The 57,671-nt window shown below is 35.7% G+C and carries 54 protein-coding genes (1 of these 54 running past the window's edge); 26 read left to right on the top strand and 28 right to left on the bottom strand.

The features are described 5' to 3' along the window. Positions 1-575, bottom strand: partial view of a nucleotidyltransferase family protein gene (locus GOQ17_RS01015; RefSeq protein WP_159633487.1) — the 5' portion only. 337 nt of this gene lie to the left of the window's left edge; 575 of the gene's 912 nt are visible here — the first part of the coding sequence; it begins with the start codon at positions 573-575; the stop codon falls past the left edge of the window. Between the two features lie 34 nt (positions 576-609). Beyond that, a complete protein-coding gene (locus tag GOQ17_RS01010; RefSeq protein ID WP_236537009.1) occupies positions 610-2,157 on the bottom strand; it encodes a helicase HerA-like domain-containing protein in 1,548 nt (515 codons plus the stop codon). Positions 2,158-2,353: 196 nt separating this feature from the next. On the opposite strand from GOQ17_RS01010, the gene GOQ17_RS01005 reads away from it, so the two are divergent. The 3 genes from GOQ17_RS01005 (at position 2,354) to GOQ17_RS00995 (ending at position 5,131) form a co-directional block, all read left to right on the top strand. Continuing rightward, the gene (locus tag GOQ17_RS01005) at positions 2,354-2,713 is read left to right on the top strand and encodes a hypothetical protein (protein WP_159633484.1); all 360 of its coding nucleotides are present in this window, start codon (positions 2,354-2,356) and stop codon (positions 2,711-2,713) included. A 126-nt stretch (positions 2,714-2,839) separates the two neighbouring features. Continuing rightward, positions 2,840-4,411: a SulP family inorganic anion transporter gene (locus GOQ17_RS01000; protein WP_159633481.1), complete on the top strand. Its 1,572-nt coding sequence runs from the start codon at positions 2,840-2,842 to the stop codon at positions 4,409-4,411. Positions 4,412-4,483: 72 nt separating this feature from the next. Next, entirely contained in the window at positions 4,484-5,131 is a 648-nt protein-coding gene (locus GOQ17_RS00995; RefSeq protein ID WP_159633478.1) for a carbonic anhydrase, read from the top strand. Between the two features lie 71 nt (positions 5,132-5,202). Here GOQ17_RS00995 and GOQ17_RS00990 read toward each other — a convergent pair whose 3' ends face one another. Continuing rightward, on the bottom strand, positions 5,203-7,011 hold the full coding sequence (locus GOQ17_RS00990) for a M56 family metallopeptidase (RefSeq protein WP_159633475.1): 1,809 nt from the start codon (positions 7,009-7,011) through the stop codon (positions 5,203-5,205). A 4-nt stretch (positions 7,012-7,015) separates the two neighbouring features. Next, entirely contained in the window at positions 7,016-7,387 is a 372-nt protein-coding gene (locus tag GOQ17_RS00985; protein WP_159633472.1) for a BlaI/MecI/CopY family transcriptional regulator, read from the bottom strand. A gap of 218 nt (positions 7,388-7,605) precedes the next feature. Between GOQ17_RS00985 and GOQ17_RS00980 the strand changes: the two genes are divergently transcribed. Beyond that, positions 7,606-8,892: a citrate synthase gene (locus GOQ17_RS00980; protein WP_159633469.1), complete on the top strand. Its 1,287-nt coding sequence runs from the start codon at positions 7,606-7,608 to the stop codon at positions 8,890-8,892. Between the two features lie 156 nt (positions 8,893-9,048). On the opposite strand, the gene GOQ17_RS00975 is transcribed toward GOQ17_RS00980, so the two are convergent. After that, entirely contained in the window at positions 9,049-9,459 is a 411-nt protein-coding gene (locus tag GOQ17_RS00975) for an RNA-binding S4 domain-containing protein (protein WP_159633466.1), read from the bottom strand. A 107-nt stretch (positions 9,460-9,566) separates the two neighbouring features. Between GOQ17_RS00975 and GOQ17_RS00970 the strand changes: the two genes are divergently transcribed. The 5 genes from GOQ17_RS00970 (at position 9,567) to brnQ (ending at position 13,683) form a co-directional block, all read left to right on the top strand. Continuing rightward, the gene (locus GOQ17_RS00970; RefSeq protein WP_159633463.1) at positions 9,567-10,388 is read left to right on the top strand and encodes a 2,3,4,5-tetrahydropyridine-2,6-dicarboxylate N-succinyltransferase; all 822 of its coding nucleotides are present in this window, start codon (positions 9,567-9,569) and stop codon (positions 10,386-10,388) included. A 12-nt stretch (positions 10,389-10,400) separates the two neighbouring features. Continuing rightward, positions 10,401-10,982: an L-threonylcarbamoyladenylate synthase gene (locus tag GOQ17_RS00965; RefSeq protein WP_159633460.1), complete on the top strand. Its 582-nt coding sequence runs from the start codon at positions 10,401-10,403 to the stop codon at positions 10,980-10,982. Between the two features lie 10 nt (positions 10,983-10,992). Then, positions 10,993-11,472, top strand: coding sequence for a DUF4920 domain-containing protein (locus GOQ17_RS00960; RefSeq protein ID WP_159633457.1), 480 nt, complete (start codon positions 10,993-10,995; stop codon positions 11,470-11,472). 65 nt (positions 11,473-11,537) lie between these two features. After that, the gene (folP, locus tag GOQ17_RS00955; RefSeq protein WP_159633454.1) at positions 11,538-12,377 is read left to right on the top strand and encodes a dihydropteroate synthase; all 840 of its coding nucleotides are present in this window, start codon (positions 11,538-11,540) and stop codon (positions 12,375-12,377) included. Between the two features lie 10 nt (positions 12,378-12,387). Continuing rightward, positions 12,388-13,683 (top strand): branched-chain amino acid transport system II carrier protein, encoded by a 1,296-nt coding sequence (gene brnQ, locus GOQ17_RS00950; RefSeq protein WP_159633451.1) that lies wholly within the window; start codon positions 12,388-12,390, stop codon positions 13,681-13,683. Positions 13,684-13,764: 81 nt separating this feature from the next. On the opposite strand, the gene metG is transcribed toward brnQ, so the two are convergent. Beyond that, positions 13,765-15,834 carry a methionine--tRNA ligase gene (metG, locus tag GOQ17_RS00945; RefSeq protein ID WP_159633448.1) on the bottom strand — a complete coding sequence of 690 codons (2,070 nt, stop codon included), beginning with the start codon at positions 15,832-15,834 and terminating at the stop codon, positions 13,765-13,767. A 144-nt stretch (positions 15,835-15,978) separates the two neighbouring features. On the opposite strand from metG, the gene GOQ17_RS00940 reads away from it, so the two are divergent. From GOQ17_RS00940 to pckA, 3 genes are all read left to right on the top strand, one after another. Beyond that, on the top strand, positions 15,979-16,878 hold the full coding sequence (locus GOQ17_RS00940; protein WP_159633445.1) for a S66 peptidase family protein: 900 nt from the start codon (positions 15,979-15,981) through the stop codon (positions 16,876-16,878). Between the two features lie 7 nt (positions 16,879-16,885). Next, positions 16,886-17,293: a DoxX family protein gene (locus GOQ17_RS00935; protein ID WP_159633442.1), complete on the top strand. Its 408-nt coding sequence runs from the start codon at positions 16,886-16,888 to the stop codon at positions 17,291-17,293. 229 nt (positions 17,294-17,522) lie between these two features. Continuing rightward, the gene (gene pckA, locus GOQ17_RS00930) at positions 17,523-19,136 is read left to right on the top strand and encodes a phosphoenolpyruvate carboxykinase (ATP) (protein WP_201288478.1); all 1,614 of its coding nucleotides are present in this window, start codon (positions 17,523-17,525) and stop codon (positions 19,134-19,136) included. Between the two features lie 58 nt (positions 19,137-19,194). On the opposite strand, the gene GOQ17_RS00925 is transcribed toward pckA, so the two are convergent. From GOQ17_RS00925 to GOQ17_RS00850, 16 genes are read right to left on the bottom strand one after another with little or no spacing between them, the layout of a single operon-like run. Continuing rightward, positions 19,195-19,650 carry an ABC transporter ATPase gene (locus GOQ17_RS00925; RefSeq protein WP_159633439.1) on the bottom strand — a complete coding sequence of 152 codons (456 nt, stop codon included), beginning with the start codon at positions 19,648-19,650 and terminating at the stop codon, positions 19,195-19,197. Between the two features lie 4 nt (positions 19,651-19,654). Beyond that, positions 19,655-20,197: a DUF420 domain-containing protein gene (locus GOQ17_RS00920; protein WP_159633436.1), complete on the bottom strand. Its 543-nt coding sequence runs from the start codon at positions 20,195-20,197 to the stop codon at positions 19,655-19,657. A 1-nt stretch (position 20,198) separates the two neighbouring features. Then, entirely contained in the window at positions 20,199-20,912 is a 714-nt protein-coding gene (locus GOQ17_RS00915; protein WP_159633433.1) for a thioredoxin domain-containing protein, read from the bottom strand. Positions 20,913-20,914: 2 nt separating this feature from the next. Continuing rightward, positions 20,915-21,292: a cytochrome C oxidase subunit IV family protein gene (locus GOQ17_RS00910; RefSeq protein ID WP_159633430.1), complete on the bottom strand. Its 378-nt coding sequence runs from the start codon at positions 21,290-21,292 to the stop codon at positions 20,915-20,917. Positions 21,293-21,320: 28 nt separating this feature from the next. After that, the gene (locus tag GOQ17_RS00905) at positions 21,321-22,061 is read right to left on the bottom strand and encodes a cytochrome c oxidase subunit 3 (RefSeq protein ID WP_149913880.1); all 741 of its coding nucleotides are present in this window, start codon (positions 22,059-22,061) and stop codon (positions 21,321-21,323) included. 9 nt (positions 22,062-22,070) lie between these two features. Next, positions 22,071-22,655 (bottom strand): cytochrome c oxidase subunit 3, encoded by a 585-nt coding sequence (locus GOQ17_RS00900; RefSeq protein WP_159633427.1) that lies wholly within the window; start codon positions 22,653-22,655, stop codon positions 22,071-22,073. 5 nt (positions 22,656-22,660) lie between these two features. Further along, a complete protein-coding gene (gene cyoE, locus GOQ17_RS00895; RefSeq protein ID WP_159633424.1) occupies positions 22,661-23,569 on the bottom strand; it encodes a heme o synthase in 909 nt (302 codons plus the stop codon). A 49-nt stretch (positions 23,570-23,618) separates the two neighbouring features. Then, entirely contained in the window at positions 23,619-24,662 is a 1,044-nt protein-coding gene (locus tag GOQ17_RS00890; protein ID WP_159633421.1) for a COX15/CtaA family protein, read from the bottom strand. 53 nt (positions 24,663-24,715) lie between these two features. After that, positions 24,716-26,587 carry a cytochrome c oxidase subunit I gene (locus tag GOQ17_RS00885; protein ID WP_201288477.1) on the bottom strand — a complete coding sequence of 624 codons (1,872 nt, stop codon included), beginning with the start codon at positions 26,585-26,587 and terminating at the stop codon, positions 24,716-24,718. Between the two features lie 24 nt (positions 26,588-26,611). Beyond that, positions 26,612-27,928 (bottom strand): cytochrome c oxidase subunit II, encoded by a 1,317-nt coding sequence (locus GOQ17_RS00880; RefSeq protein WP_236537008.1) that lies wholly within the window; start codon positions 27,926-27,928, stop codon positions 26,612-26,614. Positions 27,929-27,970: 42 nt separating this feature from the next. Then, positions 27,971-29,197: a quinol:cytochrome C oxidoreductase gene (locus GOQ17_RS00875; protein ID WP_159633418.1), complete on the bottom strand. Its 1,227-nt coding sequence runs from the start codon at positions 29,195-29,197 to the stop codon at positions 27,971-27,973. Between the two features lie 19 nt (positions 29,198-29,216). Next, on the bottom strand, positions 29,217-29,852 hold the full coding sequence (locus tag GOQ17_RS00870) for a c-type cytochrome (protein ID WP_317163259.1): 636 nt from the start codon (positions 29,850-29,852) through the stop codon (positions 29,217-29,219). Next, positions 29,845-30,381: a DUF3341 domain-containing protein gene (locus tag GOQ17_RS00865; protein ID WP_159633412.1), complete on the bottom strand. Its 537-nt coding sequence runs from the start codon at positions 30,379-30,381 to the stop codon at positions 29,845-29,847. Before GOQ17_RS00865 ends, GOQ17_RS00870 begins: the two co-directional genes overlap by 8 nt. A 5-nt stretch (positions 30,382-30,386) precedes the next feature. Next, positions 30,387-31,868, bottom strand: coding sequence for an NrfD/PsrC family molybdoenzyme membrane anchor subunit (gene nrfD, locus GOQ17_RS00860; protein WP_159633409.1), 1,482 nt, complete (start codon positions 31,866-31,868; stop codon positions 30,387-30,389). 29 nt (positions 31,869-31,897) lie between these two features. Further along, on the bottom strand, positions 31,898-34,903 hold the full coding sequence (locus GOQ17_RS00855; protein ID WP_159633406.1) for a TAT-variant-translocated molybdopterin oxidoreductase: 3,006 nt from the start codon (positions 34,901-34,903) through the stop codon (positions 31,898-31,900). Between the two features lie 38 nt (positions 34,904-34,941). Continuing rightward, complete coding sequence (locus GOQ17_RS00850) at positions 34,942-36,228, bottom strand: cytochrome c3 family protein (protein WP_159633404.1); 1,287 nt, start codon at positions 36,226-36,228, stop codon at positions 34,942-34,944. Positions 36,229-36,538: 310 nt separating this feature from the next. On the opposite strand from GOQ17_RS00850, the gene GOQ17_RS00845 reads away from it, so the two are divergent. Next, complete coding sequence (locus tag GOQ17_RS00845; RefSeq protein WP_159633401.1) at positions 36,539-37,018, top strand: methionine-R-sulfoxide reductase; 480 nt, start codon at positions 36,539-36,541, stop codon at positions 37,016-37,018. Here the strand turns inward: GOQ17_RS00845 and GOQ17_RS00840 are convergent, their stop codons facing one another. Continuing rightward, positions 37,019-38,005 carry a LacI family DNA-binding transcriptional regulator gene (locus GOQ17_RS00840; RefSeq protein ID WP_159633398.1) on the bottom strand — a complete coding sequence of 329 codons (987 nt, stop codon included), beginning with the start codon at positions 38,003-38,005 and terminating at the stop codon, positions 37,019-37,021. 134 nt (positions 38,006-38,139) lie between these two features. Here GOQ17_RS00840 and GOQ17_RS00835 point away from each other — a divergent pair, with 134 nt between their 5' ends. Further along, positions 38,140-40,395, top strand: a complete 2,256-nt coding sequence (locus GOQ17_RS00835) for a GH92 family glycosyl hydrolase (RefSeq protein ID WP_159633395.1) — start codon at positions 38,140-38,142, stop codon at positions 40,393-40,395. Positions 40,396-40,465: 70 nt separating this feature from the next. Further along, positions 40,466-40,786 (top strand): DUF493 domain-containing protein, encoded by a 321-nt coding sequence (locus GOQ17_RS00830; protein ID WP_159633392.1) that lies wholly within the window; start codon positions 40,466-40,468, stop codon positions 40,784-40,786. Positions 40,787-40,846: 60 nt separating this feature from the next. Here the strand turns inward: GOQ17_RS00830 and GOQ17_RS00825 are convergent, their stop codons facing one another. Then, a complete protein-coding gene (locus GOQ17_RS00825; protein ID WP_159633389.1) occupies positions 40,847-41,674 on the bottom strand; it encodes a glycogen/starch synthase in 828 nt (275 codons plus the stop codon). A gap of 146 nt (positions 41,675-41,820) precedes the next feature. On the opposite strand from GOQ17_RS00825, the gene panC reads away from it, so the two are divergent. The 7 genes from panC (at position 41,821) to GOQ17_RS00790 (ending at position 47,730) form a co-directional block, all read left to right on the top strand. Then, a complete protein-coding gene (gene panC / locus GOQ17_RS00820) occupies positions 41,821-42,672 on the top strand; it encodes a pantoate--beta-alanine ligase (RefSeq protein ID WP_159633386.1) in 852 nt (283 codons plus the stop codon). 39 nt (positions 42,673-42,711) lie between these two features. Continuing rightward, positions 42,712-43,062 carry an aspartate 1-decarboxylase gene (gene panD / locus GOQ17_RS00815; RefSeq protein ID WP_159633383.1) on the top strand — a complete coding sequence of 117 codons (351 nt, stop codon included), beginning with the start codon at positions 42,712-42,714 and terminating at the stop codon, positions 43,060-43,062. 13 nt (positions 43,063-43,075) lie between these two features. Further along, on the top strand, positions 43,076-43,438 hold the full coding sequence (locus GOQ17_RS16285) for a DUF8478 family putative metalloprotein (protein ID WP_508619300.1): 363 nt from the start codon (positions 43,076-43,078) through the stop codon (positions 43,436-43,438). Positions 43,439-43,640: 202 nt separating this feature from the next. Further along, positions 43,641-45,845, top strand: coding sequence for a TonB-dependent receptor (locus GOQ17_RS00805; protein WP_159633380.1), 2,205 nt, complete (start codon positions 43,641-43,643; stop codon positions 45,843-45,845). A gap of 12 nt (positions 45,846-45,857) precedes the next feature. Next, positions 45,858-46,346: a thioredoxin family protein gene (locus tag GOQ17_RS00800; protein ID WP_159633377.1), complete on the top strand. Its 489-nt coding sequence runs from the start codon at positions 45,858-45,860 to the stop codon at positions 46,344-46,346. Between the two features lie 80 nt (positions 46,347-46,426). Beyond that, positions 46,427-47,086, top strand: a complete 660-nt coding sequence (locus tag GOQ17_RS00795; protein ID WP_159633374.1) for an FKBP-type peptidyl-prolyl cis-trans isomerase — start codon at positions 46,427-46,429, stop codon at positions 47,084-47,086. 62 nt (positions 47,087-47,148) lie between these two features. After that, complete coding sequence (locus tag GOQ17_RS00790) at positions 47,149-47,730, top strand: FKBP-type peptidyl-prolyl cis-trans isomerase (protein ID WP_159633371.1); 582 nt, start codon at positions 47,149-47,151, stop codon at positions 47,728-47,730. Positions 47,731-47,762: 32 nt separating this feature from the next. Here GOQ17_RS00790 and gldB read toward each other — a convergent pair whose 3' ends face one another. Continuing rightward, positions 47,763-48,800, bottom strand: a complete 1,038-nt coding sequence (gldB, locus tag GOQ17_RS00785; protein WP_159633368.1) for a gliding motility lipoprotein GldB — start codon at positions 48,798-48,800, stop codon at positions 47,763-47,765. Between the two features lie 47 nt (positions 48,801-48,847). On the opposite strand from gldB, the gene GOQ17_RS00780 reads away from it, so the two are divergent. The 4 genes from GOQ17_RS00780 (at position 48,848) to GOQ17_RS00765 (ending at position 51,837) form a co-directional block, all read left to right on the top strand. Beyond that, positions 48,848-49,504 (top strand): porin family protein, encoded by a 657-nt coding sequence (locus tag GOQ17_RS00780; protein ID WP_159633365.1) that lies wholly within the window; start codon positions 48,848-48,850, stop codon positions 49,502-49,504. Positions 49,505-49,597: 93 nt separating this feature from the next. Next, positions 49,598-50,386: an NAD(+) synthase gene (gene nadE, locus GOQ17_RS00775; RefSeq protein WP_159633362.1), complete on the top strand. Its 789-nt coding sequence runs from the start codon at positions 49,598-49,600 to the stop codon at positions 50,384-50,386. Between the two features lie 63 nt (positions 50,387-50,449). Next, positions 50,450-51,022 carry a DUF4136 domain-containing protein gene (locus GOQ17_RS00770; RefSeq protein WP_159633359.1) on the top strand — a complete coding sequence of 191 codons (573 nt, stop codon included), beginning with the start codon at positions 50,450-50,452 and terminating at the stop codon, positions 51,020-51,022. Positions 51,023-51,240: 218 nt separating this feature from the next. Beyond that, positions 51,241-51,837 (top strand): hypothetical protein, encoded by a 597-nt coding sequence (locus tag GOQ17_RS00765; protein WP_159633356.1) that lies wholly within the window; start codon positions 51,241-51,243, stop codon positions 51,835-51,837. Between the two features lie 78 nt (positions 51,838-51,915). On the opposite strand, the gene GOQ17_RS00760 is transcribed toward GOQ17_RS00765, so the two are convergent. From GOQ17_RS00760 to GOQ17_RS00750, 3 genes are read right to left on the bottom strand one after another with little or no spacing between them, the layout of a single operon-like run. After that, on the bottom strand, positions 51,916-52,959 hold the full coding sequence (locus GOQ17_RS00760; RefSeq protein WP_236537006.1) for a GntR family transcriptional regulator: 1,044 nt from the start codon (positions 52,957-52,959) through the stop codon (positions 51,916-51,918). A gap of 45 nt (positions 52,960-53,004) precedes the next feature. Then, entirely contained in the window at positions 53,005-55,875 is a 2,871-nt protein-coding gene (locus tag GOQ17_RS00755; RefSeq protein ID WP_159633353.1) for an alpha-L-rhamnosidase, read from the bottom strand. A 45-nt stretch (positions 55,876-55,920) separates the two neighbouring features. Continuing rightward, the gene (locus tag GOQ17_RS00750) at positions 55,921-57,651 is read right to left on the bottom strand and encodes an alpha-L-rhamnosidase-related protein (RefSeq protein ID WP_159633350.1); all 1,731 of its coding nucleotides are present in this window, start codon (positions 57,649-57,651) and stop codon (positions 55,921-55,923) included. Between the last annotated feature and the right edge of the window lie 20 nt (positions 57,652-57,671).

Here is a 57,671-nt window from a genome sequence, read left to right as displayed (position 1 = left end):
GCTCCCTCTCCCTTATAATAGATATTAGTACGTTCAGTTACAGAGTTCATATTACCCTCAGCGCTTACTTCACATACACCACGAGACACATAACCGTGATCAGACATCGTATTACCTACTTCAAACCCCATCAAAGACATATTGCTATCCGTAACATCCTCGTTCAAAAACGTAGCCATTTTTTGAAATGCATCAGCCCCATAAAAATCATCCGCATTAATCACGCAAAACGGTTCATTAATTTTATCTTTAGCACTCATTACAGCATGAGCCGTTCCCCAAGGTTTAGTACGTTCAATTACGCGATTCACGCCAAATTTTGTCAAATCAAAATCTTGAAACGCATAATCTACTTCAATTTTACCAGCCAATTTTTCGTCGAATTTGGCACGCATAACCTCCTCAAATTCTTGGCGAATTATAAATACTACTTTTCCAAAGCCTGCTTGAATAGCATCGTAAATAGAATAGTCAATAATTGATTCACCATGTGGACCAAATCCATCCACTTGTTTCAATGACCCATAACGACTTGCCATACCTGCCGCAAGGACTAGTAAAGTAGGTTTTCCCATATTTAAAATAGATTAGTAATTTTTTGCAAATATACTATTTCTTTTTAAAGAATGTATTCAATAATCCAGTTGCAAGTTTTCCTAACAACTTTACTCCTTCACGAGCTAAAGTACGACTTGCTTGTGTCTGAGCTGCTTCTAATGGTGACTGACGTCTTGAAGACGTAGAACGTCCCTTTTGCGCTTGTTTTTGAGCTTCCTTTTCAGCTTGCTCACGAGCTTCTACTTGTTCATTGTACGCTTCTTTTTCTTCGATAATTTCGCTAGCACTTCTTCTTTCTACACGTTGTTGATATTTAGCGAAGAATTCAGAGTTTTTCACAATATTATCATAATTGTCAGAGGTAGCAGGTCCCATAACAGCCCTAGCAGGAACCAAATGCGTAGCGACTACTTCTGTTGGGATACCTTTATCATTCAAAACAGTTACTAAAGCTTGACCTGTTCCTAATGATGTCAAGACCTTATCGATTTCGTAAAATTCTGATGTCGGATACGTTTTGACAGTTTTACGCAAGGCTTCGGCATCATTCGGCGTGAATGCACGCAAGGCATGTTGAATACGATTTCCCAATTGACTAAGTACACTCTCCGAAATATCAGTAGCTGCTTGTGTACAGAAAAACACACCAACTCCCTTAGAACGAATCAATCTAATGATCTGTTCAATTTGACCCAAAAAAGCCTTGGAAGAACCATTAAATAACAAATGCGCCTCGTCTAAAAAGAATACCAACTTTGGCTTATCCAAATCACCAACTTCTGGCATTTTTTTAAATAATTGCGCTAGCAAGCTCAATAAAAATGTAGAATATAATAACGGTTGATCTTGGATGTCCGAAATATTTAATAACGTTATAACTCCCTTTCCATCTACACGACCAAACAAATCTTGAATATCAAATTCCTTTTCCCCAAAAATATGTGATACACCTTGTTGCTCTATCGCGACTATCTTACGCAAAATAGCTCCCGAACTAGCAGAACTTATCTTGCCGTAATCATCCTTTATTTCTGCTGCTCCTGCGCCTTCTGATAGATAAGATAACAGCTTTTTCAAGTCATTAAAATCGATCAACGGCATAGTATTATCTTGTGCATATTTGAATATTACACTTAGAACACCAGACTGTGTATCATTTAAGTCCAATATACGTGATAGCATGATTGGTCCGAAATCTTCTACTGTCAGACGCATAGATGCGCCTAGTTTTCCGGTCAAGGAAAAAATTTCAATAGGAAAACTCGAAGGAACAAACGGTATCCCTACAGCATTACCTCTTTCCAGCAAAGCATCATTTGTCTTTCCTTCCTCTGCCAAACCAGATAAATCTCCTTTTACATCCAACATAAAAACAGGAACCCCTTTATCCGATAATTGTTCTGCTATCAGTTGCAAAGTCCTTGTTTTACCCGTACCAGTAGCACCAGCTATCAACCCATGACGGTTCATCATTTTTAAAGCCAAATTAACTTTGGCATCGGTTAATACTTCACCATTCAATAAACCAGAGCCTAATTGAATAAACTCACCCTTTGGATTGTATGAAGATTTTATCCTTTCGATAAATTCCTGTTTCATATCTATATGTAATAAATTTCTAATTTAAAGATAATACACAATTTACTAGAATTGAAATAATTGTATTAGCAAATTATAAGAATTAAATTACAAAAATGTTAATTAATTGAAATTTTATCTTGTTTTTGTCACAATTTCACAACAAAATTCTTTTCCGACTTGATTTTTTAGACAGAAAAGTTATTTTTGTAATGTTATGTTAGGTAAATATGCAATGTTTAATAAAACAAAAAGAATAATAGCGGCTAAGCTATGTTTTTTTGTCTTCTTCTCGAAGATGCTTATTGCTGCTACGCCTATTTTTCATAATGTATTAGACAAAGGCACAGTCTTACAGGTTGTTATGCAACTTGAAATTGAGTTAGGTTCACAAAATTCCAATTCAAATAATGAGGACTTGCACGAACACAGTATAAAAATTTTTAAACCTGATGCAATTGATTTAAGTTTCAATCCCACCATCGAGAATAGTGGCAAGCAAAGAAATTATCTTAAAAACGAAAAATCGATTTGCAGTTTCCATCCTAGGGTACCAACACCGCCTCCTAACTGCTAGTTTATTTACAATTTAGAGATTTGGGTTAGTTAGTACGATCGTACTTTTTTAAGAATGTGTATTCTTGAAGAATAACTTTCACAGTCTATTTTTTTATTAATAAACTTTAACTATTTCTAAAATATTATGTTAGGAACTCGTATGTCTGCTTTTCTGAAATTATCGAAAAGAGACTTAAAATTTGACTTTCCAGCATCTATAGTTGTTTTCCTTGTTGCATTACCATTATGTTTGGGTATTGCTATGGCATCAGGAGCACCGCTATTTGCTGGAATATTGACAGGTGTAATTGGCGGTATTGTGGTAGCTTCTCTATCTGGATCACCTTTAAGTGTAAGCGGACCTGCAGCTGGACTGACTACAATTGTAGCTGCATCCATAATGAAGTTAGGTGCTTATGAAACATTTTTATTAGCTGTAGTATTAGCAGGTGTGATGCAATTGATTCTAGGCTTTATAAAAGCCGGAATGATTGGTAATTACTTCCCATCTTCTGTTATTATTGGTATGCTAGCTGCGATTGGTATAACGATTATTCTAAAACAAATACCGATTGCATTCGGCATGACAGAAGCACATGCTTTTGAAATGGACAATGGAGGCGGTATTTCTGCATTTACAGATACGATTATCAATTCTGTCAATTGGGGTGCTACAATTATTTGCTTTTTATCGCTAGCCATTCTTATTTTTTGGCCATCAATAAAAGGTTTAAATAAAGTCCCAGCTCCTTTAGTAGTAGTACTTTTAGGTGTTGGCTTAGGTTTTGCTTTTCAAGGCACTTCATTATCCTTAGGGACTTCTTCACATTACGTTTCTATTCCCGTAGTGTCGTCTTTTAATGAGTTTTTAGGTTTATTTATATTCCCCGATTTCACGCAGATCGTAAATAAAGAGGTTTGGATCGTAGCTGCAACGATTGCAATTGTTGCCAGTTTAGAGACATTATTAAGTATTGAAGCTGTAGACAAACTTGATCCATTCAAACGTAATTCTCCTACAAACAGAGAATTATTAGCTCAAGGAGCAGGAAATATATCATCTGGTCTATTAGGGGGACTACCTCTTACATCCGTAATAGTACGATCATCAGCCAATGCTAATTCAGGAGGACGTACACGTCAATCCGCTATATTACATGGAATCTGGTTATTATTAGCATTACTAGCAATTCCTGCTTTAATAAACTACATTCCATTAGCATGTTTGGCGGCAATTCTATTACACACGGGATATAAATTAGCGAAGCCTGCTCTTTTCAAGCAGATGTTTAGAAAAGGTTTGGATCAGTTTATACCATTTACAATTACTGTAGCAGCTATTGTAATCACTGATTTATTGACGGGTGTAGGGGTAGGTATAGTTGTAGCTACTTTCTATATATTACGTGCTAACTTGCAAAACGCTTATAAGTTTGAGATAAAAGAAGATCAAACAGCTATTCTGACTTTAGCAGAAGAGGTATCCTTTTTAAATAAAGCTCCAATTCAACAAAAACTATATAGCTTACCGAAATCAGTAGACAAAGTGGTGATAAACGGGGGGAACAGTAAGTTTATTGATAAAGATGTGTTGGAAGTATTAAAAGATTTCGAGCAAAATGCACTAAGCAAAGGTCTAGAAATTGAATTGCAAGATGTCACTTACAAGCGTAAGGTGGTCCGTTCGAAAAAATCAAATCTTCAGAAAGTAGTTTAATTAATAGAATTATAATCGCAAAAGTATTAACTTGCCCTAAATCATTTGGGCTGCATTAAAGAATAAAATAAAATGGGTAACAAAGAATTAGAATTAGGTTTTGAAAAAATATTACAAGGTAACAAAGAATGGGTTGATTTCGTAAAACAAGACGAATCAGGTAGATTTCAACAATTAGCAAAGGGTCAAAGTCCAGAAGTATTGTGGATTGGATGCGCTGATAGTAGAGTCCCGGCGAACGAGATTACAGGTAAAAAGCCAGGTGAGGTTTTCGTGCACCGTAATATTGCCAATATGGTTATCCACTCGGATATGAGTATGCTATCTGTATTGGATTATGCTGTCAATGTATTGAAGGTAAAGCATGTTATCATTGCTGGTCACTATGGTTGTGGTGGTGTTGCTGCATCATTGAGTCGTCAACAATTTGGTGTAATTGACAACTGGTTGTGCCATATCAAAGATGTATACCGTCTTCATGCTGCTGAAATCGATGCTATCGAGAACCATGAAGATAAAGTAAACCGTCTAATTGAATTGAATGTACAAGAGCAAGTTTTCAATCTTTGTACTACATCTATCGTTCAAAATGCATGGAAAGATCGTGATGATTTAGCAGTTCATGGTATGGTGATTAATATTGGCACAGGTGAGTTAACTGACCTTGGCTGTACATTCACGAACAATGAAGACCTTGGCGAAGTATTCGCCTATAAATAGGATTTAATTCTATTCATATATAAAACAAATAGCACTTCCATTCGTGAGTGCTATTTGTTTTATAATAATCATTATTTTTTAAGACCGGTAACAATGACTTCCTTTACAGCCCCTTTAGTTTTTACGTCAACAGAATCACTATTATTTTCCTTTGATTTATACCCTGTTACAACAACTTCTTTGTTTTTATTTTTCTTTGTCTTGATCTCTATTACTCCATCCTTGCCCTTGTCACCATAAACTGTTGTAGCATTTTCCCCTTTTAGAACATTCATACTTTCAATGTCATTAGGATCTAAATCCTCCAAATCAGAACCTATGCCCTTTTCTACGCCATCAATAATAAACAATACCTTCGCTGTCTGTTCTTTGAACTTTTCTTCGCTTTGTAAAGAGATTGCATGAATTACACCTTCATACTCTTCCCAGTTAGATACTAATGAACTGTATTTCACTTTCATAAGTGATCTTCCTGACATATGCGTCAATCGCTTTAAATTTTCATCAGCAATTGCTAAAAATTCACTTTTGGAAAGAATCTTCCCGTCATAATCATAAATAAACTTCTTATCGGGATCTATCTCAGCTTTACTTTTCAGTCTTTTAATAAAGTCTTGAGTTTGCATTTGTTTGTCATTAGAAGAATTCTTCTTTTTCGAAGTCATCACAAACAATCCTTCCGAATTTTCCTTTCCAATTTTCTTACGAATCTCTTCTTTATCCTTATAAATATCTACTCCATAAATCTCCGTTCTTGGGAATTCTAAAAATTCGTCGAGGCTAACTAATTTTCCATCAATCTCAAAATGTAGATTCTTACCTTCTAGTTCTTTACGGTCAAAATCAGGTGCTAATAAGGGATATTCCTTTTCTTGATTACTTGTATCTACAGAAATTATATCCGTACCAATCGTATTCTTTAATAATTCCCCAACTTCTCCTTTCATTTTTACATTTAAAGGTTCAGATATTACAGTAGTTTGCTTTGATTTATCAACTATTTTTTCAATATTATTTTCTGCTTTACTAACTGTAAAAGACATTCCTGCAATCAAAAAAACAGGTAATAAGAAAGCATACTTGCTCAATTCCAATTTGGAAGAGCGTTTTTTGTTCATCATCATAATGCGCTTTTTTAAAGTTTTAAAATTAAAATGGTTACTCATACCCACCGCGACACCTTGTCGCGTGACATGCAGTAAAGAATATTGATAGGTTTGCTTGTCCACGCCCTTATTTAGTACCTGCTGATCGGTCAGGAATTCTAAATTTTGACGTACAGCTTTGCGCATTAACCACACGAAGGGATTGTACCAACAAACCACCAATATCATTTCGAACAACAGAATATCGACCGTGTGATGGCCTTTCACATGGACAATTTCGTGCGCGAAAATATCTTGCAACTCCGTTTCTTGATGTTGCTCTTTGTGTATATATATTTTATTAAAAAATGAAAAAGGTACGATGGGGAATACTACATTTCTAAATAAATACGATTGCCAAATGGATTTTTCGGAATGCATGTGAATACGTAACAAGCTGAAAATCTGCACAATCAACTTAATAAAAAATACAACCGCAAATAATCCTAATTCAACGACAATCAGATCCAACAATGTTATTTGACTTGTACTAGGATCAGGCATTTGAAATGCAGTTAAAAACTCTGGGAAAAATGTGGAATCTAAAACCTCATTTTTGGCAAACCAAGATTTGAAATCAATAAATGGATACGCAAAAGCATAAAGGCTTCCAATCAAAAAGTAAATCCTGTTCAAATTGTAGAAAGTCAAACTTTTAAGCAAGAAATGATAACCCAAATAGATGAATGCTAACAATAGGTTTACCTGGATTATATAGGTTAGTAGATTTTCCATTTCTTTAAGATTTATTGTTCTTGATCATTTCTAGAATTTCTTTCAGCTCATTTTCGCTCAACTTTTCTTCTTTAATAAAGAAAGAAACCATTTCTTTGTATGAGTTTTTGAAATAATCCCCTACGAACGAATTCATAAACTTAGCACGATATTCTTCCAAAGTAATTATGGGTTCATATCGCTTTGCGTTAGCATATTTTACTGCTTTCACATAGCCCTTACGCTCGAGATTCTTAATTGTCGAGGCTAATGTAGTATATGGCACTTGTTCTCCGGGCTTCATATTATCTAATATCTCTTTCACAAAACCACCTTTAAGTTGCCAAATAGATAACATTGCTTCCTCTTCCTGAATCGTTAGTTTTTCTAAAATCATCTCGTCAAAATTTAAATCTCAAATCTAATCTACGAATAATTCGTAGAATAACAAATTTTTCGTAATTATTTAACATTTTTTGACAGAAATAGATAATCAGATAGTTAAGGAAATATAAAGTTTGCTATTTATGACCGATAAATGTCATTTAAACTTGATTTAAGTTTAGTTTTTCTTGTTGAATTTTATACTTTTGTGTATATACAAGAAATTTGATTATGTCGGAAACAGCATCTATTACTTTAAATGGAAAAACGCTTGAGTTGTCTGTAATCACAGGAACTGAAAACGAAAAAGCCATTGATATTTCAAAATTAAGAGACCAATCAGGATATATTACGTTAGACCCAGGATTCAAAAACACAGGCGCTACTAAAAGTGCTATTACATTTTTGGATGGAGAAAAAGGTATTTTGAAATACCGTGGGTATAAAATCGAAGAATTAGCCGAAAAATCTACATTCTTAGAAGTTGCTTATTTATTGATTTATGGTGAATTACCAACCAGAGAAGTTTTAGAGAAATTCAGATCCGATATCAAAGGGCAGATGATGGTTCACGAAGATATGAAAAACTTCTTCGCAGGATTCCCATCAAAGTCACACCCTATGGGTCAGCTTTCTTGTTTAGTAGGTGCTTTATCAGCATTCTATCCTGAATCATTAAATCCTAATCAAAACGATAAAGAAGAATACCAAACAATCGTAAACTTGTTGGGTAAAATGCCAACAATCGTGTCTTGGATTCAAAAGAAATCATTAGGTCATCCTGTTGTTTATCCTAAAAAAGACTTAGGATACATCGACAATTTCATGAATATGATTTTTGGTGAAGTGAATTGTGATAAAATCTTTGACGATGCGGTATTGAATGCCATGCGCGTATTATTGATTTTACACGCTGATCACGAACAAAACTGTTCAACTTCGACTGTACGTATCGTAGGTTCTTCAAATGCTAACTTATATGCTTCAGTTTCTGCTGGTATCAATGCATTGTGGGGTCCTCTTCACGGTGGTGCGAACCAAGCGGTGATTGAAATGTTAGAAGACATCAAAAATGATGGTGGCGATGTGAAGAAATATTTGGACAAAGCGAAGGACAAAAACGATCCTTTCCGTTTGATGGGATTCGGTCACCGTGTATACAAAAACTTTGATCCTCGTGCTAAAATCATCAAAAAAGCAGCTGATGATGTTTTAGAAAAATTAGGCATTAATGATCCTGTTTTAGATATCGCTAAAGGTTTAGAAAAAGCAGCTTTAGAAGATCAATACTTCATTGACAGAAAATTATATCCAAACGTTGACTTCTATTCAGGTATCATTTACCGTGCTTTAGGTTTCAATGCTGAAATGTTCACAGTATTATTTGCATTAGGTCGTCTTCCAGGATGGATCGCTCAATGGAAAGAGATGCGTGACAACAAAGAACCTATTGGTCGTCCTCGCCAAGTATATACTGGCAATGTCGATAGCCAATATATCGATTTAGATAACAGATAAATATTATCTGCTCATACCAACAATGCCTCGAATGAATTTCGAGGCATTGTTGTTTAACATCATTTAATATCTTTTTGACCTAAATAAAATCTAATGATTCAGTTTTTGGATTTCTCCACTACATATCGTTTCACTCGAAATAACGATTTTAATCACTTAATCCTCTTCAATATCCCACCACTCGCTCGCTTTCAAATCATCGATTTCTCTGCGGTCTCGTTTTGTAGGACGTCCAGCTCCGCGGTCACGCTTTAATATAGGTGCTTGGAACATTGATTTGTACCCGTGAGTTTCTTCGACAGGTGTACGGTCTTCGTAAAACTGCACAGCTGTTTTGGCATCCACTCTTCGTTCCAATAAACCTGTCACAAAAACAACTTTACGCTCAATACCTTTTTGTACAGCATACGTATCTCCTACTTTCACCACGTAAGAAGGTTTAATATTTTGACCATTCAATTTTACTCGACCAGCCTTACACGCTTCTGTTGCTAAACTTCTTGTTTTGAAAATACGAATAGCCCACAGATATTTATCCACACGTAATTTTTCAGGTTCATTTGCCATAGTTCAAAAATAGGAAGATTCTTTCAAAATAATGACCATTTACCACTATTGAATTGGAGAAAAATGAGCATATTTGTAGTTAGTATTTAGAGATTTATAAAAGAAAAATGGAAATTCAAAAACTTCAAAAATTAATCGAAGAAGCTTGGGAAGATAGACAATTATTAGGTAATAAAGAATATTTTGAGGCTGTTCAAACTATCATTATGAAATTGGACATTGGGGAATTGCGTGTAGCAGAACCAATTGGCAATCGTTGGCATGTAAATGATTGGATCAAAAAAGCTGTAATTCTTTATTTCCCAATCCGTGATATGAAAGTAATCGAAAATGCACCTTTCGTATATCACGATAAAATGAAGTTGAAAACAAACTACAAAGAATTGGGTGTACGTGTTGTACCGGGAGCTTCTGCACGTTATGGTGCTTATTTGGCTAAAGGTGTAATCATGATGCCATCTTACGTAAATATTGGAGCTTTTGTTGACGAAGGCACGATGGTAGACACTTGGGCAACTGTAGGTTCATGTGCACAAATAGGTAAAAACGTACACTTATCAGGTGGTGTAGGTATCGGTGGTGTATTAGAACCTGTTCAAGCTGCTCCAGTTATTATCGAAGACAACGTATTCGTAGGTTCTCGTGCTATCGTCGTAGAAGGAATCCGTGTAGAGACAGAGGCTGTATTGGGCGCAAACGTAGTATTGACTGCGTCAACAAAAATCATCGATGTCTCTGGTCCAGAACCAGTAGAATACAAAGGTTATGTTCCTGCGCGTTCGGTTGTAATCCCAGGATCGTATACGAAGAAATTCCCTGCGGGTGAATACCAAGTGCCTTGTGCTTTAATCATTGGTCAACGTAAAGAATCTACAGACAAGAAAACGTCTTTGAACGATGCATTGCGTGAGCACAACGTAGCAGTTTAATTTTATAAAAGGATGTCGAATACATTTGTGGATAGAGAGGATATTAATCAAGCTTTAGAAACGCTAAAAAATGGCGGTCTAATATTGTATCCAACGGATACAATATGGGGTATAGGCTGCGATGCTACAAATCCAGAAGCTGTGGAGAAAGTCTTTGCCTTGAAAGGAAGAGACAAAAACAAAAGTATGCTCATCCTGTTGCATAATGACAATCAATTAGCAGGCTATGTTCGTGATATTCCAGAAGTCGCATATGAATTGATAGAAGCTACGGACAGACCCTTGACGATTATTTATTCAGGAGCCAAAAATCTTGCTGAAAATGCGATTGCTGAGGATGGAAGTATCGGCATTCGTGTCGTAAATCATCCTTTTTGCCAACAACTATTGCAACGATTTAGAAAACCGATAATTTCTACTTCAGCCAATTTAAGTGGTGAGCCTTCTGCTGGTAATTTTGATGAAATCAAAGATGAAATCAAAGATGGTGTTGACTATATTGTTAAATTTGGTCAGCATGATACGTCAAAAGGAAAACCTTCTGTCATTATGAAACTTGACCCTTCGGGAAAATTTGAATTTATTCGTAAATAAAGATAAAACCATGAAAAAGTTAATTACACTGTGTGTGTCTTTGATGGCGATGATTGCAGTAGCATTCGCGCAACAAGATATCAAACCTGCCAAAGTGGGAGTACAATACGGCAAAGCTATCACTAACAAAAACGCTATTTCTGTTGAAAAATTAGAAAACACCTTGAAATCTAAAAAAGGATTTACGGGAAGAATCGAAGGCGAAGTAGTAGGTGTTTGTAAGAAAAAAGGTTGTTTTTTGACCTTGAAAAGAACTGGTGAAGGTGACCCAATTATGGTTCGTTTCAAAGATTACGGATACTTTGTTCCTGCTGATTTAATCGGAAAAACTGTAGTATTAGAAGGGAATGCTAAAGTAAAAGAGCTTTCAGTGAAACAATTAAAACATAATGCAGAAGATGCGGGCAAAAGTGCTGCTGAAATTGCGAAAATAACACAACCTAAAACAGACATTAACATTGTTGCAGATGGTGTTTTGGTTGTAAAATAGCATTTTAATCCATATTGAGAAAAGGCTGTAGTGAATATTACAGCCTTTTTTCTATTTTTACAATTATGAATTTGCTTAAGCCACACTCTTGTCAATCCATTAATATCAAAGGTACACTGATGACATTCGATAAGCCTGTTATTATGGGTATTTTGAATTTTACTCCAGATTCATTTTTTGATGGAGGACAACACAATAGCTTAGAGAATGCACTACGAAGAGCCGAGCAAATGGTTAATGAAGGTGCGGATATTATTGACATAGGTGCCTATTCCTCTCGACCAGGCGCTCCACTCATATCTGCTCAAGAAGAGATGGATAGAGCAATACCGGCAATTAAAGCAATCGTAAAAGAATACCCAACAATACCTTTGTCTATTGACACATTCCGTGCGGATGTTGCTAAAGCTTCAATCCAAGCTGGTGCACATATTATCAATGATATTTCGGGAGGAATTTTAGATGATAATATGTTTCCTACAGTAGCCGAATTGCAAGTGCCCTACATCCTTATGCATATGCGCGGCACCCCCGAAACAATGCAAAACCTCACGGATTACGATAACGTCGTGAATGACGTAGCTGTCGATTTGGGAGACAAAATCGCTAAATTGCGCGCTTTAGGCGTAAAAGATATTATCTTAGACCCTGGATACGGATTCGCAAAAACAATAGAACAAAACTACGAACTATTGCTTCGCGTCAATGAATTGCATTACCATGGACTGCCAATTTTAGGAGGAATATCTCGTAAATCTATGATTTATAAAAAATTAGGAATAACTCCACAAGAATCGTTAAATAGCACTACTGCCTTAAACACACTGCTATTAGAACGTGGTGTTCAGATATTGCGCGTACACGATGTAAAAGAAGCGAAACAACTGATACAATTATTATTCTAACCCTTATATAATGAAGAAAAAACAAGACATCATCACCATTGGCTTTGCTTTATTTGCGATGTTTTTTGGTGCGGGAAATCTTTTATTACCTCCGTTTATCGGTTTACAGGTCGGGCATCACACATTGATTACGATTATTGCATTTGGTTTGACGGGAATCATATTACCGTTTTTAGGTATTCTTTCTATCGTAAAATCAGGAAACACTATCTACGACTTGGGTAATCGTATTCATCCTTGGTTAGCGCCAGTTTTAGGAACCATTATTATGTTATGTATTGGGCCATTGATTGCTATTCCACGTACTGGAGCAACGACATTTGAGGTGGGCATACTTCCAACATTTCCCAATTTTAATCCTATTCTATTTTCTATTATATTCTTTGGACTAACATGGACCTTAAGCATTTCTCCTTCCAAAGTGGTAGATATTATCGGTAATATTCTTACACCATTATTATTAATTCTTTTATTTATACTGATATTAATAGGCATTCTAAATCCAATAGCTGATTTCAGTACGACTTCGCTAACCTCAACTGAAGCTTTCAAATTTGGTTTTGTTGAAGGCTACCAGACAGTAGATATGTTGGCTTCACTCGTATTTGCTGGTATTATCATTGCGGCAGCTCAGACAAAAGGATATACAAATATGGACGATAAAAGCACAGTTGTGATATCGTCAGGTATTATTTCTTCGGTGTGTTTAATCTTTATTTATGGTGGTTTAGTTTATTTAGGAGCGACTTCAGGAATTGCAGACAAAGATATTAGCCGGTCGACTTTATTGATACATATTGCAAAAAGTGCATTAGGTGAGTACGGTATGATTGCAATCGGCATTTGTATCGCATTGGCTTGTTTGACCACTTCAATTGCACTAACAACAGCTGTCGGTACATTCTTCTCAGAATTGACTAAAGGTAAATTAGGCTACAAGCTATTAGTAACTATTTGTGTTATTTTTTCAGCTACTCTATCTATATTAGGAGTAGATAAAATAATTCAATTTGCATACCCTCCATTAGCTTTTGTATATCCAATTGCGATTACCTTAGTGCTTTACATAATTGTTTTTGGGGCGTTTGTAAAGCACAAAACACCCTATATCGGAGCTTTATTAGCCTCTACGATATTTGCCGTATTTAGCTTAGGCATCATGTTGAATTGGTGGACAGCGGCGGAAATTCCATTCTATTCAAAATTACCATTTGTTGATATAGATTTAGGTTGGTTAGTGCCATCTATTGTCGGTTTTATCATAGGTCTGATAATTGACAAGGCTAAAAAACCTGTTACCATATAAGAAAGTCTAAATCATCATAAAAACACAAAGAGCAAAGACTTAAAATCTTTGCTCTTTGTGTTTTCATCTAAAACCTAAAAATTATCTTACCGTACTACCTGGCTTAATACCCGAAGTAGGATTTACGAAGTCTAACCTGCCATCAGCATCTTCAGCCATCAAAATCATACCTTGAGACTGAATACCTTTGATTTCGCGAGGCTCTAAGTTTACTAAAATCGAAACTTGCTTGCCGATGATATCTTCTGGTGCAAAAAACTCTGCAATACCTGACACGACAGTACGTTGATCGATGCCAGTATCGATTTTTAACTTTAATAATTTCTTCGTTTTTGCAACTTTTTCTGCTTCCAAAATTGTACCGATACGGATATCCAATTTCATGAAATCATCAAAAGAAATATTTGGTTTTGCTGGAGAAACAGTTGCATTCGCTGCAGCATTACTTGCTTTAGCGTCAGCTAATTTTTGTAATTGTGCCTCTACTTGCTCATCTGTAATTTTCTCGAATAACATTTGAACTTCGCCCAATTGCGCATCTGTAGCAATCAGATCAGATTTACCTACCTTATCCCAATTTTGTTGCGGGAAGTTTAACATTTCGAACAATTTAGTCGAAGTTTTAGGCAAGAATGGCTGAGCCAAAATCGCTAAGTTTGCTACGATTTGCGTCGCCACATTCAATACAGTTTTAACACGCTCCTCATCAGTTTTGATAACTTTCCAAGGCTCTTCGTCCGCCAAATATTTGTTACCTAATCGAGCTGCATTCATAAAGTGTGCTAATGCCTCACGGAAACGGTAGTTACCAAGTGATTGTTCAATCAATCCAGGATATTTTGCTAATTCTTCGAAAACTGCTCTATCTGTATCATTGAATTCAGAACCTTTCAACACTTTGCCATCAAAGTATTTGTGCGAAAGCACCATCACACGATTCACAAAGTTGCCTAAAATCGCCACCAACTCATTGTTTACACGTGCTTGAAAATCTTTCCATGTAAATTCAGAATCAGAAGTCTCCGGAAGAATTGAAGTCAATACATAACGCAACTCATCTTGTTTACCTGGAAATTCTTCCAAATAATCATGCAACCAAACGGCATGATTACGTGAAGTAGAAAGTTTATCACCTTCTAAATTCAAAAATTCATTCGCGGGTACATTATCTGGCAATATATACTCCCCATGTGCATGCAATATGGCTGGAAAAATAATACAGTGAAAAACAATATTATCCTTACCAATAAAATGAATCAACGTAGAATCATCATCCGAATTTGCTTGTTTTTTCCAGTAATCTTCCCAGTTTTTACCATTATCGATAGCCCATTGTTTGGTTGCAGAGATGTAACCAATCGGCGCATCCAACCATACATATAGCTTCTTACCCTTTGCTTCTTCCAATGGAACATCCACTCCCCAATCCAAATCACGTGTCATCGAACGAGGTTGCAATCCTGACTTCAACCAAGAAGAACATTGACCAAAGACATTCGATTTCAACACATCTTTTTTACCTTCAATCAACCATTTCTCCAACCAAGGTTGGTATTTATCCAACGGCAAATACCAGTGTTTTGTTTCTCTCAAAATCGGAGCTTTACCACTCAATGTAGATTTTGGATTAATTAAATCAGTTGGACTTAAAGACGTGCCACATTTTTCACATTGATCGCCATAAGCTCCCTCCGATTGGCAATGTGGGCATGTACCTGTAATGTATCTGTCTGCTAGAAATTGATTAAATTCTTCGTCGTAATATTGCTCAGAGAATTTCTCTATAAATTCACCTTTTTCATACAGATTCAAGAAAAATTCTTGTGATAATTCGTGATGAATCTGCTCTGACGTACGGTGGTAGATATCAAAAGATATTCCGAAATTTTCGAAAGATTCTTTTATTTGTTTATTGTATTTATCAATAACCTCTTTAGGTGTGACACCTTCTTTTTTAGCACGTATTGTAATCGCTGCGCCATGCTCATCCGAACCACAGACATATACCACATCCTTATTGTTCAGACGCAAAAAGCGCACAAAAATATCGCCCGGAATATATGCTCCAGCCAAATGACCAATATGCAAAGGACCATTCGCATAAGGCAAAGCCGAAGTAATTGTATAACGTTTTTTAGACAAATTGCTCAATATATTGTATTTTTAAGGTGAAACTTTTAAAAATTAGAGTACAAAGATAATTCAATTTGTGCTTATAAATAAGCCTTACGCGAAATATTCTTAAAAGTCTTCGCGTTTTTAATTAGTTAAAAAAATTACATTAACTCACTGTGTATGAATACTCCTCCGTTCTTGAAGAAAGGTGATAAAATAGCCGTTATTTGTCCTGCCAGTTATATTAAAGCTGATTTGACACCAGCATACCAAATTTTAGAAAAATGGGGCTTAGAGCCTGCGGTATACCCTTCAGTGACAGCCCAACTTAATCAGTTTGCAGGCCATGATGAATTGCGTGCTCGAGATTTTCAAGATGCACTTGACAACCCCGAAATCAAAGCTATCATTGCTGGCCGTGGAGGCTATGGATGCGTTCGCATTATCGACAAGATAAACTTCAATAAATTTAAGAAAAGTCCAAAATGGATTATCGGTTTCAGCGATGTGACTGCTATTCATAGCCACATACAACGCAAATTTGGTATTCCTACGATTCATGGACAAATGGTGAAATCATTTTTGGATGCATCTGATGAGTCTTTAGAAACTTTGAAAAAAGCTCTCTTTGGCAAAAACGTGGATTTAAAATTCGAAAACATAGACTATCCAAATAGAATTGGAACTGCCAAAGGTATTCTGACAGGAGGAAATTTAGCGATCTTACACAGTGTTTTGGCTTCTGAATCAGATGTTAAGTATGATGGTAAAATACTCTTTATCGAAGATGTAGGCGAGTCACATTACAATATCGACCGTATGTTGTGGACATTGAAAAGAGCTAAAAAATTAAGTAAAATTGCTGGATTAATTGTTGGCGGATTCACGGAGTTAAAAGATTCCGATCCGGCATTTGGACAACGATTTGAGGACATAATTATGGACAAAGTCAAGGAATTTGATTATCCAGTAGCTTTTGGTTGTCCTGCTGGCCATATAGACGACAATCGTGCATTAATATTCGGAAAAGAAATAGAACTACACATAACTAAATCAAAATCAACAATTAAATACATCTAATAATCGTATGAGCAGATCCAGTCGCAGTCACAAGAGAGATATTGGTATTTTAATCATTAGGGTAGTCATTGGTGGATGCATGTTATTATTTCATGGTTTACCAAAACTTATTAACGGTCCTGAAGTTTGGGAAAAAGTAGGCGCAGCAATGGGCAATATTGGTATTACATTTTGGAGTTCATTTTGGGGTTTTGCAGCCACTATGACCGAATCTGTTGGAGCACTTTTAATCATGGTTGGTTTATTTACCAAACACACCTCCTTAGTTTTGGCTTTCACCATGTTAATCGCAACCATTTCACACTTATCAAAAGGCGATACTTGGGCAGCTTCATCACATTCGATAGAATTAATGGCGGTATTCATTGCCTTGTATTTCACTGGTGCAGGAAAGTTTAGTATTGATAAAAAATAAACATATTTTGCCCTTTTCAAGAATTTGATATTAAAGAATTCCAAAGCAGAATTTAATTTTTATTAAGTATTTACGCTATTTAAAAACTGAATATTAAAAAATAAAAACCTTAAAACACAAAAACTCAATCAAAGTAGTAAAATGTAATAATATTTGCAAAAATAAAAGAGGTTAACTTATCAGTTTGTGAACTCCCTACCTTAGCTTCATAAATTCACAAGTTATGATCATGGAGCGAATAGATATGTTGGAAAATTCAGTCGATGCGACAATAAACAAAATTGATAGCCAAGCAAAAAAAGTTTATTGGAACTTGACGAATGAAGAATTAACACAACAAACATTAGACCTCAATCAAGGCAGACTAAATGATTTAGGTGCTTTATGTGTTGAAACAGGTAAATTCACAGGGCGTTCACCAAAAGATAAATTTATAGTTAAAGATAGTTTAACAGCTGATACTATAGATTGGGGAGATGTCAATATTCCAATATCTAATGAAATATTTGAGAATCTGTATCAAAAGATGCAAGATTCATTTAGTGGAGTAGACGTTTGGGCTCGAAAATGTTATGCTGGTGCAGATCCAAGATATAAAATAAATGTTACAGTAGTTAACACGAAGCCTTGGGCAAATTTATTCTGCAATAACCTTTTTATAACGCCTAATTATGCAGAATTGGCGGAATTTGAACATGAATGGTTAATACTTCAAAATCCAGAATTTGAAGCTAATCCTGAAGTAGATGGTACGCGTTCTACAAATTTTACAATTGTAAATTTCACTAAAAAAGTAATTCTAATTGGTGGGTCAGCATATACAGGTGAAATGAAAAAGGGCATTTTCTCTGTATTGAACTTTATTCTGCCACATAATCATGGTGTGCTGCCTATGCACTGTTCAGCAAACGAAGGAAAAGATGGCGACGTATCTCTATTCTTTGGCTTGAGTGGAACAGGAAAAACAACACTTTCTGCTGATGCTAATCGATCATTGATTGGTGATGACGAGCATGGTTGGGCTGACAATTCTGTTTTCAACTTTGAAGGTGGATGCTACGCTAAAGTTGTAGACTTAAGTGCTGAAAAAGAACCAGAAATTTATGGAGCAATCAGACCTGGAGCTCTTTTAGAAAATGTTTCATTCTTTGAAAACTCCAATGTTGTAGATTTCACGAATACTAAACTTACTGAAAATACACGTGTAGCCTATCCGATTAACTACATTCCGAATGCAAAGCAACCTTCATTGGGTGCTATTCCTAAAAATATATTCTTTTTGACTTGTGATGCTTTTGGTATCTTACCCCCAATTTCAAAGTTGACAAAGGCTCAGGCTATGTATCACTTCATATCTGGATATACAGCTAAAGTAGCAGGTACTGAGGTTGGAATCACAGAACCACAAACTACATTCTCAGCATGTTTTGGAAGAGTATTTTTGCCTCTTCATCCTACTCAATATGCAGAATTACTAGGTAAAAAATTAGATCAGCATCCTGAAGTTAACGTATGGCTAATTAATACAGGTTGGACTGGTGGAAAATACGGTGAAGGTCAACGTATGAATCTGAAATACACACGTGCAATGATTAATGCTGCAATGCGTGGAGATTTGGATAATGTGGAATATGTGCCTCACGTTATATTTGGATTACTAAAACCACAATCTTGTCCTGGTGTACCTCCAGAAGTATTGAATCCAAGAACTACTTGGACTGATACAGAGGCTTATGACAAACAAGCATTAGCCTTAGCTAATTTATTCGTCAACAACTTCAAACAATACGAAGACCAAGCTAGCGAAGAAATCCTATCAGCAGCTCCAAAGACTTCTCTATAAACTAAATAAGCCTGTACAAATTGTACGGGCTTATTTAGTTTATTAACAAATTCTTACTTTAAAAAACTTTACTATGCCAACTTTGTGAAAATGGGATTTTCCAGTTGGAAGCAAGTTCTTCAGAATTTTGAATCAAATTATTATAGACTATAGTTTCTGAAGTGACAATACCATTATTTACCAATTCTTGGAACTCATCTCGAGAAGCCAATTGCAATTGACCTTCAGCATTGATATAAGAGACACGCATTCTATCAAAGAAATCAATATTAAACCTCTCTCCTAAACCTTTGATAAAATGCACCGATTTGTCAATGGAACAACCAGTTACACCAGCTACTTCCTCATCTACTACTAATATTAGAAATAAATTATCAATAACAGAAGCTTTACCTGCCAAAGCTGATCCGTGTGCTGTCCATGAAGACACAAACTCTTGAGCCAAAGTATTAATCTCAGCGACTTCTATATCCGTTAAGAAGCGATTTGCTTGATATATCCAAACTCTACTCATTATATTAATGTGTATAATATGGTGAAATCATAATATAAACGATAACTCCTGTCACAGCGACATACAACCACATCGGGTATGTGATACGCGCTAATTTTTTATGACGTTCGTAAGCACCTGCAATCCCACGCACAAAAGTGAATAATACGAATGGTATAATAATAATAGAAAGTAAAATATGTGATATTAAAATGAAGAAATACACATATCGAATCGCACCTTCACCACCGTATGGAGTCGAAACCGAAGTCATGTGATAAGCCACATACATGATTAGAAACAATCCCGAACAAACCATACAAAGTTTGATTAGGTTTTCATGCAATTTTGTATTACCTCTCTTCACTGCTGAAACAGCCCAAACTAATAATATAGCAGTCAAACCATTAATCGTAGCATAAATTGGAGGTAAAAATGATAAGGGATCAACATCGTAACCCATTTTTTGCAAATTAATACCAAATAAGGCCGCTACTGCCAAAGGCACTACAATAGATAATGTCCAAATAATACCTTTATACTTCTTTTCTTCTTCTGTCATTGCCATATTACTTTTTCTCTATTTTAAGTGGATTATTACGAGCTTCTTCCACTAATTGTACTTTAATTTCATCTTCCAATCGTTCCATCTCCTTATTCTGATTGATATCATAGAATCCTCGAATACGTCTTTCTGTATCTATTAAAAGATAATTATTACTGAAAGTATATGTAGAATCTAGATTGATATGTGCGTCTATCAGAAAATTCTGCTGAACATAATCATTGATTGATTCATTCGGCTTAACTATAAACCAAGTTTTTGAATAATCCTTTACATATAATTTCTGTATATGTGCTAGATCATCATCACTATTATCAGGATTCAATGATATTGAAAAAAACTTGACTTTGTGTATATTTTTGAATCGCTCTACTACAGGCTTCAAATTTGTCAACAATGTTTTAGACAAACCTTCATCTTCAGCAGTAAACAAGTGCAATACTGTAATGACAGTATCTTGATTCAAAAAATCAACTCGCTTACCTATGGAATTGTATAACTTGATAGGCTGTATTTGATGAAAGGTCGTATCTGCAATTTCTCTTCCCATCTTACGATTCATCTTACCAGACAATACCTTTTCACCGTAAATTGGAAGTTTTAAATATTGATTTGAGCCAATTTTATTTAGCGCTATATACAAAAATCCTGGCACTAGTAGTACTATAGCCAGGATTATGATAGTTGATATATTTCTCTTTTTAGAGTTATTATTCATTATTATTTATTAGGGAAAATCGCATGTTCTTGGAAGTGATGTAATAAATAATCACCTTCAACTAACATCAATACGATGAAGTAAATAATGAAAATAAATACAATTCCACAAGTTACAATAAAGCTAGATTTCTCAAACTTCAAGTGCATAAAATATGCAACAATGTAATATGCTTTTACTAAAGTCAAGACGATATAAATCGTGTTAACTAAAGCACCCTTTTGCAAAATTCCCCAGTGATGAACAAAACCCAATGCAATTAAGAATTCTAATGCTGTCAATGCCAACAATACAAAGAATACTTGCCAGATTTGCTTTTTGCCCATTCCATCACCATGCTCGTGAGCATCGTGTGTAGCTATATGATCGTGATGTGCCATTTCTATAATTAGATATAAGAGTCAATAATTAGATTAAGTAGAAGAATGTAAATACGAATACCCACACTAAATCTACAAAGTGCCAGTAAAGACCTACTTTTTCAACCATTAAATAAGTACCTCTATTCTCAAACGTGTTATTCAATGTCATGCAAAGAATAATAATATTCAATAATATACCAATCGAAACGTGGAAACCGTGGAAACCAGTGATAGTAAAGAATAAATTAGAGAATTGTAACGCTGCAGTATAAGAAATATCTTTAGTAAAATATGGTTCTAATGCAGCTGCAATAGCATCTGGGTCAACTAATCCTGTAGCTGGATTTCTTCCAAACCAGAATCCTTGGTGATGTAAGTGAGACCACTCGATAGCTTGACAGCCTACGAAAAGTAAACCACCCAAAATCGTCCAAATCATCCATTTTACTACTTCTTGTTTTGAATTACGATGTCCTGCTTCTACGGCTAATACCATTGTCACAGAAGACATAATCAAAATAAAGGTCATGATACCTACGAAAACCAAAGGTTGACCAGACTCAGCAATACCTGGTACAGATTGGAAAATTTTATCCGCATCTATCCATGTAGGTTGAGCAAATTTTTGAGCACCATAATAAATTAGGAATGCCGAAAACGTAAAAGCATCTGAAACTAAGAAAAACCACATCATGATTTTTCCATACTCTAAATTCCAAGGTGACTTACCACCAGACCATGGTCCGTCTTTTACCTTATCCAATTGCGATACAGTTGTTGTACTCATTGTTTACTATTATTGATTCAAAAGTAAGAAAACATATATATAAATCCATAAAAGATCTAGAAAATGCCAAAAAATAGCGGCTAGATCCATTCTAAAAACATTGCGGTCTTGGGCAATTGGTTTAGTAGCACCAAAATATGCTCTGATTAACACCAAAAGTCCAGCTACAATGTGCGCCAAGTGCAATCCAGTGAAGATATAGATAAACGACTGCGAAGCATTATTGTTTATAAAATAAACACCTTGCTCAGTCAATATCCCCCATGATTGAACTTGTAATATAAAAAACACTATACCTAGCACGATTGTGATAATCAATAGCATTTTTTGTTTTGCAAGCTGATTTAATTGAGCTGCTTTGACTGCAAAATGCAAAGTCAAACTACTCGCTACAATCACTAATGTACTGTAGATAAATGCTTGAGGCAATATTGTTTTAATTCCTTTATCTACGCCACTTGCTGTATATACGATAAATCCACTTGAAAGTGCAGCAAACATCATAAACATCCCGATGAGTCCTAACCAAAGGTTGAACTTTTGGGCTTTACGTTGCCTTTGCAAATCTTCCAATTCTATTTCGTTAGCTCCCATTTATATTATTTAAAAGGAATAAAATCAAAAAGTAATACTAATTGTGTCAATGGTAAATATATAAACGATATATACATTACCTTCTTTGCTGTTTCATCTTTTAGTTCTAAAAGATGCTTATAACCGTACCATGTGAAAGCTAATCCGCCCATCAGCGAAACTATTGTAAACACCCAACCGCCGAATCCAAAATACATAGGTAAAAATCCTACTGGAATCATTAGAAGAGCCGATACAAAGATAAATACTGCTGAAGCTTTATCTTTCTTTAAGCTTGGCAACAATTGAATACCCGCTCTTTTGTAATCTTCGTCTGCTACCCAAGCAATAGCCCAATAATGTGGATATTGCCAGAAAAACTGAACCAAGAACAAAATGAATGGCGTAATAATGATTGCTGATTCGCTAACTGAAGCATATGCCAATCCAAAGCCAAGTGATTCGAAAGCTGCGAAATAACCAATAAGTGGTGGCAATGCACCTGGTATCGCACCTAAGAATACAGCTATTCTGGATTTAGGCTTTAATGGCGTATACACAAATGCATACAAAAATATTGAAAAGACCGATAGCAAACCCGCTATGAAATTGAGTTTTACCAAGACTAACGTACCCAGAATGCCCATAAATAAGCTCAACACCAAAGCCTGACCTGTAGTCATTCTTCCTGCTGGCAAAGGTCGGTCCATTGTGCGCTTCATCAATTTATCGATGTCCTTTTCAATGATTTCATTAAAACCATTAGCAGCTCCTGTCACCAAGAATCCGCCAATCGTTAATAATAACCAATTGAACCACATGATATCACCCTGTTGCTTCGCTCCTATTAAAAATGAAATAGAGGCCGAAAATACAACAGTTAACGTCAAACGTAATTTTACAAGTTTGTTAAAATCTGAAATAAAAGTTTTCATTGACTACTCTTTCTCCTTTTCTCTCCTAGATAATAAATTACTCTATTATCTATCTTTTCAGCTTCGTCATCAAAAGCATCAAATAATATTGAGCTCCGAAAAACAAACTTGCAAGTACTAAGTGCGTTGTCTGTGCAAAAGCTGGGACTGCAAATCTAGCTAATATAATCCCAGACAACATTTGAAATACTACTAATATTAAGATAATCCAAGCATATTGACTTTGAATTGACGATTTACTAAATCTATTCTTCACTAAAAAGAAGAATAAAACTGTAAGGAACAGAGTCAAATAAGCTAATATTCTATGGATATCGTAATTAACACCTATAGCATCTATCCAATTAACACGTGGTACGCCATCAGCATTTAGATGGTCAATAATCTCTCTAACTTCGGTACCGTAAACAACTTGAATAAGTGTTACTACCAGTGATACGATAGCTAATGCCTTTAGGCCAGTAGAAGGATAGTTGACTAATATTGTTTTATTGCGTAATGTCGTAGCAATATAAAAAGTATAAATACTCACGGCGACGATAACCAAGGCTAATAACATATGTACAGTTATTATCCAAGGCATCAAATTAGTTGACACCACAATGGAGCCTAACCAAGCTTGAAGTACGACCAATAAAACATTAAGAACGCTCCATATGAAAATGGATGATTTTGACTTGATATAAATAAAGGAAAATATAGCAGTAAATAATAACGCAATACCTGCCAATACACCGACTAGACGATTGATATATTCAGTCCAGGTTTTAGCCGCATTAAACTCCTCGTGAGCTAATATTGATTCATCATGACGAATCTTATCGGCTATTTCGGAGTATCCAAAGAAATCTACGATTTTTGCAAATCTTTCATTCTTCATTACGCGTCCATCTATGTAATGTTGCTCATAGCCTTCTGGCAATTGACTTACATCCGTAGGTGGAATTATTTGATTGAAACACTTTGGCCAGTCTGGGCAACCCATTCCCGAACCTGTGCTTCGTACTGTACCACCAGCTATAATAACGAGAAATAAAGCGATAATAGTTATTCTATTAACATTTATAAATCTCTTCTCACCTGCTGGATACATTACGCTCTATTTATATTTGTCAAAGTGATTTTAAATAGAAGGTAGGTATAAACCTAACCTTCTACTCTATTATTTTCTTTATTCCATTGCTCCTGAATACGGATAGCTTCTTCATTTCCTTCGAAATCATGAGGCATATTCGAACTCATTGTTTGTGAGAATGGTACTGTTTGAGGGATAAAATCCTCGTTATGTCCTGGCTTACTATAGTCATAAGGCCAACGGTAAACTGTAGGAATTTCTCCTGGCCAGTTACCATGGATATGTTCTACTGGAGTAGTCCACTCTAAAGTATTAGAGTTCCAAGGGTTTTGTGTAGCTTTCTTACCTCTAAAGATTGAACCAAAGAAGTTAACTAAGAATGCTAACTGACCTACACCTGCAATGATTGCTGCCCAAGTAACCAAAATGTTTACTGACACCCATTTTTCCATGAAAGCAAATTCAGTGAAAGAATAGTAACGACGTGGAACACCATCAATACCCATGAAGTGCATTGGGAAGAATACCAAGTAAGCACCGATAAATGTCAACCAGAAGTGGAAATAACCCAACTTCTCGTTCATCATACGACCAAACATTTTAGGATACCAGTGATAAACACCACACAACATACCAAAGATAGATGCAGACCCCATTACCAAGTGGAAGTGAGCTACTACGAAATATGTATCATGTAAGTTGATATCTAATGCCGCATTACCTAAGAACAAACCTGTCAAACCACCTGAAATGAAGAATGACACCATACCAATAGCAAACATCATCGCTGGAGTGAAACGAATGTTACCTCTCCATAATGTAGCCATATAGTTGAATGATTTTACCGCTGAAGGAACAGCAATAATCAATGTCGTAATCATGAACACCCCACCTAAGAAAGGATTCATACCTGTGACAAACATGTGGTGACCCCATACGATAAATGATAATACTGTGATACCTACTAATGAGTAAACCATCGCGTGGTAACCAAAGATTGGTTTACGTGAGTTTGTAGAAATTACTTCTGAAGTCAAACCTAATGCAGGCATTACAACGATGTACACCTCAGGGTGACCTAAGAACCAGAATAAGTGTTGGAATAAAATTGGAGAACCACCTTCATTAGGTAAAATCTGACCTTGAACAACTAAGTCTGACAAATAGAATGATGTACCTGCCGAACGGTCGAAGATCAATAACACTACCGCTGAAACTAATACAGGGAATGATAATAAACCTACGATAGCTGTTAAGAAGAATGACCAAATAGTTAAAGGCATTTTCCACAAATCCATACCTTTTGTACGCATATTCAAGACAGTGGAGATGTAGTTAACACCACCTAATACTTGAGATATGATAAACAAAGTCATCGAAGCTAACCACATTGTCATACCTAATCCTGAACCAGAAATAGCAGTAGGAACGGCAGATAATGGCGGATAGATAGTCCATCCTGGTGAAGCGGGACCACTTTCGATGAAGAAAGATGCAATCATAATAACACACGCGATAAAGAAGAACCAGTATGATAACATGTTCATCAATGGCGATGCCATATCACGTGCACCAATTTGATATGGAATTAATAAGTTACTAAATGTACCTGATAAACCCGCTGTTAACACGAAGAATACCATCATAGTACCGTGAATAGTAACTAATGATAAAAAGAAATCAGGTTTAATACGACCACCTTCTGCCCATTTACCCAAGAATACTTCAAGAATAGGGAAATCTTTGTCCGGCCAAGCTAATTGAATACGGAACAAAAGAGATAAAATCATGGCAAATACCGCCATAATGATACCTGTGATCAAGAATTGCTTCGCAATCATCTTGTGATCTTGACTAAATATATATTTAGTTAAGAACGTCTCATGGTGATGACCATGTGCATCATGATGAGCTGCGTCGTGAGATAAAACTGTACTTGACATATTACTTTATAAAATCTTCTATAATTAATTTACTGAAGCTGTTGTCAGACCCTCTGAAACTGCATTGTTACTAGCAAACTCTTTTTGCAAATCTTCTGTGAAATATTTGCCTTGTTGAGCTAACCACTCTTTATATTCAGCCTCAGTAACAACGATAACTTTTTTACCCATATTATAGTGACCTTGACCACAAATTTTATTACATAACATAATGAAATCGTAGTTAGGATCATTCATTTTATCACGCATTTCTTCAGTAGTTACAGTAGGTGTAAACTGGAAGTAATTCGTCATACCTGGTACAGCATTAATTTGAACACGGAAATCAGGAATATAAAATGAGTGAATAATATCTTTTGAAATAATATGGAATCGTACTGATTTATTCACAGGGATAACGATATCCTGAGTTTGTAAATCATCCCAAGATGCTTTATCATTGAAATCAATACCATATGGGTTTGTTGCAGTAGTCATTTTGTAATTACGTTTACCAATTTGACCATCCACACCTGGGTATCTTACATGCCAAGCGAATTGCTCACCTAACACTTCGATTTGAATAGCTGATTTTTGTAGATCTTCAGGAACATTTGTAATAGATCTCCATGTAAAGAAACCGAACAATACTAATACTGTCAATACAATCGCAGGGACAATAGTCCATAATCTTTCGATAGCATCATTATGAGGATAGTAATAAGCCTTACTTTTAGCTTTTGAACGGTAGATATAAGTAAACACAAATAATACAATGTGTGTCAATACTAATACGACAGTAGTGATTACCAATGTAATGATAAACATACGGTCAATATCTTTACCATGCTCAGTCACAGCATCTCTCCATGACCAGCTTCCCCATACATCATATGAATAATACACAAATGCTAAGAAAGCGATTAAGAAAACTAAGAATAATGAAGCTTGCAAGTTGTTATTACCTAACTCATTGTGCTTACCATTCATTTTTCTAGTCAACACATACACTGAATGAATTTTTCCAATTACAGCGATTATTGAACAGATAACTAAGAACAATAATAAGTAGTAGAAAAAGTTTTTATAGACCTGAGGATCTATTTGTTTTACTTCTTCCACTTTAGCTGCCGCTGTAGTTGTAGTACTAGTAGCATCTGCTGCAACAGTAGCTACTGTTGTGTCAGTCGATGCTGCTGCACTATCGACAGTTGCCTCTGCAGAAGCAGTTGTAGCTACCTCTGATGTGTCAACTACTGTCGAATCATTCTGCATTGCCATTACTGGCGCTGCAAAGAACAAGCTGATTAAAAGTAGTAAACCCGCTATGGATTTAAACCCGTTATTAATTTTTAAATTCATTTCTTCTATAAACGTTTGAACGTAACTTCTATCAATTCTATATTAAATCTGATGGTTTAAACTTTCATCAAGGAATGGATGATGTTTAGGAGCCAACGCATGTTTACTAATTTTGTTCATTACTAAGAAAGTAAACAAACCTGCAAAACCAATTGCTGTACCTATTTCAAGTAACCCAAAACCTCTATCTGTTTCAACTGTACCAGGCATGATCATAATATAGTAGTCTAACCAGTGTCCACACAATAATAAAATTGCTACGAACAACATCATGTTTTGCTTACGTTTTGCATCTCTATCTACCAATAATAATAATGGTGCTAAGAAGTTGATTACAATACTTAACCAAAACCATGGTTTGTATTCTGGTTCCCAACGCTTGTAGAAGTAAACTGTTTCTTCAGGAATGTTTGAGTACCAAATCAACATGAATTGTGCAAACCAAACATAAGTCCAGAAGATAGAGAAACCAAACATTAACTTACCTAAGTCATGTAAATGATTCTCATTTACCCAAGCCATATAACCAGCCTTCTTCAATAATATTAAAATTACTACGATAACAGAGATACCGCTTACCCACATAGCTGCAAAATTGTACCATCCAAACATGGTAGAGAACCAGTGCGCCTCTAATGACATGATAGTATCAAATGACCAAATTGGAGTAGTGAAACCGAATATTACTAAGAATATAGCCGATAATTTAAAGCTTTGTTTGTATGATCCTAATCCGCCAGCCAAATCTTCTTTGTAAGATAATTTAGCTAATACAAAAGCAAATATACTGTAACATCCCATAAACAAGATTTGACGAATGAAAAATCCTGGAATGTTTAAGAAAGCTGCTTTTCCAGCTACTAATTTATCATAATTAGCGTGCTCCGGGTCGAATAATGTTGGATCTGTCCAGTGGTGGTATAATGTGTGCGTATAAATACCGCCTGCAGCGATGATTAATAATATTACAGAAGCTATTGGCAATACTGATGCCATAGCTTGTGGAATACGAATTAAGCCTGCAGACCATCCTGATTGAGTTACCATTTGTAACGCAATAAAGAAAGCACCAGCAGCACATACACAAGCGAAATAATATCCCATCAATAGTAGATTGGCGAAAGTGCGCATTGTATCACCTGTGTACAAACCATATCCAACGGCAGCAACACCTAATACAATAGCAACCAAGCTAACAATCTTCGCTGTACCAGCAAATGTATATTGCTCGCTGAAATTATAATCGTGATGATGATTGTGAGTTCCCATTTATTAAATTGATGTTAGATTATTTCTTTTGTAATTCTTGAACATACATAACTACTTTCCAACGCTCCTCTGGATTCAATTGAGATGCATGTGATCCCATTGTATTCAAACCGTAGTAAATAGTATGATAAATTTTACCTGCTGACAAATCTGCCATTAACCCACCTCTAGATGAATTAGCTCCACTTGATCTACCATATGCTGGAGGATTAGGGAAGTTCTCTAATTGACGAGTACCTCTTGAATCCGTAATAGAACGATCTTTAGTGATTGAGCCATCTCCTTTACCTTCAGCACCGTGACAAACTGCACAGTTTACTAAGTATAAGTGTTGACCTTGAGTTAAATTCTCTTCATTTACTTCCAAAGGATTAGTTAATTCAGCACCTGCCTTTTGGTAATCTTCTGGTGTATTTGAATATTCATCTGCAAATTTTTCAAATCCTTGAGGTATAGTACCTGCAGGAGGAGTTTGAGCTGTTTGCTTATTTTTAAAATTATTGTTTGGCTGATCTGGATTGTATGCTAACGGATCGTACATATTACGCGAAAATTCCCAACCAGTGCTACGCGTAGTACCATCTCCACATGCAGTAGTTACTGCTGCGAAAGCTACAGCCATACATACAGCGCCAAGAAAATTCTTCTTATTCATAACTAACATATTTTCTTTCATTGTATTTAACTTCTACTGCTCCAGCTTCTTTCAATAAACTATCTACTAAAGCGTGATCTGTATTTTCTTTAGCATCAATTGCTATAATAAAACGATCGTCCGTAGCTCTCAAATCCATTACACGTGGTGCACGTCCTGGGAATAAATGATTACGATAGAAAAATGTCGCTACCATACCCAAAGCACATAATAAAATAGTCACCTCGAATGTAACAGGCACAAAGTTTGGTAATGGTAATGATGGTTTACCACCAATATTCATAGGCCAATCATATGCCATAGTATAATATAATAAGCTAAATCCTAATGTTGTCCCTAATGCTCCAAAGCAGAAAGCTGCAATTGGTAATCTAGAAGGCTTTACACCTAACTTTGCTTCGATTCCGTGAATCGGCATTGGTGTATAACAATCGTATATGCTTATGTTGTTTGCTTGCAATTTATCAATCCCGTGCATCAAATCATCCGGATCCGCAAAACTTCCTAATATATATTTTGTATTGCTCATTGCTATTATTTTTTACGTAATGCGTTAATTTCCTCTTCTGTTACTGAATCGTACTTTCTCAATGACTCTCTAAAGAATTCAACTTGATCCTCAGGGAATGCACCCTCTTGTACCAATTTAGTTTTATGTTGTAAGCTTGAGCTTTTCAACAATAACTTAACCTCTGCGATAGCGATACCTGGTAAGAAACGTAAGAACAATAAGAATAAAACAAAGAATAAACCGATTGAACCAACGAAGATACCTACGTCAACCCAAGTTGGGTAGAACATCGCCCATGATGATGGCAAATAGTCACGGTGTAATGAAGTTACGATAATTACAAAACGCTCGAACCACATACCGATATTTACAACGATTGACAACACCCAAGAGATAGGAATACTTGTACGAATCTTTTTGAACCAGAATAATTGAGGTGAAATAACGTTACATGTCATCATCGCCCAATATGCCCAAGCATATGGACCAGCAACACGGTTAGCAAAAGCATACATCTCATATTCTGAACCTGAATACCAAGCAATGAATAACTCAGTTAAGTAAGCAACACCTACGATTGAACCTGTAACCATGATAATCTTGTTCATCGCTTCGATGTGGAACATCGTGATGTAGTGCTCGAAATTTAATACTTTACGTAAGATTAATAATAAAGTCTGTACCATCGCGAAGCCCGAGAAAATCGCTCCTGCCACGAAATATGGAGGGAAGATTGTCGTGTGCCATCCTGGAATTACAGAAGTTGCAAAGTCCATAGATACAATAGTGTGTACAGAAAGTACTAATGGTGTAGAAATACCTGCCAAGATCAATGACACTATTTCAAAACGTTGCCAAGTTTTTACTGAACCATTCCATCCAAATGAAAAGATTGAATAGATTCTTTTTCTTAAACCTGTAGCACGGTCACGTACTGATGCGATATCTGGTAATAAACCACAGTACCAGAATACTAATGATACCGTGAAGTATGTAGAAATCGCGAAGGCATCCCATACAAGCGGTGAGTTAAAGTTTACCCACAATGAACCAAATTGATTCGGAAGTGGGAAAATCCAATACGCTAACCAAGGACGTCCCATGTGCGCTACAACGTAAGTTGCGGCACATATTACGGCGAAAATCGTCATCGCTTCCGCAGAACGGTTGATGGAGTTACGCCAGTTTTGACGGAATAATAATAATACAGCTGAGATAAGTGTACCTGCGTGACCGATACCTACCCACCATACGAAGTCGGTGATATCCCAAGCCCAGCCTACAGTTTTGTTTAGACCCCAAGCACCGATACCCGTCCAAAACGTGTATCCAACGCTGATAACCCATAAACTAGCTCCAACACAGGCTACAATAAATCCTATCCACCAAGCTTTGTTGGGTTTATTTTCAACCGGTAGTAAGATATCATCCGTAATTTGTGCATACGTGATGTCCTTACCGGTCATTAATGGTTCTCTTAATATTGATTCGTTATGCGATGACATAGTTGTTTTATTTCAAATAAAGAATAAAATTATGCTTCAAATGTGTTTCTAACCTTAGTCATGTAACCGATATTCGGTTGAACATTGATCTCTTCTAACACATAGTAAACACGCTCATTGCGTAATGCTTTTGAAACTTCTGATTCTGGATCATTAGCATCACCGAAGATGATAGCGTTAGCCGAACATGCTGCTTGACAAGCCATCTTAACATCTCCGTCTACCAATTTGCGGTTTTCCATTTTTGCTGTCAATTTACCAGCTTGGATACGTTGGATACACATCGAACATTTTTCCATCACACCACGTGAACGTGTTGTAACATCTGGGTTCAATACTAATTGTGTAAACTCGTTGTTTAAGTAGTTATCAAAGCGTGAATCATTCCAGTAGTTGAACCAGTTGAAACGACGTACTTTGTATGGACAGTTGTTTGCGCAGTAACGTGTACCGAAACATCTGTTGTAAGCCATGTGGTTAAGACCTTCTGAAGAGTGTACTGTCGCTAATACAGGACATACAGTCTCACAAGGAGCATGCTCACAGTGTTGACACAACATTGGTTGGTGAACTACAGTTACATTTTCGAAATCTTGAACATTTGCAATGTCATTTTCTTTCGAATATTTGTTACCATTCTCTTCAATAGTGTAATAACGGTCAATACGTAACCAGTGCATCTCACGACGACGACGAACCTCGTCACGACCTACTACAGGAATATTGTTTTCAACGTTACAAGCAACGATACAAGAACCACAACCTGTACAAGCATTCAAATCAATAGCCATCACCCATTTGTGACCTGGTTGCTCATATTTATTCCACAAATCATAAGTTTTGTGTGAATCAGCAAAACGTCCAGACTCTGAGTTAGGATCTTTTTGGTACTTAGCAAAAGTAGTCTCACGAATGATGTTACGACCTTCGATAGTGTGATGTGTTTGCGTTTGCGCTAATTCGTAAGTTCCAGATGCTTTAGAAACTGAAGCTTTAGCAGCAAATTGAACAGTACCATTGATCAATGAAGCTAATGGATAAGCGTTTTTACCTACATTATCACCAGCCTTACCTACTGAAGTGCGACCATAACCAACTGCTACAGAAACTGTACCCATTGCTTGACCTGGTTGTAATACAACTGGCAATTCGATAGATTTACCGTTAGCTTCAACTGTAACTTTACCATTCTCACCTAAACCTAATTGCTCAGCAAATTTAGGGTTGATAGCAGCATAGTTATCCCAAGTTACTTTTGATACTGGATCAGGAAGTTCTTGCAAATATGCGTTGTTAGCGTAACGACCATCGCGTAATGTTGTAGACTCGTATAATTTTAACTCTACTTCACCAGCGATTTTTTTAGCATCAGCAACGATAGCAGCAGCAACTGATGCTACATCTACGTTAGCTGAATAAGCTGAACCAGCTGCTGTCGCTTTAGAAATATAACCTGCTTGTAATACTTCTTTCCACGATTTACCAGTACCAGCTAAAATATTAGTTTCCCAATTTTGTCTAACGAAATCATAGATATTCGTAGTTTCACCTGCCCATACTAAGAAAGATTGCTCAGCTTGACGTGTGTTATAAATTGGGTTGATAGTAGGTTGAACAACTGTATAAACCCCCTCTTTAGCTGATGCGTCACCCCAAGACTCCAAATAGTTAGGAACTGGTGCAATTGCTTTTAATAAAGAAGCTGTTTCGTCTTTACGGTCTGCGAATGATAACGTAAAGTCAACTTTCTTAATAGCTTCTTCAACATCAGCTGAATTGAAGTAGTTATAAACAGGGTTACTGTTCAAGAATAATGCTACACCTACTTGACCACCTTTAGCAGCAGTTAAGAATTGTTGGAAAGTAGAATCCGAACCTTGGTATTGTTTCGAGTAATTATCTAAATCGATAATTGCACCGTAAGCACCCAATTGTGTATTGATAGCGTTTACTAATGATTGAATATTCACATCATTTGCGCCTGCTACTACTACTGCAGCACCTTTAGAAGCAACTAATTCTTTAGCTACTAATTTGATTGCTGTTTGTGCTTTTGCATTTGTCGTACCACCTGCTACAGATTGACCAGTGATTTCATTGTACAATGAAATCAAGACAGCGCCTTCTTCTGAAGGTTTGATAGCGATACGTACATCTGCATTCGAACCTGTCATTGATAGACCTGACTCGAATTGGATATGACGTGACATTTTACCATTTTTCAATGATTTGTAGTCACGATTTTTAATAAAATCTTGTGAATGTTCTTCACCTGACAACCATGAACCTAAGAAGTCCGCAGCAACTGAAACCACTACTTGAGCCTTACCAAAATTGTAAGAAGGTACTACAGCTTTGCCAAATGAATTTTTGTTAGCTTCAATAATACCACTATAAGAAACAGCATCTACTTGCACTAGAGAAGTAGTTGGGTATTTATCTGTTAATTTAGCGATAGAAGCTAAAGTAGATGGAGAATTAACTGTAGTCGATACGATAGCAATTTGTTTTCCAGCTTGAGCAGCTTTATTCAAAGCAGCGATTACTGTGCTATCTAATTTAGACCACTCTACATCTTTACCGTCTAATTGCGGATTTTGTAGCTTAGACATATCGTAAAGATCCAATACTGAAGCTACTGTTGTAGCATCTGTGCCTTGAGTCAAACCAACACCATTTGGATTTGGCTCGATAAAGATAGGGCGACCTTCACGTGTTTTTACTAAAATACTTTGTCCATTGAATGATGAAGCATAATAGTTAGGAATACCTGGAGTTATTTCCTCTGGCTTAATTACATAAGGAACAGCTTTGTGAACCGGTGTACGATTACACGCTGCCAATGTAACAGCTCCCAAACCAAAACCTAAAGCTTTCAAGAAGTCACGACGAGGTGTTCTTGTACTTAAGCCTGCTTCGTTTAATACATCTTCTACAGGAATAGGTTCAGCAAACTCACTCTTACTTTCTTTAACGAAAGCAGGAGTTTGATTTAACTCTTCTAAACCTTTCCAATATTTTTTATTGCTATCCATTTAAGCTGTATATAAGATTGCGTTTTCCTAATTTATTATTAATAGTGACACTTACCACACTCTAATCCACCGATCATCGCTGCTGTCATCTTCTCTCCTTTTTTCAATTTCTCGTGTGCTTCGATCAACTGATCATAGTATTTATTATCAGCATTAACTTCTGTAGTTCTATGACAGTCAACACACCATTTCATTGTCAATGGAGAATATTGATAAACCTCTTCCATAGATTCAATCGGACCGTGACAAGTTTGACATTCTAAACCCGCAACACTAACGTGTTGAGAGTGATTGAAATAAGCGAAATCTGGCAAGTTGTGAATTCTAACCCACTCGATAGGACGAGGATTATTTCCATACTCACGTGTATCTGGATTCCAATCTACAGCACGGTACAACTTCATGATTTCTGGAGAAGTCTCGCCATCATAATGATCCGCTGCAGTAACCGTGTTGTGACAGTTCATACATACGTTTGCCGAAGGAATAGATGCATTTTTAGATTTATACGCACCCCCGTGACAATATTGACAATCAATTTGATTTACACCAGCATGTACTTGGTGAGAGAATTTGATTGGCTGAACTGGCTTATACCCAGTATGTACACCAACATTCCACATTGTTTGCCATCCCAAAACAGCCAACAACGCTACAACCATCAATGCTGTAAACCCAACTAATTTTTTGTTTTTTAAGAATTTTTGAGCAAACTTAACTTTACCCGATTCTTCGTGCGCTTCATTACGAGCTTTAGCAGCTTCGATTGCAGCAGCATTATTAGCGATTACTTTCTCCAAAGTCCTGATAACTCGACTCAAGATTACGATCACACCAATAGCCAACAACAAAATAGCCGCAACACCAATAATCATCAATGTGTTTGCATCTGAACTTGCAGCAGCACCAGAACCGGCACCATCACCACCAGCTGATTTAGCAGCAGCTTTAGCTTCTTCTTCTTTTACATACGCGATGATACCTTTGATTTGATCATCTGAGAATTGTGTAAAAGCGGGCATCGCTACTTTATTCCACTCTTCGAATATCTGATTAGCAACAGGATCACCAGAAGCTATCAAAGCACCTGAATTTTTAATCCATTTTACCAACCACTCTTCAGAATGTCTCTCCGACATTCCTGCCAATGCAGGACCTGTCATTTTTCTGTCCACTTTGTGACAAGCAGTACAGTTCGCCTTAAATAACGCCGCACCTTCCTTAGCATCCTGCGCATTCGACGACATCGTAACAGCAAATAACAACACCAAACTAACTGATATTGACTTCGCAAATCTTCCCAATACGGATGAGATATTTCTCATATTTAGCACTTTATACTATTTATTTATGAATATAAAAATTACTTTTCCTACTGCTTGGAGGGTCTTCACCCATCAAACAATGCACAAAAGTATAACTTTATAAGCAATCCCTGACAATTTAATGACGCAAATTGTCAATTTAAAATCATTCTAAATAAGTCTTTTTTCTGCGTATAAATAACCTTAAAAGGCATATATCAATTGGATAGGATAACTTTGGTTACTATTTGGTCGAAGAAATATTAGCGGAAACTTTTTTTTATTTCATTTGTCATTTATTCTACAGTATAATACATATATTTTCACGTTTATGTTTAGATTTTTTTCAATTATATTAATAAGCATATTGATTATTACATCAACATCATGCCAACAGCAACGAAAACATGTTACAAAATCACAAACTTCAAATACTATGGATACAAATAACTATAATAAACTAACCCCAGAAGAAGAATATATCATCGTTCACAAAGGCACAGAGCGTCCTTTCACTGGTGAGCTACTCGACAACAAAGAAAAAGGAACGTATATCTGTAGAAGATGTAATGCTCCATTATATAAATCAGAAGATAAATTTGAGTCACATTGTGGATGGCCAAGCTTTGATGACGAAATACCTGGTGCTGTCAAAAGAGAAACCGACGCGGATGGTAGGCGTGTGGAAATACTATGTAATACATGCGGAGGTCACTTAGGTCACGTATTTGAGGGCGAGGGTTTCACTGCCAAAAATACGAGACATTGTGTCAACTCTTTATCAATGAAATTCGTTTCAGCGGAAAAATAATTATCGTGCAATCAATGTACAGGGGATGACAACCTTTTCGATTTTGTCAGACTTTCCATTAATTTGATTCACTAATATACGAACTACCTCTTGTGCTATTTCTTGGATATTCTGAGAAATAGCAGATACAGGAGGATCTACAAGTCCAAAAGTCGTATTCTCATCAAATGATATTAATTTATCTACTGCTAAATCAAATTTTTTAATTGCTTTAAGGCCATTAATAGCTAGGTAGTTGGTCGCAAACAAAACACCATCCAATTTATTATCTGAAATAAAATCTCTTAACTGCTCTAACACGTCGTCTTCATTCTGATCATAATTAATCTTTTTCACTAAAAGATCCATCCCAATATTATCGACCGCTTTCATATACCCTTCCAAACGACCCTTCATTTGAGATTGCGTACTAACCGTGGTCACAAAACCTATACGCTTCGCATTCTTTTGTTCTAATAAAAACAGGGTCCCCTGATATGCGCCCTCTACGTTTTCTGAAACAACAGTATGCGTCTCTACATCTGACAATGGTCGATCAAATAACACCACGGGAACAGAACTTTTCAATAAATTATTAATATCTACACTTAAACCCTCCGTAGGTGCAATAATAAAACCATCAATTTGACGATCATAAAAAAGCTGAATCAACTCTTTAGCACGTTGTTCATCATTTTTCATACTACAATAAATAATATGATAACCATGATCATACGCCAGTTTTTCAATATGATCAGCAATATTTGCAAAGAAAGGATTGGAAATATCTTCTACCAATAACCCAATACTTTTTGATTTACCAGTACGCAGACTCTTTGCCAATTGATTGGGTTTGTAATCAACTTTCTTGACATAATCCAATACTCTTTTTGCTAAGGCATCACTGATTCGCTTTTCTTTCGCTTTACCATTAAGAATAAAAGAAACTGTAGTCACCGAAACACCAAGATTATTGGCTATATCACTAATAGAAAGTCTTTTTTTCATATTTTTTAATAATTGATATTTAGATTCTTCTAATCTAATCAATTCTCGCAAATTATATGAAATAAAATGATGTTATATTTGCTAAAAGGTTTTATCTTACGCAATATTTCGTAAACTCTAAATTAACACCCCATATGAGAAAGATATTTAAAACAGCTGTAGCTGTATTTATATCCACTTTTTCAATAATTGTAAATGGACAGCAGCAAGATTACACAAAATTTGTTAACCCTTACATTGGATCAGCAGATCATGGACACGTATTTGTAGGTGCGAATGTTCCAAATGGCGCTGTACAATTAGGCCCTAGCCAAATCGCTCAAACGTGGGACAAATTCAATGGTTGGGATTGGTGTAGCGGTTACAATTATAAAAGTGAAGAAATCTTAGGATTTACTCATACACACTTGTCAGGAACTGGAATTGGTGACCTCAATGACATTTTGATTTTACCTGCTAACGGCAAGCATCATATTCATCAAGCGCCATTCAACAAAATGAATGAAGGCTATGGCTCAAAAATTAGTAAACAAAATGAATCTGTAACACCTGGTTTTTACAAAGTATTATTAGAGGACTATGATATAGTAGCAGAACTGACGGCTACAGAAAGAGTTGGTTATCACAAATACACTTACCTAAAAAAAGACAACCCGCACCTTCTAATAGACTTGAGTTTCAAGATGAATTGGGATGCTCCAGTAGACACTTATTTAAAATTAGCAGATAACAATACATTAGTAGGCTATAGATTTTCAAAAGGCTGGGCTAATGATCAAAAAGTATACTTTGCTATTAAATCTTCTGTCAAGTTTAAAAAAGTAGATTTTTACAATGATAGCACGAGTGTAGATGGTTATCATGTAGCAAAAGGAGAAAAAATTAAAGCAATCATCAACATTGATCCGTCTAATACAGTAGAATTAAAAGTAGGTATATCGCCAGTAAGCACGGTTAATGCTTTAGAAAACATTGCAACTGAAATACCTCATTGGGATTTTGAGAAAACAAAAAAAGAGGCTAAAGACAAATGGAATAATGTATTAAGCAAAATTGATTTTAAAGCCAACGACAATACTAAAACTATTTTCTATACAACTCTATATCATTCCTATTTTGCCCCGACTATATTCAGTGATGTAAATGGCGATTACATGGGGACTGATAAGCAAGTTTACAACGATAAAAATCACCAAAACTATACTGTATTTTCACTTTGGGACACCTATCGCGCATTGCATCCACTAATGACGATTTTAGAAGAAAAGAAAAGTAAAGATTTTGTCAGTGCGATGCTTAAGATATATCAGCAACAAGGAAAATTACCTGTTTGGCACTTGTGGGCTAATGAGACAAATACCATGGTTGGTCTTCCCGCTATTCCAGTTGTCGCAGATGCTATATTAAAAGGCTTAGTAGATAAAAATGAAATAGAACTTGCTTATGAAGCCATTAAAAAAACAGCATTGGGTTCTGATTTTGGATTAAAATATGTGCGAGATTTAAAATATATCCCAATCGAATACATGGATCACGAATCGGTAGCTTGGGCACTAGAATATGCCATTGCTGACTTTGGTGCTTATCAAGCTGCAGTACACTTGGGCAAAACCGAAGATGCTGCATATTTTGAAAAACGATACAAACTATACGAACAATATTTCGATAAAGAAGTTGGTCATTTTGTAGGACGTCATGAAAACGGTAGTTTCAGAAGACCTTTTGACCCTTTAATGGCAAAGCATAGAGCAAATGATTATTGCGAAGGAAATGCATGGCAATACACCTGGCTAGTTCCTCAGGACGTACACGGATTAATTAACCTGTTTGGTGGTGACAAAAAATTCTTAGCAAAATTAGATGAATTTATCGCACTACCAGAACATTTAGACGATGCTTCACCAGATATTTCGGGCATGATTGGCCAATATGCACAAGGAAATGAACCAAATCATCACGTTCCATATTTATATGCTTATGCAGGCGAACAATGGAAAGGAGCTGCTTTAGTACACGAAGCCATGACTAAATATTACACAAACGAACCCGCTGGTCTATGTGGAAATGATGATGTAGGACAGATGAGTGCATGGTACGTATTTTCATCAATGGGAATCTATCCATCAAACCCAATGGACGGAAAATATGTTTTTGGTACGCCATTGATGCAAGAAGCTAGCATCAAACTTCCTAACGGAAAAGTATTCAATATCAAGGCTAAAAATCACGGAAATAAGAATATTTACATTAACAATGTTAGGTTAAATGGCAAAAATCACCAAAATACCTATATCACGCATCAGGATATTTTGAACGGTGGAGAATTGGTCTTTGAGATGTCTGCCAAACCCAACAAAAAGTTCGGTGCAAACAAGACAAATCGTCCATAAAATATGACAGATTAGCATCGGCACATTTTTTGACTTATACACTGTATTAAGAAACAGAAAGGAATTAACAATGAGTGACTTCAACAACATCAACATCCAAGATATTAGCGATAATAATGGTGCTGATTTTTACAATAATTTTAGACAGAAATTGATTGATATTGAACAATTTCCTTCAATTTATACATTCAAATTTATTTTGCCTGCCGATCAAGACAAGAAAGCAGATGTTGAAAAAATATTTGAACACCCTAGCACCAAGATATCGTCAAAAGAATCTTCAACTGGCAAATATAACTCATTGACTGTTGAAACGTATGTTAACTCAGCTGATGATGTTATCGACTATTACAAAAAAGTATCAACCATCGAAAAAGTGATTATGATGTAACATAAAGAAGGCTTTCCAAATTGGAAAGCCTTCTTTATGTTTGAATCACATATAATGCTATTATGCTTCAACTTCTTCCGAAGCAAACTCTTCATATAAAGCAGAGTAACCTTCATAATCATCAGTTGACTCTGGGGTAAACACGCGAATATTTTGTTCTTCAACAAATTTCAACACGTCCGCACTTAAGTTATCATCAGCTTTGACAACGATATCCGTATACGTCAATGCACCTTTATAGACATCCGCATAACTACCTGTACCATATACCGCAGCATCTTCTGCACTCACATCCTCTTGTGCAGCCATTTCTCCGTATTTAGATGACAATGTATCGGCACCAAAGTCATTATCTTCATTGAAAAGAGAATAAAATACTTTTGCATCCTTGAATGTAGGATCATCGTGATATACTTTCTTCAAGTACATCGGTATCATCGCTGTGAACCAACCATGACAATGTACCACATCTGGTGACCATCCTAATTTTTTGACAGTCTCTAGTGCACCTTTACAGAAGAACAACGAACGCTCGTTGTTATCTTCAAAGAATTTTCCATTCTCATCTCTAAACACTTTTTTGCGTTGGAAATACTCCTCATTATCTAAGAAATATACCTGCATACGTGCAGCTGGCAATGATGCCACTTTAATGATTAATGGATTATCGTTATTATCCACCACTATATTCATTCCCGACAACCTTATCACCTCGTGTAGACGATTTCTGCGCTCATTAATATTACCAAAACGTGGCATAAGAATTCTTATTTCAAATCCTTTTTCTTGCATTGCTTGAGGTAACTGGCGTGTTATTTCAGAAATTTTACTTATTTCAAGGAAAGGCGACATCTCGTGGGTAACAAACAATATTTTCGTTTTTGCCATCTCCAATTGTTTTTTTTATTATTTGAACAGTAAAATCGGTCTACAAAGATACGAATAATAAAAGAATTTTACAATTCTTTGGAATTTATACCTTTCTAATTACAAATTTATTATGCATTTTTGCCCCCTATTTTACCCATATAGATATGGAAATTTTTAACACCCAAGATACCCTTAGAGAATACCTAGCTAAGCCTCGTGCTAAAGACCTCAAAATAGCTTTAGTACCCACAATGGGCGCATTACATGAAGGACATATTTCACTCATCTCAGCAGCTAAAAAACATGCAGATATTGTAGTGTGTAGCATCTTTGTAAATCCCACACAATTTAATGATCCTAAGGACTTAGAAAAGTATCCAAAACCTATTGAAAATGATATTCAATTATTGACAAAAAATGGGTGTGATATTCTTTTCTTACCCTCAGTTGAAGAAATGTATCCCGATACAAATGAACAATGGCATCTAGATCTAGGTCGACTTGATCAAATTTGGGAAGGTGCGCAACGTCCGGGACATTTTCAAGGTGTCACGCAAATAGTCTATAAACTATTTACCCTAGTACAGCCAGATGTGGCTTGTTTTGGACAAAAGGATTTCCAGCAAGTAATGGTTATTCAGCGAATGATTGAAATAAAGCAATTAAATGTTGAGTTAATCATTTGCCCTATAATTCGTAGTAATGAAGGTTTGGCATTAAGTTCTAGAAATGTACGACTTTCATTAAATGGCAAGAAGAAGGCTTTAGTTTTATACAGGACTCTCCAAGCCACTAAAGCTGCTTTTAAAGAAAATATACCCATTGCAGAAATTCAACATTTGGCAGAGAAAATGATTGATGAAGAGGGTGAAGTTGACTTAGAATATTTTGCTATCAGCGAAACGAGAACTTTAGAAAGAGCGGATACTATCGAACATAACAAGGATTATGTAGCACATGTCGTGGCATGGATTGAAGGTGTAAGATTGATAGATAATATGCTTTTGAACGATTAATGACATTAAGATTTTAAATATAAAGCGTAACTTTGCACCATGATGATTGAAGTAATGAAATCCAAAATTCACCGTGCTCGTGTCACACAAGCCGAATTGAATTATGTTGGAAGTATTACCATCGACGAAGATTTGATGGATGAAGCAGATATAATTGCTAACGAGAAAGTACAAATCGTAAATAATAACAATGGCGCAAGGTTAGAAACTTACGTCATCCCCGGAAAACGTGGAACAGGCACGATTTGTTTGAATGGTGCTGCTGCAAGAATGGTTCAAGTAGGAGATATTGTAATCATTATTTCTTATGCTTTGATGAATAGAGAAGAAGCAAAAGCGCATAAGCCAAGACTAGTGTTTCCTGATGACAACAATAGATTAATAAAGTAAGCATATAGCATTTGTGATAAATACTATTTCAACATATCGCAGACTCATCGCCTCACTATTAGCGTGTTGGATGACGTTAATTGTGATAAGTGGGATAGTATTTATGCACAAAGAGGTAACTTCCAAAGGTGAGATTGTCACGCACATTCACCCTTATGATTTTACCAAAAAACAAAAACATCATCACAAAAGTGATGCAGAGATTCATTTTCTCGACGTCCTTTATCAAGGCACGTTTATTGAAAGTGACTTCATTTCATTTAAACTTCCGCTTGCAAAAGAATTTACGGTTCAGAACGAAACCGTATACCATAGCCATTTTCAGGCTATTACCATATTTCATGCTTATTTGCGTGGCCCCCCATCTCTTGTTTAATGACCAACATATCGTCTAAGATATTTATATACTTAGATGAATGATTTATGAATTAATTCAAAAATTTATTGGATTCCTATAGTTCTATTTGGAGGTAACTTTTATGGTTTACTTCTGAAGAGTTAATATATAGGTTCGTCAAATCAATACAAACTAATCATTAACAAGAGATTTACTTATGTTACAACTTATAAAAAGCTGTATGCTGACTATAGTATTAGTTAGTTTCGCTTTCACATTACATGCTCAAAACGTATTAAAAGGAACAGTTAAAAATTCAGATGGCAATCCCATCGAAAATGCGACTATATCAGTAGATGGTACAAAAGTCGCAATCTCGACTAATCAGCAAGGACAATTCTCCATTCAAATACCTGCTGGCAAATCAAAATTAACAGCACGTGCTGTGGGTTTTTTAACAATAAAAAAAGATATTACCTCGAACGATTATCAAAATGGAATCGAAGTTATGCTTGATGATGACAACCGCAACCTTGAGGAGGTTGTTGTGTCAGGTACATTAAAAGAAGTCTCGAAACTCGACAGCCCTATTCCTGTTGAAGTATTCACATCCAAATTCTTCCAAGCAAACCCTGCTCCTACAATTTTTGAATCACTTCAAAATATAAATGGCGTACGTCCACAAATAAATTGTAGCGTATGTAATACAGGAGATATCCACATCAACGGTCTAGAAGGACCATATACTATGGTGATGATCGACGGTTTACCTATTGTATCTGGCTTATCAACAGTATACGGTTTGAATGGTATTCCTCAAGCATTAATTGAACGCGTTGAGATTGTAAAAGGTCCAGCTTCTACATTGTATGGTAGCGAGGCTGTAGGTGGTTTGATTAATATTATTACCAAAAGCCCTTCTTCTGCTCCTCTTTTCAATATAGAAACTATGGGCACATCATGGCAAGAATACAACGTGGATCTTGGAGGCAAATTTAATGTAGGATCGGCTCAATCACTTTTAGGAGCTAATTACTTCAAATATGGCAATCCAATAGATAAAAATGGAGACAACTTCACAGATGTAACTTTGCAAGACAGGTTCTCCATCTTTAATAAATGGAATTTTGCTCGCAAAGACAATAAATTATTCACATTAGCTGGTCGTTATGTATACGAAGACCGTTGGGGTGGAGAAATGAACTGGAGCAGAAATTATCGTGGTGGTAACGAAGTATATGGAGAAAGCATTTACACAAAACGTTGGGAAATGATGGGTGCATATGATCTACCTACTGCTGAAAACTTAACATTCACATTCAGTGTAAATGGTCACGATCAAAATAGTGTTTATGGCGACACCGAATACATCGCGGATCAAAAAATCGCTTTTGGACAATTATCATGGCGCAAAGAGATCCAAAACCACGATATATTAACAGGTTTAGCTTACCGATATACCTACTACAATGATAATACCCCAGCGACAGACAAATCTTCTCATACGCATCTTCCAGGAGTATTTATCCAAGATGAGATAACGCTACATCCTCAACACAAACTGTTATTAGGGGCGCGTTATGACTATAATTCAATACACGGAAGTATTGTATCTCCTCGGGCCAATTACAAGTGGAATTCTTTGGATAAAACACAAGTTTTGCGTGTAGGAATTGGAAATGGTTATCGCGTAGCAAATGTATTCACCGAGGATCATGCTGCATTGACTGGTGCTCGTGACGTAGTTTTTGAGGGTGATTTAAAACCTGAAACTTCATGGAATGGGAATGTCAACTATATCAAAAAATTCTATTCTACGAGTGGTGCTGTATTTGCAATCGATGCTAGTGCTTTCTACACCTACTTTGACAATAAAATTATCCCGGATTACGAAACTGACGTCAATAAAATCATCTACTCTAATCTAAATGGACATGCTGTATCTAAAGGAATATCTTTAAACTTGGATTGGGCGCATACGAGTGGACTAAAAGCAATGATTGGGGCAACTGTAATGGATGTTTATAGTGAAGAAGATGGCGTAAAAGAATGGCAAATGCTTACCGAGAAAGTGATGGGTACTTGGACGATTGGCTATAATCTAAAAAGATTAGGTATTAATATTGATTATACAGGTAATTTGATCGGTCCTATGCGTCTTCCTACTTTAGGCGAAGAAGATCCAAGACCTGACAAATCGAAAACTTGGAGTATCCAAAATATCCAATTATCTAAAAAATTCAATAATGGCTTAGAAGTTTTTGGTGGGGTGAAAAACTTCTTGAATTGGACACCGACTAAAGGAGGCATTGAAATCATTTCTAGAGCACACGATCCGTTCGAAAGAATTGATGATCCAAACTTATTACCATTCGATCCGAGTTATGTTTACGGCCCAAATCAAGGTATTCGTGGTTTCTTAGGTTTAAGGTATAATTTATTCTAAAACTTAAAAATTATGAGAAAGAGGTTAGTAAATCAGCTTCTTATAATTGTACTTTTAATTTGTGCAGGGCGAGTTGGCCATGCACAAATTTCTACCACTCACATAAATGATATAGATAGTCTATTGGCAACACAACCCAAACCTATCTTGGTTCTACTATCTACAGATTGGTGTCAATACTGTGCGATTCAAAAAAATCAAATACGTAAAAACGATAATTTTAGAGCTAAATCAGAACAATTTTATTTTGTAGAGTTTAACGCAGAGCAAAAAGCCCCCATTACATTTGCTGGAAAAACCTATATATACAAACCCAAAGGAGTCAATACCGGCTCTCATGAGTTGGCTTTTGTATTGAATGGCAATCCTAATATTACATATCCAACATGGGTTTTACTAGATCAAAAGTATCAAACTCTCTTCCGACATAATGGATTACTCAACCCAGCCCAATTGAACGAGCTTCTACAAGCCGTGGAAAATACTTTCAAAAATAAATAGCAGAAAAGAAAAATTTTTTAATTTCTTTGTAGCAAAATGTCAAATCTTGACGTTATAACTATAAACAATTTTAATATTTTATGAAAAACTTATTTGGACTATTTGCCGCAGTAGCAATTATAGCATCATCTTTCACTTCGTGTAATAAATCAGATGATTTTGATTATGTAGGAGAATTCACAAAACAAGAGAAGTCAATTGATTCGCTTCTTTCTTCACAAAAAACAAAAATCGAAGAATACGTAGATACGCATTTTGGCACTAACGCAATAGAAGATACCACAAAATACCGTTTTCAATACCTAAACAAAACTGTTAAACGAGGTATATGGTATGAAATTATTAATCCTGCAACTGACAATTCTTATGAATACAAATTAAATTCAGCACAAACTGGAGTTGTTTATCCTACTTGGAAATTAAAATATAAAGTAAATTTACTGACTAGTGAAACACCTGTATTTTCTGACTTAGAAGGTTCCAACTATACTTTAAGTGGCTCTAACGCGAATAGCTTATTTACTGAAGCATGGGTTATTTCTCTATTTCCAGCTAAATACAAAGTCAATGGACAAGACATAAATTACATAGGTCTTACTAAAGATGGTATTAAAAAAGGAAGTAAGATTAGAGTAATTGTGCCATCAATTTATGCGTACGGTGCACAAGGGTTGAGTTCAAAAAACATCCCAGCAAATTCGCCACTTGTATATGAATTTGAAGTATTAGAAATACAATAACGACCCAGTAAAAAAGAGATAAAAATGTTAAAATTTTATCTCTTTTTTATTAATTTAGAAGCATGAATTTTTTAAGACCAGTTTACTTCCTTATTATATCCACTTTCTTTTTCTTATCCTGTGCAAAGGAACAAGAAATATTTGACCCTATTGCACAATTCGAAACTGAAAAACCACTTATAAAATCATACGCAAATACGAATTATCCTAACATGGTTTATTCTAGCGATACGACAGGTATTTGGTATGAAATTGTAAATCCTGGAACTGCAGGAAGCTATGAATATAAAGTTGTTGATACCTTGAATTATTATGGACAACAAGTAAAAGCATTACGAATACCTACAATTACTGTAAAATATACTGGTAAATTAATTTCGGATAATACCGTTTTTGATTCGAATCAATCAACAACAGGTTTTACAAGTAAATTAAATGGGTTAATTTCAGCTTGGCAGATTGCATTTGTTCCCCAAAGCATTGGATCATCCTCTTTTGGAGGGCTAACTTCCAAAGGTTTACAAAAAGGAAGTATAATTAGGATTGTTACACCTTCTTATTATGCTTATGGAAATAGCAACAACGGAAAAATACCAGCTAATTCGCCACTTTTCTTCGAAATAGAAGTTTTAGATATAAAATAATAAAACGGACAAGCTAAATAGATTGTCCGTTTTTATTTTCCCTTATATTTAGCATCTTCTAATATCTTTTGCGCATCATCAATTGCAAATAAATCTTGCAAGGAAAGCGTAGGATTCTTGTCCATATATTTCCGCACAATCATCCAACCTATGTAAGTCCCAAGCTTTGGTGCAGATTCATTTTTTTCGCCCAGTTCAGGCGTAAAAGGCGCTTCCGTAAAATATTTCTGAACTCGCAACATATCTGTACTATATAACAGATTTTCCTGCAAAAACCACGACCAAATATCAGCTTGATATTTATTTGCCCAATCCCATTGCTCTTTAGTATAACCGATCTTTCGTTCGTCAGGTACTTTCTCCAGCATTAGATCCATAGCATACATTACTTTCCCATTATAAATCATATGTTGAAGCGTATTATGTGCATTATCAGGAATAGGATACAAATCTTCACGAAGTACGGCCTCCAATACACGTGGAACAATATTATCTGGAGTAAACTTTCTAGATAGGTACAATGGAATAGACTGCACCAAGGCTGGATAAAATTCAGAATCCTCACCCAAAAACATATCTAACCCTATGCCAATATAATCTTCCCCTATAGGAGTCTGATAGGCAAATCCACTTACATAGCTTATGAATCTGGGAATCGAATATTCTGGAAAATAGTATTTCACATACTTAAAAACTTTAGTCAAGTCATTTTCATAACTATCCATCGACGGATAAACTTTTGCCACTGCTTTGTTCAAATCTATAAAATCCGGTTGCTTTATTATCTGTGACAAATACTCATACATACGCATACTATCAGCTGGAGAACCAATTTGTAACATATCCTGTGTGTAGTTCGAATAAAATGAACCATATTTTTGTTGCCAAATGATATTTTTTTGCGGTATATCGTCTACTTTAATGGCAGCAAGCTCCTTATCAAAACGCTCTATGTTAACGTCAACTGCAATATGTGACACATCGGGTCTATTTATTGTAGTAGTTTCACCACAAGACGATATAGCAACTATTAAAAAAAAGAAATACTTTTGTAGTGGTTTAATTTTCATCAGTAAAGCGAAGTTAAGACCATAAATTTAAAACTAAAATTAATACTATGATAAATTTTACGAAAACTACATTTGCGACTTTAGTAACCTTGGTAGCATTATTATTTAGCACGCAAGTAAATGCACAAGATTACTACACGCGCTCACAAAACACTTCTGAGGAAAAAAACTTCCGCCTAGGACTTTCTATTAATCCTAATATAGGTTGGCTGCGCTATGACGATGATTACAAGGCTAGCGCAAAAGCAGGATTTTCCTATGGTTTAGTGGCAGATTTAGGTTTTGCTGACAATTATTATTTCTCAACAGGTTTATTGATCAATTCAATTGCTTCAAAAGTAGATTTTCCAGCGGGTGCTACAGATAGAGAAAAAATCCGTTTGCAATATGTCGAGATTCCTTTGACAATTAAATTGAAATCTGTGGAAAATGAAACTGGTAGATTCTATGGTCAATTCGGTTTCACAACTGGATTTAAAGTTTCAGGGAAAGAGAAATTAGTAGGTGCTGACAAAAAACAATCTATCGACGGGGATGATTTATTCCGTCTTGGTCTTCAAATTGGTGGCGGTAAAGAATGGAAATTAAGTGATAATCTTGGATTAATGACTGGATTGACATTCAACAATGGTTTCACAAGAGCTATTAAAGAAGGTAAACCAAAAACATCATATTTAGCTCTAAACGTAGGCTTGTTCTTTTAAAAAGAATCAATAAAAATTAAATAAAACGAGGTTAATACGAATTCTATATTTAAATTCGTATTAACCTCGTTTTTATTTGAAAAGATTCCTAATATGCAGACAGAAAAAATAATTGAAAGAATAGTAAATTGGCTTAAAGATTACGCGCAGCAAGCAAGAGTCAAAGGGTTTGTAGTAGGTGTATCTGGTGGTGTTGATTCAGGTGTAGTATCGACACTTTGTGCGATGACTGGATTAGAAGTTCTCGTCCTCCAGATGCCAATTCGTCAAAAAATAGATCAAGTAGATCGAGCTTCAGAACATATTGAGTATTTAAAATCCAAATTTTCTAATGTTACAGGACTTACTGTTGATTTGACCTCTGCTTTCGACGAGTTAACTAACATCTATAATGCCAACCAAGATAATATTCCTAATAGAGATTTGGCCTTGGCAAATACCCGATCGCGATTGCGTATGTTGACATTATATTACTATGGACAAATCAATTCTTTACTAGTATGTGGAACAGGTAATAAAGTAGAAGATTTTGGGATAGGCTTCTATACCAAATATGGTGATGGCGGTGTTGACCTCTCTCCTATTGCTGATCTTTATAAAACAGAAGTCTATGCCTTAGCGCGAGCACTCGATTTGCCAGAGAGTATCAAAAATGCTATTCCTACTGATGGTCTATGGGATGCTGAACGCACAGATGAACAGCAAATCGGCGCGACCTATCCAGAGCTTGAAAAAATACAAAAAGAATATGGCTCCAAATCCGAAAACGACTATGCGGGCAGAGATTTAGAAGTTTTCAAAATATTTGATCGTATGCACAAGGCTGCTCAACACAAAATTCAACCTATTCCGGTATGTGATATACCAGAAGAGTGGAGATAATTGAAGAATTAATTAAACCTTTGTAAAACCATATTGTCAAATAGGAAATAAGTGGACTTTGTTATGAAAAATTTAAGTATACTGTTGTCAGCTTTTGCAATTTTGGCATTAGCTTCCTGTTCGTCAAATCGTTATCATACTACACGGGTTCAAAGTTTAGATTTTGGACAATATAAAACTTATGGATGGCTACCTCCTGTAGATTCATTATCTAAGGAATATTTCAGCAATGATATTGCGAAGCACAATATTATGACTACAGCAAATCAAGAAATAGAGCGTCGTGGATTGACGTATACTAAAGATAATCCAGATTTATTGTTTAGATATGTAGCTATCGTTAATAACAAAAGTAGAATGGTCTATTCAACCTTCAACAATGGTTGGGGCTGGGGAGGTCCTTGGGGTTGGTATCGTCCTTGGGGATATTATGGATTTTATTCCCCTACTTATCCTGTCGGAAAAGAGAGAGTACGCTATGGTCACATCATCATTGAAGCTGTAGACCGAAATAATAAAACGGTCGTATGGCAGGCACGTGGAACTACAGAAGTAGATAGTCCAGAGAAAGCAATAAATGGTCTACCAAAAATGATTAGTGGTATTATGAAACAATATCCATTGAAAATTAAGTAGTAAAAGACTTATAATGCTGATGTCGTTAAGAGCTTGCACAAACTTTTAACTAAATTTTCTATTTAATAAGGTTGATATTATATATAAATACAATATTTAAGTCAAATTCTACAAATTCGCACATATATCAACATTTAAAAGGGTATTTTATTGTATATGAGCAAATAATTTAACAACTTTACATTAGACAAGACTGTTAGATATTACCGACAATTACTATGTACAAATTATTGCTATCACTTATAATTGGCTTCCTTTCCTTTGATTCATATGCGCAACAGCTAACCTTGCAACAAAAATTACAATCAAATTTGCCGTTACAGACACAGTTTCAAGTCCTATTGAGTCAGTCAAGAAGCCAAGACACCGATTTTAAGTTGATACGAAAATCAAATATTGAGATCATACAAAAAAATGTTGCGGACTCCATTACTAAGTATACGAAAGAGATTGCATCATTAAAATCGAACTCATCTTCATCTGTGCAGCAATTACAATCTTTAAAAGATTCAGTACAAATGTTGAGTGAGAATTTACAAGTGGAGCAACAAAAAACCGATAGTATTTCTTTTTTAGGGATGGATTTTGCTAAACCTACCTATCATACATTAGTGTGGTCCATAATTGGGGTATTAGGATTAGGGTTTATTATTGTATTGGCTTCTTTCAGAAAAGCTAAAATTGACGCTGTCGAACATCAAAAAACCGCTGAAGAAGCCCAAAACGAATTTCAAGCTCATAAAAAGAAAGCATTAGAAACAGAACAGAAACTCAAACGTCAATTGCTAGACGAGCAAATGAAAAGAGAATCTTAAAGTTTTTATCATAAAAAATAAATAGGCTGACAGTAAAATATTGTCAGCCTATTTATTTTATGCACTAGTATAATCCTACTAACGAAATATTGAAGGTCTAACATTGACATAAAATGGTACTTCAATCTGCTTTTTCTCATTATTTTTAATTATCTGTGCTGCATATCGACCCATCAACTCAAAATCTGTTGAAATTGTCGCAATACCATTCAGGATAAATTTCTTTAAGGCAGTTTCATTGTAAGATATTACGCCTATATCTTTGCCAATTTCATATTTTTTGTCTATAGTTTTTTCTAGTAACAACACTAAATCATTCTCAGTCAAACTAATATAACACTCCCCACTTTTAATTCGTTCTTTTGACAAGTCACCTACAAGAATGTGCTCTAAAGCATATTGACTACAAAGCTTATAAAAACCTTTGATGATCGCTTTTGGGTAATCACTATGATTTGGAAATATCAATTTAATCATGTCGTATTTGGAGAGATACGAAACTATTTTTTCTAATGAGTCATATATATCATTTTCATAATTTTCGTAAATACAATCCACGTCATCCTTTATGCCATCGATATGCTTACCCAAAAGTATGAGCTTATCCTGAGGAAATAGTGAAAGAAGCTCTGGCGCTTGATCTCTCCCTTCTTTGAAATGCGGAAAAATTACATAACGATCATATGGCTTATTTAAATTTTGGAATAATCTTCTTAGCAAAGAAATATCACTATGATATACAAATAAATCAATTGAAGCTTCTTCTCCTAATTCTTTAACAAATGCATCGTATACAATCTTTTTATGCGCACTGAGTTTATTCAAGAATATAGCAATCTTGAGTTTTTTGACTACATCATTTTTCGCAACAAAATATCCCTTTCCAGGTGTAGAAGATATGATTCCAGAATTTTTAAGGTGCTTATAAGCCTTTTCAACTGTGTCTCTAGAAACTTCCAAACACATGCTTACCTCATTAATAGAAGGAAGCAAATCACCAATGCGAAATTGCTTATTTTGAATTGCTTCTATAATAGAATCTACCAATTGTTGATACTTTGGAGTTGCAGAAAAATCACTAATTTCAATAGAATTCAAAAATTCTGAAATTACTTTCATCATAGTAGATTATACAAATTGATTAATATTAGAACTAAGATAAGTATTTTATTCGCTTTTTACCCCTTGATCAATGTACTGAATACTATAAGTACCTGAGCCTAATTCAATGCATAAATACCCCTTATCTTCTGTTTTCTTTAGCTCAAAATTTGATTCATTAATAGGCCTCCCGTTAATCATTAGATTCTTCACTCCCTGTTTAATATAACAATTTGCTATTACATTGACAGGGATTTTGATTTTTTGTGTGATAGTATTTGCATTTTTAGTCCATGAAGAAGAAATAGTCCCAACGATTGCACGATAATAGCCTTCCGCACTATTTATTCCTTTTGAAGGAACCTCAGGTTTAATAGCAATTTTCTTATAACCCGTACCCATATTTTTAATTCCCAACATATTTTCAAACATCCATTCATTCACAGCACCAAAAGCATAATGACTAAATGAATTCATCGCTGCATTATGACGAAAACCTTCTCCTTTAATATAACTATCCCATCGTTCCCAAATTGTCGTTGCACCGTTAATGACCTCATAGCCTAAAGAAGGATATTCAGTACTAAGAATAAGTTCATATGCCTTATCGGAATTGTTAGTCTTCGATAAAGCAGGTAGAAGTGGTTTGAAACCTAAAAATCCTGTAGACAATCGATTATTATTCTCCACAACCAGTGATTGAAGATACTTTCCAGCAACCAAAAGGTCACTCTCTTCTAGTATCTCCGAATAAATTGCATTTGCATAGCCTGTTTGCGTGTGACCAGTAAATCCTAGATGTCCGTCCACATAGCCAGAACCACTACCATACCTTTTTTCATTTGTTATAAGACGACTATCTGTATTAATATAATGCTGTTTAAATGCTGCTCTAATTTTTTGCGCAGAATTTGTGTATTTTTCTTTCAATTTATGATTTCCTATGGCTTCGCTCATCTCTGACATTAACTTTGCACAATAGAAATAATATATTGAAGCTAATAAATCTGGACTGGTTTTCTTACCCACTGACAACCAATCCGCGAAACCTCCCTTTGGAGAGATATCTTCAAAACTTCCTTCGGTAAAAATGCCATTGGTTGCACGGCTTTCCAAAAAAGTCATAAACTTTATCATATAGTGCATTGACTCTTGAACCAAACGCAAGTCATTATAAGCTTTAAAAATCTCATACGTACAAATAATTCCCGCTTCTGACCATCCAGGAGAGAAAGTATCTGACTCTCTAATCGCGGCTTTCCCATCCTTATTGACAGGCATAGGAGCATATACTGGGTAAGCTCCATTTGGCCACTGCGAATCATGTAAGTCTTGAATCCATTTTTTATGAAAAGGAGCAATATCGGCATTGTACAACGCTGATCGCATATAAATCTGTGCGTCACCTGTCCATCCCAATCGCTCATCTCGTTGCGGACAATCTGTGGGAATATCTAAATAATTAGCACGTTGAGTCCATATAATATTACTATACAATTGATTAAGCATATCGCTATCAGTCTCTATATGGCCTACTTCTTGCAAATCTGAGCTTAATACTAACCCTTGTATAAAATCCTTATCTGGCTTTTCTTGTAATCCTGTTACTTCTACATACTGAAATCCATGAAAAGTAAACTTAGGCGTCCAAATCTCTCCATTTGGATCACCTCGTAATATATAATAATCGGTAGAACGCGCCATACGCATATTTTCTGTCATCAATCGTCCATCAGGATGACACATTTCTCCGTACCTAAATGTTAGTGTATCTCCTTTATTCCCTTTAACCTTAATCTTTATATTACCAGCGAAATTTTGACCGAAATCAACTATAAATTTTTTACTCTCTTGTTCTCTAATAGATTTTGGAAAAAGTTTCTTTACGACTCTAACCGGATTACTTGGATAAAGTTCTAGTTTTCCTATAGTCAAATTATTTAGAACTTGAACATTGTTCCAATCATGAGCTTTATACGACTTTGTTTGCCATCCTTGCAATTCTTTGTTTGCGTCATGCATTTCACCTTGCAAAAAATCTGCTTCAAGGATTGCTCCCGTCTTTGCCTTCCATGAATCATCAGTAACAATAATTTCTTTGGAACCATCCAAATATGTGAGTTCTATTTGAGCTTTCATAACGGGATAATCTCCATAAAATTGATTGACTTGCTTGGAACCAACGAGAAGAGCATAACCAAGATAGCCTGCATACCAGCCCGGTGCCAATATCGCCCCAAATACATTTTCTCCTTCTGCGATATTTGTAGTAACATCATATACATTGTAATAAACTCTTTTTTGATAGTCTGTCCAACCTGAAGAGAAGTAGTCGTTGCCTATTTTATTACCATTTATGTAAAACTCATGCAGCCCTAAAGAAGCGATATATAATCTTGCTTTAGCAATTTTATTAGCTATATTTTTTGTTTTGCGCAAATAAGGTGATGGGGGCAAATGATAATTCCCTCCAAGCTTTGCTAATGGATTAGTATCATATCCTATCCACTTTCCCTGCCACACTTTTGGAGATAATAATCCCATTTCCCAATGTGCTATTTCACTCCATTTGCCAACCACCCCCTTTTCGTCCCAGGCTCTAACTTTCCACCATACTTGTTGACCTGATGTAAGGGGCTTGCCTTTGTATTCTATTTGATTAGTTTCATTAGATGCAATTTTAGATGAATTCCACAAATCACCTTTACCAGCATTAAGCAATGCTTCACTACTTGAAACTAATATTTCATAAGCCGATTGGGATTTATTAAATCCATCTCCTTCGAGTTCCCAACTCAAGCGAGGTCTCTCTTCATCAACAAATGGATTAACTTTGTACTCTGTTCTTAAATAAGTAGGTACAATCTGCGCTATTAGAATATTTGCGTTGATATTGAATATCAATATTACGATTAATGGGATATAAAAGTTTTTCATAGATTTATGATAGCTGCAATATCTGACAAGAAGTTATTTAATATACTATCGTATTATCTTAACTTCTTTTGGTGCTTTGATATCAGAAATAATTTTGTTGCCTTGACGTTTATGTTGGATGTAAATAGGACCATAAGTGGTCGGAAATGTTCCTTCTACCCATTCTAAATCTCCTAAATTAGGTGTGATTTTGTATGTCCTGCCCCCTGGCTCTACTACTTTTACTCCAAGAACATGTTCCGATAACCACGCTGTCGGTCCTGATGCCCATCCGTGACAAAGACTGTGTCTATGACCTACATAACAGTATGCCCCATAGTCTCCATGTATATCCACTTTACCTTCAGGAACTAGTTCATCTATACGTGAAGCATTGGGAATCCAATCCATATTAAAATCTTCCCAAAAAGTCGTGGCTCCCAAATCCAACATCGCTCCCCAATATTCAGAAATTATATTCATTGCTTCTTGGTACTTGCCAGCTTTAGCCATCGCCTCCAACATATAATATCCGTAGAAAGTAGAGAATTTTTGTGCACCACCAACAGCTAAAACATCTTTGTAAGCTTTATCCGCATCCATTAATCCCACAAGAGACATTAGGGCGGCAGCTTGCTTGGAACTGTTATGCGGAGGTGTCACTTTTTTCATTTCAGCAATAGTCTTATCACTTAGCTCTTTAGCTTGACTTTCACCAAAAAGATTAAGGATAAAACTTGCTTTTTCTAGTGACATAATAGTCATTGCTTGAAGACCAGCGTGTACAGCAATTTTATCATCACTAGAAGGCCAATCTAAAAATCGGGCACCATCCATTTTTTCGGTACCTTTATCGACTTTAGAAATAATCTGCTTTACCAAATCTTTGAGATAAGGAATTTGTTCTCTTAAATATTCTTTGTTTCCATGATGCATGTACCAATCGTAGTGCAATATAATCCACCACATCGAATAGCTACTATGTCCTGACATCCAACCTGGTAAAGGTGTTGCATCGCGTGCCAAGTCTAAACTTTTGGGTACAACCTCATTATATCCAAACACGGTATTAACGGTTGCCACTTCTGGGTGAAGATCTCCTACCCAAACTAATCGATCCCTCTTAATTCCATCCCACAAATAATCCTGCATATTAACATGTACTGTATATGCGCCAACATTCCATATGCTATTTAATCTTTCATTACTACTTTTAAATGTACCTACATAAGGTACGTCTCTGAATGTTGCGACAGCACGTAATTCACGAAGATGTAATTCTGAATTGGGCTCCAAAAAATCAATTCTTACAAATCGAAATCCAGACTCTCCTGAACGATTTTTCCCTAACCAAGGTAATGGTAGTGAAAAATCTCTTACCGCATGGTCGTTCGTTGCTCCTTTTTCCCCAATTTCAGACATCGCTTCACTTACGGATTCCCCAAACCGAACTCTTACATTCTTGGGTAGATTATTTCCGCCCCACATACCAGTAACCACTTCAATAGAAGCATTCATTTGTTTTCCAAAATCTAAAAGAATACTACTTGATGTATTGCCTTCATTTTTCAAAACAACAGAATGGGGATTGTAAAGATTAGCTTGTCCATTACCCTTTTGAAGCAAATACTTTTCATTGGTAATATTGCCCTCTTTCCAAACAACGCGAGTAGGATAGACATAAGCACTAGTAAGCGCACTTAATTCAGTGTATTGGTCACTTAATTTTTTTGTCTGTGCCTGACAAACACTAAAGATAGATAGCAATAGGATACTAAAAATTAAATTGGATTGCATATTATAATTAATTACAAGCC

The sequence above is a fragment of the Sphingobacterium composti genome, from assembly GCF_009829075.1.
GTDB classification, from domain to species: domain Bacteria; phylum Bacteroidota; class Bacteroidia; order Sphingobacteriales; family Sphingobacteriaceae; genus Sphingobacterium; species Sphingobacterium composti.
The sequence above is the reverse complement of the archived record's forward strand: the minus strand, read 5'-3'. Positions and strand labels throughout refer to the sequence as shown.

Coding starts and splice junctions, on each gene's coding strand:
- GOQ17_RS01010 (WP_236537009.1), bottom strand. CDS start 2,157: ATGAAACAGGAATTTATCGAAAGGATAAAATCTTCATACAATCCAAAG.
- GOQ17_RS01005 (WP_159633484.1), top strand. CDS start 2,354: ATGTTAGGTAAATATGCAATGTTTAATAAAACAAAAAGAATAATAGCG.
- GOQ17_RS01000 (WP_159633481.1), top strand. CDS start 2,840: ATGTTAGGAACTCGTATGTCTGCTTTTCTGAAATTATCGAAAAGAGAC.
- GOQ17_RS00995 (WP_159633478.1), top strand. CDS start 4,484: ATGGGTAACAAAGAATTAGAATTAGGTTTTGAAAAAATATTACAAGGT.
- GOQ17_RS00990 (WP_159633475.1), bottom strand. CDS start 7,011: ATGGAAAATCTACTAACCTATATAATCCAGGTAAACCTATTGTTAGCA.
- GOQ17_RS00985 (WP_159633472.1), bottom strand. CDS start 7,387: ATGATTTTAGAAAAACTAACGATTCAGGAAGAGGAAGCAATGTTATCT.
- GOQ17_RS00980 (WP_159633469.1), top strand. CDS start 7,606: ATGTCGGAAACAGCATCTATTACTTTAAATGGAAAAACGCTTGAGTTG.
- GOQ17_RS00975 (WP_159633466.1), bottom strand. CDS start 9,459: ATGGCAAATGAACCTGAAAAATTACGTGTGGATAAATATCTGTGGGCT.
- GOQ17_RS00970 (WP_159633463.1), top strand. CDS start 9,567: ATGGAAATTCAAAAACTTCAAAAATTAATCGAAGAAGCTTGGGAAGAT.
- GOQ17_RS00965 (WP_159633460.1), top strand. CDS start 10,401: ATGTCGAATACATTTGTGGATAGAGAGGATATTAATCAAGCTTTAGAA.
- GOQ17_RS00960 (WP_159633457.1), top strand. CDS start 10,993: ATGAAAAAGTTAATTACACTGTGTGTGTCTTTGATGGCGATGATTGCA.
- folP (WP_159633454.1), top strand. CDS start 11,538: ATGAATTTGCTTAAGCCACACTCTTGTCAATCCATTAATATCAAAGGT.
- brnQ (WP_159633451.1), top strand. CDS start 12,388: ATGAAGAAAAAACAAGACATCATCACCATTGGCTTTGCTTTATTTGCG.
- GOQ17_RS00940 (WP_159633445.1), top strand. CDS start 15,979: ATGAATACTCCTCCGTTCTTGAAGAAAGGTGATAAAATAGCCGTTATT.
- GOQ17_RS00935 (WP_159633442.1), top strand. CDS start 16,886: ATGAGCAGATCCAGTCGCAGTCACAAGAGAGATATTGGTATTTTAATC.
- pckA (WP_201288478.1), top strand. CDS start 17,523: ATGGAGCGAATAGATATGTTGGAAAATTCAGTCGATGCGACAATAAAC.
- GOQ17_RS00925 (WP_159633439.1), bottom strand. CDS start 19,650: ATGAGTAGAGTTTGGATATATCAAGCAAATCGCTTCTTAACGGATATA.
- GOQ17_RS00920 (WP_159633436.1), bottom strand. CDS start 20,197: ATGGCAATGACAGAAGAAGAAAAGAAGTATAAAGGTATTATTTGGACA.
- GOQ17_RS00915 (WP_159633433.1), bottom strand. CDS start 20,912: ATGAATAATAACTCTAAAAAGAGAAATATATCAACTATCATAATCCTG.
- GOQ17_RS00910 (WP_159633430.1), bottom strand. CDS start 21,292: ATGGCACATCACGATCATATAGCTACACACGATGCTCACGAGCATGGT.
- GOQ17_RS00905 (WP_149913880.1), bottom strand. CDS start 22,061: ATGAGTACAACAACTGTATCGCAATTGGATAAGGTAAAAGACGGACCA.
- GOQ17_RS00900 (WP_159633427.1), bottom strand. CDS start 22,655: ATGGGAGCTAACGAAATAGAATTGGAAGATTTGCAAAGGCAACGTAAA.
- cyoE (WP_159633424.1), bottom strand. CDS start 23,569: ATGAAAACTTTTATTTCAGATTTTAACAAACTTGTAAAATTACGTTTG.
- GOQ17_RS00890 (WP_159633421.1), bottom strand. CDS start 24,662: ATGTATCCAGCAGGTGAGAAGAGATTTATAAATGTTAATAGAATAACT.
- GOQ17_RS00885 (WP_201288477.1), bottom strand. CDS start 26,587: ATGTCAAGTACAGTTTTATCTCACGACGCAGCTCATCATGATGCACAT.
- GOQ17_RS00880 (WP_236537008.1), bottom strand. CDS start 27,928: ATGAATTTAAAAATTAATAACGGGTTTAAATCCATAGCGGGTTTACTA.
- GOQ17_RS00875 (WP_159633418.1), bottom strand. CDS start 29,197: ATGGGAACTCACAATCATCATCACGATTATAATTTCAGCGAGCAATAT.
- GOQ17_RS00870 (WP_317163259.1), bottom strand. CDS start 29,852: ATGAATAAGAAGAATTTTCTTGGCGCTGTATGTATGGCTGTAGCTTTC.
- GOQ17_RS00865 (WP_159633412.1), bottom strand. CDS start 30,381: ATGAGCAATACAAAATATATATTAGGAAGTTTTGCGGATCCGGATGAT.
- nrfD (WP_159633409.1), bottom strand. CDS start 31,868: ATGTCATCGCATAACGAATCAATATTAAGAGAACCATTAATGACCGGT.
- GOQ17_RS00855 (WP_159633406.1), bottom strand. CDS start 34,903: ATGGATAGCAATAAAAAATATTGGAAAGGTTTAGAAGAGTTAAATCAA.
- GOQ17_RS00850 (WP_159633404.1), bottom strand. CDS start 36,228: ATGAGAAATATCTCATCCGTATTGGGAAGATTTGCGAAGTCAATATCA.
- GOQ17_RS00845 (WP_159633401.1), top strand. CDS start 36,539: ATGTTTAGATTTTTTTCAATTATATTAATAAGCATATTGATTATTACA.
- GOQ17_RS00840 (WP_159633398.1), bottom strand. CDS start 38,005: ATGAAAAAAAGACTTTCTATTAGTGATATAGCCAATAATCTTGGTGTT.
- GOQ17_RS00835 (WP_159633395.1), top strand. CDS start 38,140: ATGAGAAAGATATTTAAAACAGCTGTAGCTGTATTTATATCCACTTTT.
- GOQ17_RS00830 (WP_159633392.1), top strand. CDS start 40,466: ATGAGTGACTTCAACAACATCAACATCCAAGATATTAGCGATAATAAT.
- GOQ17_RS00825 (WP_159633389.1), bottom strand. CDS start 41,674: ATGGCAAAAACGAAAATATTGTTTGTTACCCACGAGATGTCGCCTTTC.
- panC (WP_159633386.1), top strand. CDS start 41,821: ATGGAAATTTTTAACACCCAAGATACCCTTAGAGAATACCTAGCTAAG.
- panD (WP_159633383.1), top strand. CDS start 42,712: ATGATGATTGAAGTAATGAAATCCAAAATTCACCGTGCTCGTGTCACA.
- GOQ17_RS00805 (WP_159633380.1), top strand. CDS start 43,641: ATGCTGACTATAGTATTAGTTAGTTTCGCTTTCACATTACATGCTCAA.
- GOQ17_RS00800 (WP_159633377.1), top strand. CDS start 45,858: ATGAGAAAGAGGTTAGTAAATCAGCTTCTTATAATTGTACTTTTAATT.
- GOQ17_RS00795 (WP_159633374.1), top strand. CDS start 46,427: ATGAAAAACTTATTTGGACTATTTGCCGCAGTAGCAATTATAGCATCA.
- GOQ17_RS00790 (WP_159633371.1), top strand. CDS start 47,149: ATGAATTTTTTAAGACCAGTTTACTTCCTTATTATATCCACTTTCTTT.
- gldB (WP_159633368.1), bottom strand. CDS start 48,800: ATGAAAATTAAACCACTACAAAAGTATTTCTTTTTTTTAATAGTTGCT.
- GOQ17_RS00780 (WP_159633365.1), top strand. CDS start 48,848: ATGATAAATTTTACGAAAACTACATTTGCGACTTTAGTAACCTTGGTA.
- nadE (WP_159633362.1), top strand. CDS start 49,598: ATGCAGACAGAAAAAATAATTGAAAGAATAGTAAATTGGCTTAAAGAT.
- GOQ17_RS00770 (WP_159633359.1), top strand. CDS start 50,450: ATGAAAAATTTAAGTATACTGTTGTCAGCTTTTGCAATTTTGGCATTA.
- GOQ17_RS00765 (WP_159633356.1), top strand. CDS start 51,241: ATGTACAAATTATTGCTATCACTTATAATTGGCTTCCTTTCCTTTGAT.
- GOQ17_RS00760 (WP_236537006.1), bottom strand. CDS start 52,959: ATGATGAAAGTAATTTCAGAATTTTTGAATTCTATTGAAATTAGTGAT.
- GOQ17_RS00755 (WP_159633353.1), bottom strand. CDS start 55,875: ATGAAAAACTTTTATATCCCATTAATCGTAATATTGATATTCAATATC.
- GOQ17_RS00750 (WP_159633350.1), bottom strand. CDS start 57,651: ATGCAATCCAATTTAATTTTTAGTATCCTATTGCTATCTATCTTTAGT.